Origin of the sequence: Serratia sp. CC22-02 (assembly GCF_900182895.1) — a bacterium.
GTDB lineage: Bacteria > Pseudomonadota > Gammaproteobacteria > Enterobacterales > Enterobacteriaceae > Serratia > Serratia nevei.
This window is the reverse complement of the sequence record NZ_FXUD01000001.1, coordinates 1,336,854-1,385,255: the sequence shown is the minus strand read 5'-3', so window position 1 is coordinate 1,385,255 and position 48,402 is coordinate 1,336,854. Positions and strand designations below refer to the sequence as shown.

At 57.3% G+C, this 48,402-nt stretch carries 43 protein-coding genes and 2 tRNA genes (1 of these 45 cut by a window edge); 24 read left to right on the top strand and 21 right to left on the bottom strand.

The genetic code is table 11. The features are described from left to right. The first annotated feature begins 362 nt into the window (after nucleotides 1-362). Nucleotides 363-1,778, top strand: a complete 1,416-nt coding sequence (gene gltX / locus QOL81_RS06600) for a glutamate--tRNA ligase (RefSeq protein WP_063988913.1) — start codon at nucleotides 363-365, stop codon at nucleotides 1,776-1,778. A 66-nt stretch (nucleotides 1,779-1,844) separates the two neighbouring features. On the opposite strand, the gene QOL81_RS06595 is transcribed toward gltX, so the two are convergent. Beyond that, complete coding sequence (locus tag QOL81_RS06595) at nucleotides 1,845-2,630, bottom strand: formate/nitrite transporter family protein (protein ID WP_283439732.1); 786 nt, start codon at nucleotides 2,628-2,630, stop codon at nucleotides 1,845-1,847. A gap of 308 nt (nucleotides 2,631-2,938) precedes the next feature. Here QOL81_RS06595 and QOL81_RS06590 point away from each other — a divergent pair. After that, nucleotides 2,939-3,014, top strand: a tRNA-Ala gene (locus QOL81_RS06590). A 60-nt stretch (nucleotides 3,015-3,074) separates the two neighbouring features. Beyond that, nucleotides 3,075-3,150: transfer RNA gene (locus QOL81_RS06585), tRNA-Ala, on the top strand. A gap of 125 nt (nucleotides 3,151-3,275) precedes the next feature. On the opposite strand, the gene QOL81_RS06580 is transcribed toward QOL81_RS06585, so the two are convergent. The 4 genes from QOL81_RS06580 to QOL81_RS06565 form a co-directional block, all read right to left on the bottom strand. Beyond that, on the bottom strand, nucleotides 3,276-4,250 hold the full coding sequence (locus QOL81_RS06580; protein WP_283439731.1) for a fimbrial protein: 975 nt from the start codon (nucleotides 4,248-4,250) through the stop codon (nucleotides 3,276-3,278). A 135-nt stretch (nucleotides 4,251-4,385) separates the two neighbouring features. After that, a complete protein-coding gene (locus QOL81_RS06575; RefSeq protein WP_283439730.1) occupies nucleotides 4,386-6,857 on the bottom strand; it encodes a fimbria/pilus outer membrane usher protein in 2,472 nt (823 codons plus the stop codon). Between the two features lie 22 nt (nucleotides 6,858-6,879). Further along, nucleotides 6,880-7,557, bottom strand: a complete 678-nt coding sequence (locus tag QOL81_RS06570; RefSeq protein WP_060419886.1) for a fimbrial biogenesis chaperone — start codon at nucleotides 7,555-7,557, stop codon at nucleotides 6,880-6,882. 65 nt (nucleotides 7,558-7,622) lie between these two features. Further along, a complete protein-coding gene (locus QOL81_RS06565; RefSeq protein ID WP_060419889.1) occupies nucleotides 7,623-8,153 on the bottom strand; it encodes a fimbrial protein in 531 nt (176 codons plus the stop codon). Nucleotides 8,154-8,623: 470 nt separating this feature from the next. Here QOL81_RS06565 and QOL81_RS06560 point away from each other — a divergent pair, with 470 nt between their 5' ends. Then, nucleotides 8,624-9,688 carry an FAD-dependent oxidoreductase gene (locus tag QOL81_RS06560; RefSeq protein WP_100396455.1) on the top strand — a complete coding sequence of 355 codons (1,065 nt, stop codon included), beginning with the start codon at nucleotides 8,624-8,626 and terminating at the stop codon, nucleotides 9,686-9,688. Nucleotides 9,689-9,955: 267 nt separating this feature from the next. Here QOL81_RS06560 and QOL81_RS06555 read toward each other — a convergent pair whose 3' ends face one another. After that, nucleotides 9,956-11,143 carry a NupC/NupG family nucleoside CNT transporter gene (locus QOL81_RS06555; protein WP_004936373.1) on the bottom strand — a complete coding sequence of 396 codons (1,188 nt, stop codon included), beginning with the start codon at nucleotides 11,141-11,143 and terminating at the stop codon, nucleotides 9,956-9,958. A 377-nt stretch (nucleotides 11,144-11,520) separates the two neighbouring features. Here QOL81_RS06555 and QOL81_RS06550 point away from each other — a divergent pair, with 377 nt between their 5' ends. Next, nucleotides 11,521-12,756 carry an Nramp family divalent metal transporter gene (locus QOL81_RS06550; RefSeq protein ID WP_197827387.1) on the top strand — a complete coding sequence of 412 codons (1,236 nt, stop codon included), beginning with the start codon at nucleotides 11,521-11,523 and terminating at the stop codon, nucleotides 12,754-12,756. A gap of 41 nt (nucleotides 12,757-12,797) precedes the next feature. On the opposite strand, the gene QOL81_RS06545 is transcribed toward QOL81_RS06550, so the two are convergent. Beyond that, nucleotides 12,798-13,208 carry a DUF2502 domain-containing protein gene (locus QOL81_RS06545; RefSeq protein ID WP_197827386.1) on the bottom strand — a complete coding sequence of 137 codons (411 nt, stop codon included), beginning with the start codon at nucleotides 13,206-13,208 and terminating at the stop codon, nucleotides 12,798-12,800. A gap of 223 nt (nucleotides 13,209-13,431) precedes the next feature. After that, the gene (gene mgrA / locus QOL81_RS06540) at nucleotides 13,432-14,421 is read right to left on the bottom strand and encodes an L-glyceraldehyde 3-phosphate reductase (protein ID WP_060419898.1); all 990 of its coding nucleotides are present in this window, start codon (nucleotides 14,419-14,421) and stop codon (nucleotides 13,432-13,434) included. Between the two features lie 188 nt (nucleotides 14,422-14,609). Here mgrA and QOL81_RS06535 point away from each other — a divergent pair, with 188 nt between their 5' ends. Then, the gene (locus QOL81_RS06535; RefSeq protein ID WP_060420836.1) at nucleotides 14,610-16,271 is read left to right on the top strand and encodes an alpha-keto acid decarboxylase family protein; all 1,662 of its coding nucleotides are present in this window, start codon (nucleotides 14,610-14,612) and stop codon (nucleotides 16,269-16,271) included. On the opposite strand, the gene QOL81_RS06530 is transcribed toward QOL81_RS06535, so the two are convergent. Beyond that, nucleotides 16,268-17,137: a LysR family transcriptional regulator gene (locus QOL81_RS06530; protein WP_060419900.1), complete on the bottom strand. Its 870-nt coding sequence runs from the start codon at nucleotides 17,135-17,137 to the stop codon at nucleotides 16,268-16,270. The genes QOL81_RS06535 and QOL81_RS06530 overlap by 4 nt on opposite strands. 98 nt (nucleotides 17,138-17,235) lie before the next feature. Here QOL81_RS06530 and QOL81_RS06525 point away from each other — a divergent pair, with 98 nt between their 5' ends. Next, nucleotides 17,236-17,688 (top strand): multidrug/biocide efflux PACE transporter, encoded by a 453-nt coding sequence (locus tag QOL81_RS06525; protein WP_016926809.1) that lies wholly within the window; start codon nucleotides 17,236-17,238, stop codon nucleotides 17,686-17,688. Between the two features lie 66 nt (nucleotides 17,689-17,754). Further along, on the top strand, nucleotides 17,755-18,447 hold the full coding sequence (locus tag QOL81_RS06520) for an aspartate/glutamate racemase family protein (protein WP_019453821.1): 693 nt from the start codon (nucleotides 17,755-17,757) through the stop codon (nucleotides 18,445-18,447). Here QOL81_RS06520 and QOL81_RS06515 read toward each other — a convergent pair. Then, nucleotides 18,444-19,691, bottom strand: a complete 1,248-nt coding sequence (locus tag QOL81_RS06515) for an ion channel protein (protein WP_060419906.1) — start codon at nucleotides 19,689-19,691, stop codon at nucleotides 18,444-18,446. The genes QOL81_RS06520 and QOL81_RS06515 overlap by 4 nt on opposite strands. A 310-nt stretch (nucleotides 19,692-20,001) precedes the next feature. On the opposite strand from QOL81_RS06515, the gene glk reads away from it, so the two are divergent. Continuing rightward, nucleotides 20,002-20,964 (top strand): glucokinase, encoded by a 963-nt coding sequence (gene glk / locus QOL81_RS06510; RefSeq protein ID WP_060419908.1) that lies wholly within the window; start codon nucleotides 20,002-20,004, stop codon nucleotides 20,962-20,964. Nucleotides 20,965-21,033: 69 nt separating this feature from the next. Here glk and QOL81_RS06505 read toward each other — a convergent pair whose 3' ends face one another. Then, nucleotides 21,034-22,263: an L-lactate MFS transporter gene (locus tag QOL81_RS06505; protein ID WP_142110311.1), complete on the bottom strand. Its 1,230-nt coding sequence runs from the start codon at nucleotides 22,261-22,263 to the stop codon at nucleotides 21,034-21,036. A gap of 397 nt (nucleotides 22,264-22,660) precedes the next feature. On the opposite strand from QOL81_RS06505, the gene QOL81_RS06500 reads away from it, so the two are divergent. Then, entirely contained in the window at nucleotides 22,661-22,993 is a 333-nt protein-coding gene (locus QOL81_RS06500; protein ID WP_019453817.1) for a DUF2502 domain-containing protein, read from the top strand. A gap of 4 nt (nucleotides 22,994-22,997) precedes the next feature. Here the strand turns inward: QOL81_RS06500 and QOL81_RS06495 are convergent, their stop codons facing one another. The 3 genes from QOL81_RS06495 to QOL81_RS06485 all read right to left on the bottom strand — a co-directional run bounded on the left by QOL81_RS06495 (nucleotide 22,998) and on the right by QOL81_RS06485 (nucleotide 26,765). Continuing rightward, nucleotides 22,998-23,732 carry a LytR/AlgR family response regulator transcription factor gene (locus tag QOL81_RS06495; RefSeq protein ID WP_060419911.1) on the bottom strand — a complete coding sequence of 245 codons (735 nt, stop codon included), beginning with the start codon at nucleotides 23,730-23,732 and terminating at the stop codon, nucleotides 22,998-23,000. After that, a complete protein-coding gene (locus QOL81_RS06490; protein WP_060419914.1) occupies nucleotides 23,729-25,420 on the bottom strand; it encodes a sensor histidine kinase in 1,692 nt (563 codons plus the stop codon). The genes QOL81_RS06495 and QOL81_RS06490 overlap by 4 nt, the downstream gene beginning before the upstream one ends. A 100-nt stretch (nucleotides 25,421-25,520) precedes the next feature. After that, nucleotides 25,521-26,765 (bottom strand): DUF1479 domain-containing protein, encoded by a 1,245-nt coding sequence (locus tag QOL81_RS06485; protein WP_060439296.1) that lies wholly within the window; start codon nucleotides 26,763-26,765, stop codon nucleotides 25,521-25,523. Nucleotides 26,766-26,933: 168 nt separating this feature from the next. Here QOL81_RS06485 and QOL81_RS06480 point away from each other — a divergent pair, with 168 nt between their 5' ends. The 3 genes from QOL81_RS06480 to QOL81_RS06470 all read left to right on the top strand — a co-directional run bounded on the left by QOL81_RS06480 (nucleotide 26,934) and on the right by QOL81_RS06470 (nucleotide 29,457). Beyond that, the gene (locus tag QOL81_RS06480; protein ID WP_060419919.1) at nucleotides 26,934-27,473 is read left to right on the top strand and encodes a GNAT family N-acetyltransferase; all 540 of its coding nucleotides are present in this window, start codon (nucleotides 26,934-26,936) and stop codon (nucleotides 27,471-27,473) included. 119 nt (nucleotides 27,474-27,592) lie between these two features. Beyond that, nucleotides 27,593-28,822 carry an alanine transaminase gene (gene alaC, locus QOL81_RS06475; protein WP_016926818.1) on the top strand — a complete coding sequence of 410 codons (1,230 nt, stop codon included), beginning with the start codon at nucleotides 27,593-27,595 and terminating at the stop codon, nucleotides 28,820-28,822. A gap of 110 nt (nucleotides 28,823-28,932) precedes the next feature. Next, the gene (locus QOL81_RS06470; RefSeq protein WP_060419922.1) at nucleotides 28,933-29,457 is read left to right on the top strand and encodes a cytochrome b; all 525 of its coding nucleotides are present in this window, start codon (nucleotides 28,933-28,935) and stop codon (nucleotides 29,455-29,457) included. Nucleotides 29,458-29,523: 66 nt separating this feature from the next. Here QOL81_RS06470 and ypdK read toward each other — a convergent pair whose 3' ends face one another. Continuing rightward, on the bottom strand, nucleotides 29,524-29,598 hold the full coding sequence (gene ypdK / locus QOL81_RS06465; protein ID WP_099782600.1) for a membrane protein YpdK: 75 nt from the start codon (nucleotides 29,596-29,598) through the stop codon (nucleotides 29,524-29,526). A 557-nt stretch (nucleotides 29,599-30,155) separates the two neighbouring features. Continuing rightward, nucleotides 30,156-30,593 (bottom strand): type II toxin-antitoxin system HicB family antitoxin, encoded by a 438-nt coding sequence (locus tag QOL81_RS06460; protein WP_060419926.1) that lies wholly within the window; start codon nucleotides 30,591-30,593, stop codon nucleotides 30,156-30,158. A gap of 581 nt (nucleotides 30,594-31,174) precedes the next feature. Between QOL81_RS06460 and pgaA the strand changes: the two genes are divergently transcribed. The 4 genes from pgaA to pgaD are packed head-to-tail and all read left to right on the top strand — an operon-like array spanning nucleotide 31,175 to nucleotide 37,416. After that, the gene (gene pgaA / locus QOL81_RS06455; RefSeq protein WP_283439729.1) at nucleotides 31,175-33,631 is read left to right on the top strand and encodes a poly-beta-1,6 N-acetyl-D-glucosamine export porin PgaA; all 2,457 of its coding nucleotides are present in this window, start codon (nucleotides 31,175-31,177) and stop codon (nucleotides 33,629-33,631) included. 10 nt (nucleotides 33,632-33,641) lie between these two features. Continuing rightward, entirely contained in the window at nucleotides 33,642-35,648 is a 2,007-nt protein-coding gene (pgaB, locus tag QOL81_RS06450; protein WP_283439728.1) for a poly-beta-1,6-N-acetyl-D-glucosamine N-deacetylase PgaB, read from the top strand. Continuing rightward, on the top strand, nucleotides 35,645-36,979 hold the full coding sequence (pgaC, locus tag QOL81_RS06445) for a poly-beta-1,6-N-acetyl-D-glucosamine synthase (RefSeq protein ID WP_087763436.1): 1,335 nt from the start codon (nucleotides 35,645-35,647) through the stop codon (nucleotides 36,977-36,979). The genes pgaB and pgaC overlap by 4 nt, the downstream gene beginning before the upstream one ends. After that, nucleotides 36,976-37,416 (top strand): poly-beta-1,6-N-acetyl-D-glucosamine biosynthesis protein PgaD, encoded by a 441-nt coding sequence (pgaD, locus tag QOL81_RS06440; RefSeq protein WP_060419934.1) that lies wholly within the window; start codon nucleotides 36,976-36,978, stop codon nucleotides 37,414-37,416. The genes pgaC and pgaD overlap by 4 nt, the downstream gene beginning before the upstream one ends. Here the strand turns inward: pgaD and QOL81_RS06435 are convergent. Further along, entirely contained in the window at nucleotides 37,413-37,868 is a 456-nt protein-coding gene (locus QOL81_RS06435) for a DUF805 domain-containing protein (protein ID WP_038876550.1), read from the bottom strand. The two genes, pgaD and QOL81_RS06435, sit on opposite strands and share 4 nt — an antisense overlap. Before the next feature lie 279 nt (nucleotides 37,869-38,147). Here QOL81_RS06435 and mltB point away from each other — a divergent pair, with 279 nt between their 5' ends. Next, complete coding sequence (gene mltB / locus QOL81_RS06430; RefSeq protein WP_038876549.1) at nucleotides 38,148-39,236, top strand: lytic murein transglycosylase B; 1,089 nt, start codon at nucleotides 38,148-38,150, stop codon at nucleotides 39,234-39,236. Nucleotides 39,237-39,293: 57 nt separating this feature from the next. Here mltB and QOL81_RS06425 read toward each other — a convergent pair whose 3' ends face one another. Beyond that, nucleotides 39,294-40,445: a porin gene (locus QOL81_RS06425; protein ID WP_038876548.1), complete on the bottom strand. Its 1,152-nt coding sequence runs from the start codon at nucleotides 40,443-40,445 to the stop codon at nucleotides 39,294-39,296. Between the two features lie 398 nt (nucleotides 40,446-40,843). Between QOL81_RS06425 and QOL81_RS06420 the strand changes: the two genes are divergently transcribed. From QOL81_RS06420 to QOL81_RS06410, 3 genes are read left to right on the top strand one after another with little or no spacing between them, the layout of a single operon-like run. Then, entirely contained in the window at nucleotides 40,844-41,134 is a 291-nt protein-coding gene (locus QOL81_RS06420; RefSeq protein ID WP_169318652.1) for a hypothetical protein, read from the top strand. Between the two features lie 46 nt (nucleotides 41,135-41,180). Beyond that, entirely contained in the window at nucleotides 41,181-42,104 is a 924-nt protein-coding gene (locus QOL81_RS06415) for a DMT family transporter (RefSeq protein WP_070915258.1), read from the top strand. 3 nt (nucleotides 42,105-42,107) lie between these two features. Further along, the gene (locus QOL81_RS06410; protein WP_084827321.1) at nucleotides 42,108-42,410 is read left to right on the top strand and encodes a hypothetical protein; all 303 of its coding nucleotides are present in this window, start codon (nucleotides 42,108-42,110) and stop codon (nucleotides 42,408-42,410) included. An 11-nt stretch (nucleotides 42,411-42,421) separates the two neighbouring features. Here QOL81_RS06410 and dsdC read toward each other — a convergent pair whose 3' ends face one another. Beyond that, complete coding sequence (gene dsdC / locus QOL81_RS06405) at nucleotides 42,422-43,351, bottom strand: DNA-binding transcriptional regulator DsdC (RefSeq protein ID WP_033648097.1); 930 nt, start codon at nucleotides 43,349-43,351, stop codon at nucleotides 42,422-42,424. Between the two features lie 384 nt (nucleotides 43,352-43,735). Between dsdC and QOL81_RS06400 the strand changes: the two genes are divergently transcribed. Continuing rightward, nucleotides 43,736-45,214 (top strand): DUF8093 domain-containing protein, encoded by a 1,479-nt coding sequence (locus QOL81_RS06400; protein ID WP_283439727.1) that lies wholly within the window; start codon nucleotides 43,736-43,738, stop codon nucleotides 45,212-45,214. A gap of 7 nt (nucleotides 45,215-45,221) precedes the next feature. Next, nucleotides 45,222-45,965: an ankyrin repeat domain-containing protein gene (locus tag QOL81_RS06395; RefSeq protein ID WP_060419947.1), complete on the top strand. Its 744-nt coding sequence runs from the start codon at nucleotides 45,222-45,224 to the stop codon at nucleotides 45,963-45,965. Between the two features lie 93 nt (nucleotides 45,966-46,058). On the opposite strand, the gene QOL81_RS06390 is transcribed toward QOL81_RS06395, so the two are convergent. After that, a complete protein-coding gene (locus QOL81_RS06390) occupies nucleotides 46,059-46,310 on the bottom strand; it encodes a CsbD family protein (RefSeq protein WP_047730161.1) in 252 nt (83 codons plus the stop codon). A gap of 134 nt (nucleotides 46,311-46,444) precedes the next feature. Next, entirely contained in the window at nucleotides 46,445-47,941 is a 1,497-nt protein-coding gene (locus tag QOL81_RS06385; protein WP_149571504.1) for a helix-turn-helix transcriptional regulator, read from the bottom strand. Nucleotides 47,942-48,170: 229 nt separating this feature from the next. Between QOL81_RS06385 and QOL81_RS06380 the strand changes: the two genes are divergently transcribed. Continuing rightward, nucleotides 48,171-48,402, top strand: partial view of a hypothetical protein gene (locus QOL81_RS06380; RefSeq protein ID WP_169318651.1) — the 5' portion only. It continues 740 nt past the right edge of the window; the window shows 232 of its 972 coding nt (coding positions 1-232); the start codon lies at nucleotides 48,171-48,173; its stop codon lies beyond the right edge, outside the window.

Sequence of the window (48,402 nt, the reverse complement as noted above, 5' to 3'; positions counted from 1 at the left end):
GATGACGGGCTCGAACCGCCGACCCCCTCCGTGTAAAGGAGATGCTCTACCAACTGAGCTAATCGCCCCGTCTTGTTGGAGTCGCATTATAGGGATAGTTCAAAGTGAGTCAACGGTTTTTAAAATGATTTCAATCGTTCGCCGCAAATTTAGGCAGGGCGCGATAATTATCGCCAACGGCGCCGATTCTTTGCGCAACGCTATGCGAAACTCGCCGCAAAACGCGCGAAATCGACCGGTGCAATATCGTGTCGGCGTTGAGGAATTAGCGCGTGGTGATACAATGTCGTCCACTCTTTTTTCAATTCCGAGCAATCGTCGGCAACCGCCGACACGCGTTGCGTAATAAGGCAGTGAACCCAATGAAAATCAAAACCCGTTTTGCACCAAGCCCGACCGGCTATCTTCACGTCGGCGGCGCGCGTACCGCACTTTACTCCTGGTTGTTCAGCCGCCATGCGGGCGGTGAGTTCGTTCTGCGTATCGAAGATACCGATCTGGAACGCTCCACCCAGGACGCGATCGACGCAATTATGGATGGCATGAACTGGTTGAACCTGGATTGGGATGAAGGCCCGTATTTCCAGACCAAGCGTTTCGATCGTTACAACGCGGTCATCGACGAGATGCTGGAGCAGGGCACGGCCTATAAATGCTATTGCTCCAAGGAACGTCTGGAAGCGCTGCGCGAGAAGCAGATGGAAAACGGCGAGAAGCCGCGTTACGACGGCCACTGCCGCGACAGCCAGTGCAGCCACACCGACGACGAGCCGCACGTGGTGCGCTTCCGCAACCCGCAGGAAGGCTCGGTGATCTTCGACGACAAAATTCGCGGCCCGATCGAATTCAGCAACCAGGAGCTGGACGATCTGATCATCCGCCGCACCGACGGTTCGCCAACCTATAACTTCTGCGTCGTCGTCGATGACTGGGACATGGAAATCACCCATGTGATCCGCGGCGAAGACCACATCAACAACACCCCGCGCCAGATCAACATTCTCAAAGCGCTGGGCGCGCCGGTGCCGGAATACGCGCACGTGTCGATGATCCTCGGCGACGACGGTAAAAAACTGTCCAAGCGTCACGGCGCCGTGGGCGTCATGCAGTACCGCGACGACGGCTATCTGCCGCAGGCGCTGTTGAACTACCTGGTGCGCCTGGGCTGGTCCCACGGCGATCAGGAGATCTTCTCCATCGATGAGATGAAAGAGTTCTTCACGCTGGAAGCGATCAACAAATCCGCCAGCGCGTTCAACACCGAGAAGCTGCAGTGGCTGAACCACCACTACATCAACCATATGCCGGCGGAAGAAGTGGCGGTGCATCTGGCATGGCACGTTGAGCAACTGGGCCTTGAAACCCGCAATGGCCCGGAACTGAAAGACCTCGTCAAGCTGCTGGGCGAGCGTTGCAAGACGCTGAAAGAGATGGCGGAGTCTTGCCGTTACTTCTACGAAGACTTCAGCGAGTTCGACGCAGACGCTGCCAAGAAGCACCTGCGCCCGGTGGCGCGTCAGCCGTTGGAAACAGTGCGCGCCAAGCTGGCCGCCATCACCGTCTGGACGCCGGAAAATGTGCACGACGCCATTCAGGGCACGGCGGATGAGCTGGGTGTTGGCATGGGTAAAGTCGGCATGCCGCTGCGCGTTGCGGTGACCGGCGCCGGCCAGTCGCCGGGCATGGACGTGACCGTGCATGCGATCGGCCAGAAGCGTTCGCTGCAGCGCATCGACATGGCGCTGGCTTACATCGCAGAGCGCGAAGCGCAAGCCTGATTCGCTTATACGCCATAAAGAAAAAGCCCCGTGGAGCGATCCCGGGGCTTTTTTCATGGCGGTACGTCAGGCTTGCTCGCTAGCCGGCAGCCCCGGGCGGTAGGCGAGGAAATACATCAGCCCGACAAAGCCGGCGCCCCCCAGCGCGTTGCCGAGAAATACCGCGATGAAATTGGGCAGATACTGCTCCCAGCCCATGCCGCCGGCAAAGATGGCCGCCGGGATGATGAACATATTCGCCACCACGTGCTGGAAGCCGATGGCGACAAAAGCCATGACCGGGAACCACATGCCGATCACTTTGCCCGGCACATCCTTGCTGGCGAAGGCTAACCATACCGCCAGGCACACCAGCCAGTTGCAGCCGACGCCGGAAATAAAGGCGTGCAGGAAGTCCGCATCCACTTTGGCCTGTGCGATCGCCAGCGTCTTATGCAAGAACGCGCCTTCGGTCAGGCCCAGCAAATGGCCGAAGAAGTAGGCGACGGCTACGCTGCCGGCGAGGTTGGCCAGAGTGATCCAAAACCAGTTACGCAGCACGGCGATGGCGGGGATTTCGCGGGCAAACCAGGCCATCGGCAAGGTCATCATGTTGCCGGTCAGCAGTTCGCCGCCGGCCAGAATGGTCAGGATCAAACCGATAGGAAAGACCGCGGCACCCAACAGGGCGCCGAAAGAGCCCCATTCGGCCGGCAGGGTGCCGATGACGTGAATATCCAGCAGAAAGCCGGTGGCGATAAAGGCGCCGGCGAGAAAGCCCAGAATCAACAGATTAGCGAGAGGGGCGCGGCTTTTGTTTACCCCGGCCTGAACGGCGAGGGCGGCGATTTCTTTTGGTGAATGCAAAGACATGACGGACTCGGTTTATAGTAATGAAGTTTATGGCGCGGGCAGTCTATGCCGCTCGGGAGTCCGACTCAAGCGCATTTCGCTAACATTCCGTTAATTAAAAATCAACGTGATATGCAGGGTTTTTTGCCATTTTGAGATGTAGCGCGCAAAATGGATGAACTCTGCGCAAAGTGATGATTTTTTGGTGCCAAACATGCTGATTTGGCGGCTTTTTCAACGCTTGATTCAGGAATTCAATTTAGCCGTTGACAGCTTTGAGTGGGTTTCATATTATGCGCCCCGTTCACAGCACAAAGTGATTGTGGAACGGGGCTATAGCTCAGCTGGGAGAGCGCTTGCATGGCATGCAAGAGGTCGACGGTTCGATCCCGTCTAGCTCCACCAACCTTATTCTCAGAGAGGTTGGGGAATACCGTAACGCCGGTCAAAGCGTACCACTTTTGTGGGGCTATAGCTCAGCTGGGAGAGCGCTTGCATGGCATGCAAGAGGTCGACGGTTCGATCCCGTCTAGCTCCACCACCATTTAAAAAGCCGACCTTAGGGTCGGCTTTTTGCTTTATGCGTGCGTCTAATGCTTGCCTGACGCTTGGAAAAATGACTCTGGCTTTTCGATAGCTCGGAGTTATGCCGCCAGCTCACCAAAACTAGCGATAGGATACGGTGAACTGCGCCACGGCATTGACTTCTCCCGGCGTAACTTTTTCTTCCGTTTGATAATATTGCACGCTGAGCGGGATTTCGTTTATACCTATCAACGTCTGGTTTAGCATGCCGGTTTTCGTCCCCAACTCAAAGGGAATGCCGTTACGCAGTATCTGCAGACCAACGCCGGTGGCCGCCTCTTTTGATGGGATAACGGCCAATACCTGACGATTGCCATTAACCATGTCACCGCGTATCTCCAGATCGACTTTAGTGTTGACATTGCACTCCATCGCGATGTTAAAAGGGGTATTTCCCGCCGTGGCCCCTATACCAGAGAGCGTCCGCCGGTTGATTTTTCCCAGAAAAACCTGTTTCGACGGCGTGCTGAGGCGGCAACCTTCCACTGCGATATTGACGGCAGGAAAATAGGTCTCACCCAGCCGTCTGGCGTTGGTTGCTCTCAAGCAGGTATAGTTAAAGGAGAAAGGGGAAAATGCAGACATGGCACCAGATTGTATGTCGCCGGTCTTGACCAGATAATATTTGAAGTTTCCGCCAAGAACATAGTTCACGGGTGTATTACGCGGCGCATAAATATCCCAAAGCCCCGGTTGGTCATTGAGCGACATGGCAATGCCGACCCCCTGCCAACCAGTCTGATAGACGGGAATACCGTGGTATTGTAATGCTGTCGCACTCAAGTGGGTATAGGCTTGCAACACCAGATCGCCGGGTTCGCCAAAGGAGAACTGTATGGCATTAGCCAACAGCCTGACGGAAAAGTAAGATTCCCCACGACCGATAAGATCGCCGACTTTAGCGTCTGCCGGGACGGTAATGCCGGATTGCTCGATTTTTAGCGGATGATGCCATATCGCATAGCAATCGCCTTCACTTTGGGCTGAAAAGGAAAATAATAAGGCCAGGATGCCAGCGATCCTGGCTATAGCTGTTGTTTTAAATAGCGTTGGCATATTCACTTTTCCTATTAGATATTGCTCGTACTGTGCATAGCGTTATTTTTACCATGTTATATGGCGGTATTGGCCGGAAAACTCTGCGATTTTATCCTGCATGTAACGCAATGTGCTTTTATCGATAATTCAATGCTATTTACATATCATATTGAGCATTTTTATTTTTGATTCAGACTCTTTAGCTGTAATAGCATAACTGCCTTGGCAGCGTTGCTTCCCCTCCCAATGAACCAACACCGTTCCTGAGTCAGGCATGCCGCTCATATAAACGCTATTATCATTTCCTACGATCCCCGTCGTTTCGTTTTCTCCCTGCAGCGTAGCGACGGCGCCGAATGGGATTGCGTCGGTATTGTGTTGCAGCTTTAAGATGATTCTATTGCCGATGTTAGATTTAAAGTGGGCAGCTACAACAGCGCCTTTGGTCGGGATGACAATCTTGCTGTTCTTTGCTATTTCAACGTCATCGCCAAAGCTTTGCGGATTTAAGGCAATCCGATTCTTATGATAACTGCTGATGTAAGGTACTACCGCATAGCCACGAGAGTCAGTTTTGACGCCGACACTGTTAATCACTTCAATATTATGGGCATTGGGTACTTTAACTAAAGCAACGGTATCACCCAGCGATTGCGATAATGTAATGCCGTTGCCATGGACGATGGCGCCGCCGCGTAGGCTGTAATTAACCCGCTGAATATTTTGATCAAAGCTGTATCCGGCCCCGACTTCACCATACCCGCCGCGATAGTAAGCGGAGCCGTTGCCGGAGGGGCCGGATCTGGTGCTGCTTTGTGAGGCCGAGACGTTATAACTGAGCTGATTATTTTCAAGAGCCGTTCCGCTTAGACCCAATTGCTGATTGAACTTGCCCTTGCTGTTCTTGCTGGCGGTATAGTTAGCCCAGCTGTTCGATTGCCATTTGTTCAGCGGGATCTGAACGTTAAGTGTGGCAATTTTGTCGGGTTTATCCGTATAAGGGCCGCTATTGTAACTCAAAGCAAGATTGTAGCTAATGCCACGCTGACTGCTTGAAAACCCAAGCAGAAAATTCTTCTCAACGCTGCTGTTATGCCAGTAGTTCTGTTGATAACCGTTGAGGTAGAAACTACCGAAATCGCGAATGGGTTGGTTAATATTGAGTACCAGCTTGCTTCTTTTTATGTCACGCGCAAGCCACTTTTTCTCAAGGTTGGTATTCATCTCGCTAAATTCAGAAAAGTTTAAATAACCCGATGTCGAGTATCGATATCCTGCAAGCGTGAAGTTCGTGCCCGTGGTTTCAAGGTTTTTTGCGTACTGGAGCCGATATTGTTGCCCCGAACGGGCAGTGCCCGTAATGAGCCGGCTTTTAGTATGGGTGACATCGGCTGAAAATGATCCGAGCTTTTTCAAGCTGCTGCCGATGCCGGAAGAGATTCCCTGGTGTTTTTCTGAGATGATTGCGCCCCCATAGAGCGTTTTATCGTCTCTAAGACCATAAATTAATGACTGCTGAAGAAATTTATATTTAGATTTATCGTGTTGCGCAGTGCGGTACTCGCCTAGCGTTAATTCATTTTTTTTCATGCCTTCTCGCAGCATGATGGGCACTGCGGAAAAGGGTTGAAAGAAACTGCGTTCTGAACCATCTGCCTCCTTGATGATTACTTGCAGCCCACCGCTGGAAGTGGTGGGGTAAATATCTGTTATTTCAAAACTTCCTGCGGGAACATGAGTTTGATAAATGATGTAGCCATTTTGCTTCACAATGACTTCGGCATTGCTTTGCGCGACGCCTCGCACCGTGGGGGCGAAGCCCCGTTGGCTGTCAGGGATCATTGAGGGGTCGCTCGCGAGTTTCAGGCCGCGAAATTGAAAGCTGTCAAAGACGTCGCCAGAGGTTGAACTATCACCCACGGTCAAAGTGCTTTTGCTGTCTCTAAACCCTCGCTCAGCATAGGAATTGATGCTTTTCCATTTGGTGCTGTTTTGGCTTGAGTAGGTGGAGTAGTTTCTCAATCGCCAGGCACCGAAGTTTGCACCGCTGCGCAGGTTCAAATATTGATTGTCACCCGTTTTCGCATTCCCATGTTGCCAAGACTCGGTGCCGCTGAAGCTGTAATCCATCAGGAAGGCGTTTATGCCATCATCCCAAAGCGTCGGGTTTAGCCAATCCCGCGGCTGGTTTTTAAGATAAGCCTGAGGAATGTTTAAGTCTAATCTTTGGCGATTGAAGTCAAACTTTGCGTAGCTACCCGGAATCATCTCATTGATAGGGTGAGCGGCTATGCTGTTTTCGCTCGTCGTTACTTTCAATGTGTCAAGTTGGATGCCGAAATTTTCAAGATCGTTTCGATGGATGCGAGGTTGCAAAGCACCGGCAACGCGGAAAAACTCCACTTTTTGATTAACAAAAAAAGCGTTGTTCAAATAGATATCCACCCAATACTCACCAGGCAATTGATCGCTCGGATTGTTGAAATGGGATAAGTCAGCAACTTTCTGATAATTTCTGTTTAATGCAGAAGGCTCAAAGTAGTCCTCTGCCAGTGCAACCGGTGAGGATAAAAAACAGAAAAATAGCACCGACTTTTTGTTGTTGGCGATACTTGGCATAATCATCTTTGCATCCCTTTACATGTTGTTATAACGATGCTTTTATTTCCTGGGTTACGCCTCCATAGTCGTTAATGGCTTGCCATTTTATTTCAGAGCTGCGTATTCCGTTTGGTATGGCCCATTGTTTTTTACTTTTTGGTGCGACCATGTCGGCTTCCTTAAGCTCTTTTCCGCCAACAACGAGAGAATAAAATGAGACATAAAACGGCGTTGGATTACTCACAGTCAACATGTTTTTTTCTCGTGAGAATTTGATTTTTTTGTATGCGTCACTTGCCTCTTTTTTTGACAGGGCGCTGGGCCGGTAGATTATTTTTATTCTGTTTTGTACGGTGATGAGTAGTTTATTTTCCTTGTTTCTTTTCGTTGATGGTATCGATCTTACGCTAAGCCAATATACAGTTTCTTCATGCTGTGGCAAAAGCTTGCCGGCATGGATGATTCTAATAATATTATCCTGTTCCGGTTCCAACCTGAACAATGGCGGGGTAACAATGAATGGGACTTCACTGCTATCCTCGGGACGGAAATTTTCTGCCCAGGTTTGGATGAGTACCGGTGAGCTGCTGTCTTGATTGCTTACTGAAATATTCGATTCTTTCTTATTTTCCTCATAAATAACTCGCGTTCCTCCCAAGGTTACGCTGGCGACAGTATTAAAAGAAAATAATAGCAGAAAGTAAAAGATTCTTTTTTTAATCATCGTTATTCCCGTGGGTGTTTTAATTATCTGGCCGGCGTTGTTACCGGCCAGATAAGAGGGCTTTATTAATTATATGAGATGCTGAATTGTGTCGTGGCATTTGCCGGGCCGACGGTAACCGTGCCGGATGTAGACATATATTTTGCGACATAAGTAAAGACGTTCCTGATGTCTTTTTGCACGCTTTGCGCATTAGAGAATGACGCCACTGGTATTTGCGTTGTGCCATCGGCCTCATAGAGCGCAACGCCGATGCCTGTAGCGGCGTTAGTTTCTTTATTGAGCGACAGCAGAGTTGTGTTGCCATCTGCGTAAATACCATCGAACTTGATAGACGCTTTTTTGACCGTGTCCGGACAACTGACTAAGGCGATATTGAATTTTGTCGGTAGCGCTGTATCGCCAATGCTTCTAAACGCTTTGGCGCTGACATTGCCCATTGGGATTGTCTGGTTGGCACTGCCCGCCTCAACCGTGCAGGTTTGGTCGGTCACCGTGCCGGTAAAGTTTATAGTACCGTCTGCGGCGTATGATGCAGATGATATGACTAGAGAGGCTCCTGCTAACAGCATGGTTATCTGGGTGCGTAATTTCATATTCTCTATCCTTTTATAACTGTATGTAAATCATAGTTTTTTAAATCAATCCCTATGCTTCTTGAATACGCGATAAAACTCCCTTTTTCAGGTGATTGATGCTTGAAAATGTGTGTTAGTTTGAATTTGAAATCTGCAATTATCACTTTTACTGGTTTTTAATGCTGTCAGATGATTTTTCTCCGGCCGCTATTTGTTAACGAAATTTAGTCTATATGAAAAAAATTTATTCAGTGGTAAAGATCATAAAAAGCGCTATTTTCAGAGTTAAATTCTATATTTATAGTTTTTTATGCTATTGGTTTGAGTGTGTATCCTGAATTTAAGCAATCCTAATAGTTTGATCCTCTGATTAATCTTGTGATTGTTAATGTGCTAATTAATGTTGGTGATGGGTATGTGTTGACATTGATATTGTTTTCTTGATGAAACTATTGTCATTGTTTCACCATCGTTGGATGAGGTTATCCATGAAAAAAAATAAAAATATCGCAATTGTTGGTGGTGGCGGGGTAACGGCGGTGATGACGGCCTTAGCCTGTGCGAGGAAAGGGATCTCCGTTGATTTTTTTCTCGATGAGATGGATTACGATGAGTTCAAGACCTCTTTGGGTAGCCATTGTCTATGGCGAAGCGTTCATGAAGATAATCTGCGCCTGAGTCGATTTGCGGCCCAGTCTCAATGGATATGGGAAAAATTTATTCTGGCCTCTAGCGGTGAGTTTGGCCGAAAAGAAAGAATGGTACGCGTGGTTGAGCGTGCGGAACTCAACCAACTGATAAAATTGTATGAGCTGTATAATTTACCCTATGAAGTGAAAAACTGTGGTGATGATGAATCAATTGTATTGCCACCTTTCCTTGATTGTAAGAATAAATTTGTCTTCGTGAGTTATGATTCTATTTTACTTAACGTTGCTGAAATATTTTCATATTTTAGTGATGAATTGGCATTTTTCACGAGTGTGAATGTTTTCAGAAATAAAAATATTGGTGGATTAGGTAGCATTGAAGGCGGTGTGATTTTTGTTGACGAAAAGAAACATCTGTATGATATCGTGGTTAAGTTTACAAATGATTTTAAAATCAATGAGATGAATTCTTTCGAGACCGTAGATGTCGAGGCTAAAACGATTTTTAAAGACTTTTATCTGTCAGACACCATCGGTCATTTAACACAGCCCATATGGATTTCTGAAAATGAGTTTAATATATCGCTCGTACCCTCTGTCGATGGACGTGTTATCAGGGTTGGCATGGATGTTCACTTCCCCCAATCGGCAGAGGTATTGGTGCGGAATTTAAACATTGATGCTTATTTATCAAGAAGTAAAATTGACATAATGTCCAGTTCGATATTTTCAATTAGCTCATGTGGCGTCTCTTCTGAAGATGCCAGGTCAGTGATTCCATGCTGGACAGTCAGTGATGACAATAAAAAGATAGTCGTCGTTGAAAGTGTGGACTCCTACTACAATGCCTCACCTGCTGTTGCGGAGGAGATCACTACGCTATTAACGCTGATTATCAACTGATTGTTTGTTTTATGGCGTGCGCACAGCTAAATGCAACACCGTATGGCGTATCAAAAGCGTTCTGTTGTAAGGACAAAAATCGACCTGTTCTGACTACGCAGATTGTTGCCATAGCCATTCCATTTTATGCAGAAGCATTATTATTGGGGGAAGTTTAGCCGAGCGACGAATGCTTATTTTCTGTCAGCATGCGCCAGTGCAGACGGCCAGGATACAGGCATAGAAAAGGCGCCCGCAGGCGCCTTGTTATCGCAGTCGGTTCGAGGCTTAGCCCAGTACCAGACCCGCGATGGAAGCGGACAGGATGCTGACCAGCGTAGAGCCGTACACCAGCTTCAGGCCAAAGCGCGATACCACGTTGCCCTGGTGTTCGTTCAGGCCCTTGATCGCACCGGCCACGATGCCGATGGAGGAGAAGTTGGCGAAGGACACCAGGAACACCGACAGGATCCCCAGGCTGCGCGGCGACAGTTCGGCAGACACTTTCTGCAGCTCCATCATTGCCACGAACTCGTTGGAAACCAGCTTGGTGGCCATGATGCTGCCAACCTGCAGGGCTTCGTGTTTAGGAATCCCCATGATCCAGGCGAACGGGTAGAAGAAGTAGCCGAGGATTTCCTGGAAGCTCAGGCCGAAGATGGCGCTGAACACACCGTTGAGCGCGGCGATCAGGGCGATGAAGCCGATCAGCATCGCGGCAACGATAATCGCTACTTTGAAGCCGGCCAGGATATATTCACCCAGCATTTCGAAGAAGCTCTGGCCTTCGTGCAGGTTGCCGAGGTGCAGCTCTTCTTCTTTATTGGTGTCGTACGGGTTGACCAGCGACAGCACGATAAAGGTGCTGAACATGTTCAATACCAGCGCCGCCACCACGAACTTGGCGTCCAGCATGGTCATGTAGGCGCCGACGATGGACATGGACACCGTAGACATCGCGGTCGCCGCCATGGTGTACATGCGCTTTTCCGACATCTTGCCCAGGATATCCTTGTAGGCGATGAAGTTTTCGGATTGGCCCAGGATCAGCGAGCTGACGGCGTTGAACGACTCCAGCTTGCCCATGCCGTTCACTTTCGACAGCACGGTACCGATAATACGGATGATGAACGGCAGCACCTTGATGTACTGCAGAATACCGATCAGCGCCGAAATGAAGACGATCGGGCACAGCACCTTCAGGAAGAAGAACGCCAGGCCTTTGTCGCCCATGCCGCCGAATACGAAATCAGTCCCTTGTCCCGCAAATCCGAGCAGTTTGTCAAACAGCGCGGCAAATCCTTTTACGAAGCCCAAACCCGCTTCCGAATGCAGGAAAAAGTAGGCCAGCAGTACTTCGATAACCAGTAGTTGAATAACATAGCGAATGCGGATGCTTTTACGATCGCGGCACACCAACAGGGCCAGGATCGCCACCACCACTATCGCCAACGCAAAGTGCGCAATATGGGACATGTTTGCTCCAAATTTGAGGCAGGCTGAATTTCGGCTGTCATTTTATGTAACGCTACGTTTAAAAACGAGACTTCTATTGCAAATATGGAAAATCATAGTGGGAGTTCTCCTAAAGTGTTGCGCAAAAGCATAAAAAATCAAGATGTTAAAGCAGCAATAGGAAATTCGTATTCTTGTGCTAACCTGTCTTTCAGGGGTATTGCAGCCCAAATCCCATCAGAAAAGCACGGAAATCGGCAAGCTCCGCGCTGAACCCTTCGATAAAACCGTTAATGTTGGCTATTACAGAGATAAGTTTTACCGCTCTAAATGCGCTTGATAATTATTATCATTTATATAGAGTGGAGATAAACGTAATTTCAGTAAGGGTTCAACATATGCTGAACAGTCGCGTGGTTGAAACCACCTCCGGGCGCTCCGCCAGAAAAATCAAACTCTCGCTGATGGGGCCCGCCTTCATCGCCGCTATCGGTTATATCGATCCCGGTAACTTCGCCACCAACATCCAGGCCGGCGCCTCGTTCGGCTACAGCCTGCTGTGGGTGGTGGTTTGGGCCAACGTGATGGCGATGCTGATCCAGCTGTTGTCCGCCAAGCTGGGCATCGCCACCGGGAAAAACCTGGCCGAGCATATTCGCGATCGCTTTCCGCGGCCGGCGGTGTGGGCCTATTGGGTGCAGGCGGAGATCATCGCCATGGCGACCGATCTGGCCGAGTTTATCGGCGCGGCGATCGGCTTCAAGCTGCTGCTCGGCGTTTCCCTGTTGCAGGGCGCAGTGCTGACCGGCATCGCCACCTTTTTAATCTTGATGCTGCAAAAGCGCGGGCAAAAGCCGCTGGAGCTGGTGATTGGCGGCCTGCTGCTGTTCGTCGCCGCCGCTTATATCGTCGAGCTGGCGTTCTCCCAGCCGCAGCTCACGCCGCTGCTGAAGGGCATGGCGCTGCCCGATCTGCCTAACGGCGATGCGGTATTTCTGGCCGCCGGGGTATTGGGCGCCACCATCATGCCGCATGTGATCTACCTGCATTCGTCGCTCACCCAAATCGGCGGCGAGCACGACAAGGCGGAGCGCTATGCCGCCACCAAAGTCGATGTCGCCGTGGCCATGACCATTGCCGGTTTCGTTAACCTGGCGATGATGGCCACCGCCGCCGCCGCGTTTCATTTCAGCGGCCACAGCGGCATCGCCGATCTCGATGTGGCTTACCTGACGCTGCAACCGCTGCTCGGGCAAGCCGCTGCTACCGTGTTCGGCCTGAGTCTGGTGGCCGCCGGCCTCTCCTCTACCGTGGTGGGCACGCTGGCGGGGCAGGTGGTGATGCAAGGGTTCGTGCATTTCCATATCCCGCTGTGGCTGCGGCGCGCGGTGACCATGCTGCCGTCGTTTATCGTCATCATGCTGGGGATGGACGCGACGCGCATTCTGGTGCTGAGCCAGGTGCTGCTCAGCTTCGGCATTGCGCTGGCGCTGGTGCCGCTGCTGGCTTTCACCGGCAATCGGGCGCTGATGGGGGAGATGGTCAACGGCCCAGTGGTGCAAAACCTGGGTAAGCTGATCGTGCTGGTGGTGGTGGGATTGAACGGCTATCTGCTGATCGGCAGCGTGCTGTAGGCAAAAAAAGCGCGGGCCGGCATGGTGCCGGCCCGTCGTCGTTAATCGCGGTCGTCATCGCCGTGGCGGCGCCAGCGATCGCGATCGTGATCGTGGTGGTGCTTTTTCTCTTTCTTCCAGTAATGCTTGTCGCAACGGCGGTCGCATTTGTAATAACGGCCATCGCGAGAGTAGTAGTATTTGCGCCAATAGTCGCGATCGCGCCAGCGATAGCCGTCCCAGTAATAGCCACGCGGGCTGCGGTCGCCGAGATAGCGGCCCTGATGGCCTTGCCACCAGTCACGATCGCGCCAGTCGTAACCGTCCCAGTAACGGCCGCGATTGTCCTGATCGCCGATGCGCAATGAAACGCCCGGCATCAGATCGATGCTGAGCCCTTCGGCGTGAGCCTGCTGTATGGCGGGCAACACCGTCGCCGCCAAGATGGCAGCCAAGAGCAGAGGTTTAAACATGACTTCTCCTTTCCGCTTGCGCGGCCTGGCCGTTAATCACTTTATGAAGCGCGTTCATCAGTTTAAAAAGCGGCCTTATCGTTATTTTTGCTGCAATATCGGCATCATAGCGCCGGCGCATAGGGTTGAATCTGAGAGCCACTCTGAAAACGGCGCCGCAGGCCGAGATTTGAGATTTTTCTGGGGGATCGCCGCTCGGTGGAGCGGCGGTATTTGTAAGCGATTACAGTAGGATTTGTTCGATCTGCACGAGCTCTTCTTCACTGAAATGACGATTGGCCAGCATGCCTACCGCGTCTTCTATCTGCGCATTCTTGCTGGCGCCGATCAGCACCGAGGTGACGCGATCGCCGCGCAGCACCCAGGCCAGCGCCATTTGCGACAGCTTTTGCCCGCGTTGCCGCGCCAGCGCATCGAGGCGGCGCACTTTGTCCAGCCGTTCGGCGGTCAGTTGCTCCGGCTGCAGGAAGCGGCTGCCGCTGGCGGCGCGGGAATCTTGCGGGATGCCGTGCAGGTAGCGGTCGGTCAGCAGGCCGCCCGCCAGCGGCGAGAAGGCGATCGACCCGACGCCATGCTCTGCCAATGTATCCAGCAATCCCGCTTCCGGCGTGCGTTCCAACATCGAATACTTCGGCTGGTGGATCACGCACGGCGTGCCGAGCCGCTGCAGAATGTCGAACGCCTGCCGCGCGCGTTCGGCCGGGTAGTTAGACAGGCCGACATACAGCGCTTTGCCCTGGCGCACCAGCAGATCCAGCGCCGCCATGGTTTCTTCCAGCGGCGTGTCCGGATCCGGCCGGTGGTGATAAAAGATATCCACATACTCCAGCCCCATGCGCTTCAGGCTCTGATCGAGGCTGGCGACCAGGTACTTTTTCGAGCCCCAATCGCCGTAGGGGCCGGGCCACATGGTGTAACCGGCTTTGGACGAGACGATCAGCTCGTCGCGCCAGGCCCGCAGATCGGCGTTGAGTATGCGGCCAAAGTTCTCCTCGGCGGCGCCGGGCGGCGGGCCGTAGTTGTTGGCCAAATCGAAATGGGTAATGCCGCGATCGAAGGCGCAGCGGATCAGGCCGCGGGCGTTGTCATACAGCGTGGCGTCGCCGAAGTTGTGCCACAGCCCGAGCGAGACGGCGGGCAGCTTCAGCCCGCTGCGGCCGCAGCGCCGGTATTCCATATCTTGATAACGCGTAGGGGAGGCTTGGTAGGACATAGTTATCCTTGTCGGCGGGAGGTGAAGTGCTTTGAGTGTATACGCTTTCACACCGCGCTGCCGGGGGAGCGATCACAGCGCCGGCATGTAACGCCAGGTTGCCGATCGAGGCAGGCGCGTTTGTTCGAAATTTGAACGGCATCTTCGATACTTAAGATAATCGCTCCAGCTGCAGACAGGTGATGATCATGACTCAGACCTATACGGTGGCCGATTATCTGCTCGATCGTCTGGCCCAAATCGGCATCCGTCATTTCTTCGGCGTGCCGGGGGATTACAACCTGCAATTCCTCGATCACGTTCTCGCTCATCCGCAAATCACCTGGGTAGGCTGCGCCAACGAGCTGAACGCCGCCTATGCCGCCGACGGCTACGCTCGCTGCAAACCGGCGGCGGCGCTGCTCACCACCTTTGGCGTGGGGGAGCTGAGCGCGTTGAATGGGGTGGCCGGCAGCTACGCCGAATACCTGCCGGTGATCCACGTGGTCGGCACGCCGGCGCAGCGCGCCCAGCGCGCCGGTGATTTGCTGCACCATTCGCTGGGGGATGGCGACTTTACCCACTTCGCGCGGATAGCCAAAGAGGTGACCGTCGCGCAGGCCGACCTGACCGCCGACAACGCCGCCGTGGAGATAGACCGCCTGATCGGCGTCGCCTTGCTGGAACATCGCCCAGTTTACCTGATGTTGCCCAGCGACGTCGCACAAGCGCCGCTGTCGGCCAAACCGGCGCCGCTGATGCTGCGTCAGGCCAAACTGTCGCGCAGCGCATTGCAGGCATTTATCGCCGCAGCGCGCGAAAAGCTGCTGCCGGCGCGGCGGGTATCGCTGCTGGCGGACTTCCTGGCCGATCGCTTCGGCGCCGAAGCGGCGCTGGACGAGTGGCTGCAGGCGGTCGACATTCCGCACGCTACGCTGCTGCTCGGCAAAGGCGTGCTGGATGAGAACCGAGCCGGGTTTGTCGGGACCTACTGCGGCGGCGCCAGCGATCCGGCGGTGAAACAGCTTATCGAAAACGCCGATGTGGTGATCAACGTCGGCGTGCGTTTGACCGACACCATTACCGCCGGTTTCACGCATCATTTGCCGGTGGAAAAATGCATCGACATTCAACCGTTCGAAGCCTGGGTCGGGCGGCAGCGCTTTAGCCGCATTCCGATGCGCGAGGCGGTGCAGGCGCTGCACCGCCTGAGCCTGTCGCTGGCGTCACGCTGGCCGTTGCCGCCGATCGTCCGCCCGACGCTGCCGGAAACCGATGGGGAAGGGCTGGATCAGCACGCCTTCTGGCGGCAGATACAGGATTTCCTGCGGCCCGGGGATATCGTGCTGGCCGATCAGGGCACTGCCTGTTTCGGCGCGGCGGCGTTGACGTTGCCGCGTGGCTGCCGCCTGATCGTGCAGGCGCTCTGGGGATCGATCGGCTATACCCTGCCGGCGACGTTCGGCGTACAGACCGCTGAACCGCAGCGGCGGGCAATATTGCTGATCGGCGACGGCGCTGCGCAGCTGACCGTACAGGAACTGGGATCGATGCTGCGCGACGGGCTTAAGCCGGTGATCTTCGTGCTGAATAATCAGGGTTACACGATCGAGCGTGCGATCCACGGGCCGGAGCAACGTTACAACGACATCGCGCGCTGGAACTGGACGCAGTTGCCGCCGGCGCTGGCCGGCGAGCGGCCGGTGAAGGCGTTGCGGGTCAGCGATCCGGACGGATTGCGCCAGGCGCTGCGCGAGGTAGCGGACGACGATCGGCTGGCCTTCATCGAAGTGATGCTGCCGAAGATGGACATGCCGGAACTGCTCGATACCGTCTCACGCGCCATTCAGGCACGCAACGCCGCCGCTTAAGGCAGGGTATCGCCCAGCAGGCGATCCAGCATCCAGAACCCCGCCGGGCCCGGCGGGGTCAGTTTGGACCAGACCGCATCCACCGAAATCAGTTTTGGCCAGCCGCGCGGCCGCAGCTGGGTGAGTTTGCCGTGGCCGTATTGTTGCACCAGCCAGTGTGGCAGTACCGCCCAACCGAACCCCTGTTCCGCCATCTCCAGCAACAGCAGATAGCTGGGCGCCGACCAGACCAGGCCACCCTGTCTGGCCGCTTCGGCGCCGGTGTAGGTATTCAGGATCAGCTGGCGGATGCTGGACAGCTGCTCCGGCGTTGGCGCGGCGACCTGGGCCAGCGGGTGCTGATGGGCGACGAACAGCCCCATTTCGGTCTGTTCAGGCAGCCGGGAGAAGGCGATATCCGGCGGATAACTTTTTTGCACTTCCACCATGCCCAAGTGCGCGCGGCCGCTTTGCAGCAGATCGATAACGTCGCCTTCTTCGGCGATCATCCATTCCAGCTCAATCTCCGGGTAGCGCTGTTCGAACAGCTGCATCAACCGATCGTGATGCTTGGGCTGGTAGGTATCGGAAAACACCATGCTCAGGCGCGGTTCAACCTCGCCCGCCAGCTGAATGCTCAGGGCGTCGAGCCGTTCGCTGGCCGCGAGGATCGCCTGCACATGCCCCAGTACCTTGCGGCCGGCGGCGGTGAGCACCGGCTGGCGCGCGCTGCGATCGAACAGCGTCAGCGCCAGATCGGCCTCCAGATTGGCGATGGCAGTGCTGACGGTGGATTGGCTTTTGCGCAGCTTGCGCGCGGCGGCGGAAAACGAGCCGAGGGCGGCGGCTTCGACAAACGCATGCAGCGCTTCCGGAGAATAGTGCATAACCTATCTGCTTTATCGATGGAATCTATTTTTAACCTACCCGAAAAAGCGATGATAATCACCTGGCTTTCGCAACAACTGTTGAAAAAAGGTGATGTATGCAACTGCAAAACAAGTCTCTCATTGAACGTATCGTCCACGCCGTCGGTTTCGAGGCCATCGCCGTGATGGTTTGCGCCCCGCTGGGCGCGTGGCTGCTGAACCGCTCAATGGTGCAGGTCGGTGCGTTGGCGGTGATGCTCTCCACCGTCGCGATGCTGTGGAACATGGTTTACAACACGGTGTTCGACCGCCTGTGGCCGGTCAGCCGGGTGGTGCGTAACCTGAAAGTGCGTGCGCTGCACGCCGTCGGCTTTGAAGCCGGTTTTATCCTGATCGGCGTGCCGATCGCCGCCTGGATGCTGAGCATCTCCTGGGCGCAGGCGTTTATGCTGGAAATCGGTTTCTTCCTGTTCTTCCTGCCGTACACCATGGCCTATAACTGGCTGTACGACACGCTGCGCCAGCGCTGGTTCGAAGCGCGCCAGCCGATCAATTCCGGCGCCAAATAAGGCGTCGTCAGCCCGGCGATTCTCAGGTAAGGTCAGAGGATCGTCGGAAATGCTGAGGAACGAATGATGAAAGTGTTGGGCTTGCTGGGTGGCATGAGCTGGGAATCCACCATTCCTTATTACCGCACTATTAACGAGCAGGTAAAGGCACGCCTCGGCGGGCTGCATTCGGCCAAAATCGTGCTCTACAGCGTCGATTTTCAGGAGGTTGAACGCTTGCAGCACCAGGGCGATTGGGACGGTGCCGGCCGGCTGCTGGCCGCCGCCGCAGTGGCTTTGCGCGCCGCCGGCGCCGAAGCTATCGTGATCTGCACCAACACCATGCACAAGGTGGCGGAGGCGGTCGAGCAGGCCAGCGGCCTGCCGCTGATTCACATCGCCGATGCCACGGCGCTGCAGGTGCGGGAAAAAAACATTCGCCGCGTCGGGCTGCTGGGCACGCGCTTTACCATGGAGCAGACCTTCTATCGCGGCCGCCTGCAGGAATTGCACGGCATCGACGTGGTGACGCCGGTCAGCGCCGATCGCGACATCGTACACCGAATCATCTATGACGAACTGTGCCTGGGTAAAATTCGCGACGCCTCGCGCGACGAGTATCGCCGGATCATCAGCGATCTGGAGCAGCAGGGCGCGCAGGGGATTATTTTCGGCTGCACCGAAATAGGTTTGCTGGTGAGCGAGCGTGATGCGTCGGTGCCGGTGTTCGACACCACCGCGATCCACGCCCGCGCCGCCGCGGCGTTCGCGTTGGCCTAATCGTCGTGCGGCGGCTGCCGGCGATTCACCAGCATCAGCGGTTTGCCCGCCAGCGCCAGCCAGGCGGGCAGCATCACGATGCACAGCACCGGCAGCAGGTGCAGATCCGGCACCACCGCCACCGCCATGAACAGGCTGAGCCAGCCGTCGCGCGTGACCACCAGCACCAGCCCCATGATGGCGCAGGAGACGGTGATCGCCGCCGGCACTGCGGGAACGTGCTGATGCAGCATCAGCCCCAGCGCCACGCCGACGAACACCGCCGGGAAGATACGCCCACCGCGAAAGCCGCTGGCGGCGGCGATCACCAGCGCCGCCAGCTTGGTCAGGGTAATGGTCAACAGCGCCGGCACCGAATAGCCGTCGTCTTGCGCGAGGCGCTTCATTTCATCCAGCCCTTTGAACAGGGTAATCTCTCCGCCCACCAGCGCCAGCAGGCCCAGCACAAAGCCCCCCAGCCCTAACATCAACACCGGATTTTTCATCGAATGGAACAGGCGGTGAACGTGCGGGAAGCACCACAGCGCCACCATGCCGAGCGCGATGGCGATCAGCGCCACGATGGCGCCGCTGAAGATGTCCGGCAGCCGAGTTACATCGTAGGCGTCGAGCTGCAGGGCGAAATTGGGCACGAAGAACATCTGGGTGGTGACCGCGCCGGCGGCGGCGGCAACCAGCGGGGCGAACAGCCGATCCCACAGCGGCGTTTCGTTATTGCCCGCCAGGGTTTGCGAGAAGATCAGCGCGGCGGCGACCGGCGTGCCGAACATCGCGCCGATGGTGCCCGCAGCCGCCAGGATGATCCAGTCCATGCGCGGCACCTTCGGCAGCAGGCGCGCTCCGGCGGCCGCTACCAGCGCGATATTGATGGCGGTGATCGGGTTCTCCGGCCCCAGGCTGACGCCGCCGGCCAGGCCGACGATCAGCGCTAACCCCAGTCCCGGCAGGGCGGAGAGCGGTAGGGGCATGCCGATCAACGATTCCGTCGCCGGGTCCGGCCCGGCGTGGCCCGGCATATAGCGCACGATAAGGCCGACCGCCACGCCGGTCAGCGTCAGCATCGCGACCGGCCACCAGGGCGACTGGGCGTCCAGGCTCAGCGCACCGGGCAGCGTCACCCACAGTAATTGCTGCAGTGCGGCGGCAATGTTCATCACCAACAGCAGCACCAGACTGGAAGCGGAACCGATAATCAGCGCAGGCAAAGCAAAGGCCAACATGGCATTGGCGCGCGGATGCAGCATGGATAATCCCTTGTCGATGCCTCCCGGCAGGGCAGGGAGAGCGGGTGGTTGAGCAGTGGCCACAGCTTGCCAGACTATCGGCGCGCAGGCACGCATTGATATTGCCCGGCGTCGATGACGGTTAACAGTCGCCGGGGGGCGTTTTTTGCCGCAATTTGTTTCAAAACGCGGCGCTGCAGGCCAGCTGAAACGTTTTTTGTGATCCGGATCGCTATTGGGGTGCAGATCCGAGGCGGGTGATTGTTGTTTTTGCAGCAGGATTTTACAGTGTGGGCAGCTTTTTATTTTTCATTTTGCGGAGACGAAATCAATGACCTATGCCCTCGTAGGTGATGTTGGCGGCACCAATGCCCGCCTGGCGTTGTGCACTGTTGCGACGGGTGAGATTACCCAGGCGAAAACCTATTCCGGCCTGGAGTTCGACAGCCTGGAGGCGGTGATCCGCCAATACCTGAAAGCGTGCGATATCGAGGTGCAGGACGCCTGTATCGCGATCGCCTGCCCGGTGACCGAAGACTGGGTGGCGATGACCAACCACAGCTGGGCGTTCTCGATCAAAGAAATGAAGGCCAGCCTGGGGCTGAGCCATCTGGAAGTGATCAACGATTTCACTGCCGTCTCGATGGCGATCCCGATGCTCTCGCCGGACGACGTGCTGCAGTTTGGCGGCGGCGATGCGCAGCCGGGCAAACCGATCGCGGTGTATGGCGCCGGCACCGGGCTGGGCGTTGCCCACCTGGTGCACGTCGATCGCCGTTGGGTCAGCCTGCCGGGCGAGGGCGGCCATGTCGATTTCGCGCCGAACAGCGAAGAAGAGGACATCATTCTGGAGGTGCTGCGCGCGGAAGTGGGGCATGTTTCCGCCGAGCGCGTGCTGTCCGGGCCGGGCCTGGTCAATCTGTATCGCGCCATCGTCAAGGCGGACAACCGCCTGCCGGAGAAATGGGAACCGAAGGACATCACCGAGCGGGCGCTGGCAGACAGCTGCATCGACTGCCGCCGCGCGCTGTCGCTGTTTTGCGTGATCATGGGGCGCTTCGGTGGCAATTTGGCGCTGAATCTGGGCACCTTCGGCGGCGTGTACATCGCCGGCGGCATCGTGCCGCGCTTTATGGAATTCTTCAAGGCCTCTGGCTTCCGCGCCGCCTTTGAAGACAAGGGGCGCTTCCGCGACTATGTGCGCGAAATCCCGGTGTTCATGATAACGCACGGCCAGCCGGGCCTGCTGGGTGCCGGCGCGCATCTGCGCCAGACGCTGGGCATGCACCTGTAAGCTCAGGGGCGGGGCAATAAAAAAGGGGCGCAACCCACAGGTTGCGCCCCTTGTCGTTTTCACGGGGTATCAGGCTTTGGCCAGCTCCGCCGTTTGGGTGGTTTCTGCCGTTTCCGCTTCCACCGCCTTCGGCGCTTTGATGAACAGCGTAATCAGCAGAGAGGCGGCGGACAGAACGCCAATCACCATGAAGGTGGCGTGGAAGCCGCCGAAGTATTTGGCGACGAACGAACCGGCCAGCGCGCCCAGGCCGAAGCCCTGGTAGATGATGCCGTAGTTTTTGCTGTGGTTCTTCAGGCCGAAGAAGTCGCCGACAATCGCCGGGAACACGGTGATGTTGCCGCCGAAGCAGAAGGCTACCGCGCCGACGCAGATAAAGAACAGCGTGTGGTTCAGGGTCATGAAGCTCAGCGCGACAATCGCCAGCACGGTAACCAGCATGGTGAAGCTGATGACGCGCATACGGCCAACTTTATCGGACAGCGTACCCAGGATGATGCGGCCGGCGGTGTTGAAGATGGCGACGGCGGACACGGTGTTGGCGGCGGTGGCCAAATCCATCCCGGCCAGTTGAACGCCCATGTCTTTCACGATGCCGATGAGGTACAGACCGCTCATGCAGGCAGCGAAGAAGATGGTGAACAGCAGGTAGGCTTCTTTGGTGGCCAGCATCTGACGCACGCTGTAGTCGTTGCCCAGACCGTTGGCGCCTTGCTGCGCGGCGTTAGTCGCCAGCACCGGCTCTTTCAGCAACAGGGAGCCGACGACGATCAGACCCATCACGATGGCGCCCCAGTAGAAGAAGGCGCCGGAAACGCCGACGTCGGCGATCAGGGCGGCGTTGACGTATTTGAACAGCAGGCTGCCGCTGCCGAAGGCGCCGACGGAGATGCCGGAAATCAGGCCTTTGTTGGCGGGGAACCACTTAATCAGGTTGGACAGGGTGGAGATGTAGGCGATACCGACCGCAAAGCCCACCACCACGCCGGCCAGCAGGTAGATCATGTCGAGCGAGCTGACGTGGGCGCTGGCGATAAGGCCCAGGCCGACCAGGATGCCGGAACACAGCGTCAGGTTGCGGATGCCGAAGCGTTCTTGCAGCTTGCCGGCGAACAGCGTGGCGAAGGCCAGGAAGAAGCTGGTGATGGAGAAGGTGGTGGCGACGTCCGCCAGTCCCCAATGGAACTTGTCGACCAGCGGCTGGTTGAACAGGCTCCAGGTGTAGATGGTGCCCAGGCCCATCTGACAGATGATGGTGCCGAGAACGATTAAGCTGCGATTTGCCGGTTTGGTGTTCATGGCCGGTCTCCTTCCTGTGTGTGCGTTGCCGGGCGTGAGCCGCTGGCTGAAATTTGCGGGGTGAAGCTGGGTTCCCGCGGTATGGGCTTATTATATGGCCGGCCCCCCCGGTGGGCGGCGGATCGGGAATGAGTTGCACGGCGGAAGGAATGAAATGCATGTTATGCGGCGTGAGTTGCCGTTTTTGCACCGAAAAGCGCGTGAAATGCCGTGGGTGGCACGTGATCTACATCAAAGATATCAACGATTTATTGTTAACTGCCGGTGAACGATTGTGGTGAAATTGTGAAGGATGCGTCTGAAAGGCGTAAATCGGCATTGCGCCTATAGAGCGGCGATGAGCGCGGGACTATGTTATCTGCGATCGGACGAGGTCCGCTCTGCAGGAGTCCATGAAATGAAAAAAACGCTGTTGTTACTGGCCGCGCTGCTGGCGCTGCCGCTGGCGAGCCAGGCCGACGTGTCCATCGGCGTGAACGTGCCGGGCCTGTCGTTGCATATCGGCGATCGCGATAATCGCGGCCACTACTGGGACGGCTATCGCTGGCGCGATCCGCGCTGGTGGGCCGATCACCACCGGTATGAACGCCCGCGCGGGTACTATTATGGCCCGCCGCCACGGGTGATTTACTACGGGCCGCCGCCGCGCGACTGGCGCGACCGGCCGCATTACCGCATGCCGCCACCGCCGCCGCCCGGCTATTACTACCGTCCGGGCCCGCGCTGGTAAGCGCTTACAGGCGCATCAGCTGGCGAAACTCTTTCACCTTGCTGCGGCTGACCGGCACTTCAAACTCAAGATCGCTCAGCCGCAGAATGTAGGTATTGTTGAACCAGGGCACGATCTCGCGGATCTTCGCCAGGTTAACGCAGTAAGAGCGGTGGCAGCGGAAGAAATGCGCTTCCGGCAGCCGGCCGTAAAACTCGGTGATGTTCATCGGCATCACGAACTCTTCCCGGCGGGTATAGACCCGCGTCACCTTTTCATCGGCGGCGGCGTAGTAGATGTCGTTGATGTCGGTAACGATGATCCGCTCGTCTTTGATCAGGTTGATGCTGTGGCTGCCGCGGCTCGGCGCGCTGGTCGGTTCCGCCCCACCGGCGGGGCGCTGATGCAGCGCCTCCAGTTTTTGCAGCATGGTGACGATGCGCGCCTCGTGATAGGGCTTGAGGATGTAGTCGAACGCCTCGATCTCGAACGCTTCCACCGCGTGCTCTTTATAGGCGGTGATGAACACGATCGATGGGCGATGCGCGAACTTGCTGATGTTTTGCGCCAGCAGCACGCCGTCCAGCGACGGGATGTTGATGTCGAGGAAAATGGCGTCGACCTGGTGGGTTTGCAGGTATTTCAGGACGTCGAGGCCGTCCTCGAAGCTGGCAACGATATCGATATTGCTGTGTTTCTTGATCAGGTAGCTGAGTTCTTCCTGCGCGAGGAATTCGTCTTCCACGATGATGGCTTTCATGAGGCCTCCCCGACCGGCGGCGCGCTCGCTTCCTGATGCAGCTTGCCGCCGTTTTTGCTGATGTAGAACGCGATTTCGGTGCCTGGCTCCAGGCGGCGAATATGCAGCCCTTCACCGTACAGCAGCGACACGCGGTGGTGCACGTTGAGCAGGCCAATATTGTGGCCCGGCATCTCGTTGCGCGCCACCCGATCGATGGTTTCCTGATTGATGCCGTGGCCGGTATCCTTCACCGAAATCTTCACCCGATCGCCCTGATCTTTCACCGCGATCACCACCACCCCTTTACCCTTGCAGGGCTGGATGCCGTGCACGATGGCGTTCTCCACCAGCGGCTGGATCAGCAGGCTCGGAATGCGCACCGAGACGTCGTCGTCGATGTCGTAAATCACCGTCAGCTTGGCGCCGAAGCGCGCCTGTTCGATGGCGATATAGTCCTGAATCTGATGCAGCTCCTTGCGGATATCGATCAGTTCGTCGTTCAGCTCCAGGTTGTAGCGCAGGTAGCGCGACAGGTTAATGATCAGTTGGCGCGCGGTGTCCGGATTCAGGCGGATAGAGGAAGAGATGGCGTTCAGCGCGTTGAACAGGAAGTGCGGGTTAATCTTGCTCTGCAGCGCACGCATTTCGGCCTTGTCCGCCATCTGGCGCAGGTGCTCGATGCGGGACACTTCCATCTGCGTGGAGATGATTTGCGACAGCCCGACCGCCATCACCTTCAGCGTGTTGGTGATCTGGTGAGCGTGGCAGTAGTAGATTTTCAACGCGCCGGTCACTTCGCCTTTTTCCCACAGCGGCACCACCAGCTGCGAATGGATCTGCGGCGCCGCCGGGTTTTCCAGGTTGTTCTTGATGATGATCTTGCCGTGGCGAATGCTTTCGCGGGTGACGCGGCTCAGCCCTTCGCGGCCGATCGGGTAGGCTTCGCGCCCTACGCCGACGTAGGCCAGCACCTGATGGGTATCGGTGATCGCTACCGCATCGGCGCGGATGTCCTGGCGGATGATATCGCAGATGGTGGCCAGCGATTCGCTGTTGATGTTGCGGAAATAGGGCAGCGTCTTGTGGGCGATATCCAGCGCCAGCTTGGCCTGGCGCGCGGCGATCACCTCTTTTTCATCCTCGACGCTCTGTACCAGCAGCACGATCAGGCCGATGCACACCGTGCCGAGGATCATCGGCAGGGCAATCTGCGACACGATGTCCAACCCAAGCTCGGTCGGCTTGGCCCACAGCACGATTAGCAGCATGGTGAGGGATTCGCACAGCATGCCGCCGACGATGCCGGCGCGCCAGCGCTGCTCTTTTTTCACCTTGAGGTTGATGTAGCCGGCGCTGATGCCGGCGATGATGCTGGTGATAAGACAAGGCACCGACGTGATGCCGCCGATATCGATCAGATAGCGGTGTACCCCGGCGACGATGCCGGTGACGATCCCCACCCAGGGGCCGAACAGGATGCCGCCGGCCATAATGGCGATGACGCGCACGTTGACCAGCGATCCTTCGACGTTGATGCCGGAGTAGGTGCTGAACAGCGCGAACAGCGAGAAGATCGCCGTGACGATGCCGAGCTCGAGCGGCGTATGGTCTTCTTTTTGCAGCAGTTGGCGGAACAGCCGGGTGCGGGTCAGGAAAAACAGACAGATCAACATCAGCGCGGCGCGATCAAACACCGCCAACAGCATTTCAAAAAAAGGGTGCACGACGGGTTCTCGCTGCGGCCTACGGATGGCGGCAGTATACCACAGCGAAAGGGGCCCGTGGCGCGCGCCACTGGCGGGGGGATCAGCCCATGCCGAGCTGCGTTTTGCCTAGCGGCGTCAGCAGGTCGGCGGTGGCGCGGCCGTCGAAATCCACCTCGAAATCGTCGGGGGCGAAGTCCGGCGGCGTTCTGCCGTCGATAAAGCTCGGCAGCTGGCGCTGCAGATAGGCGTCGTTTTTCTCGCAGCCCGGCGCGGCGGCGATGTACATCACGTTGCTGTCGAACTCGCCGTTATGCTCGTTCTCCACCGCGTGGATCACGTCGCAGTGCCAAAAGACCGTGTCGCCCGGCTCCAGATCGGGAATAGGGGAAATCCCACTTAATAAAAGGGGATGCCACTTTTCCGAGATCGACAGCGCGCGGCCCGGCGCCGCATCGCACAGATCGTCGTCGGCGACGTCGTCCTGCAGTGCGCGCAGCAGCACATAGGCCATGGCGTTGGCGATCGGCACCAGGTTCAGCGTGCCGGCGTTGGTGCGCTGCGGCGTCAGCGCCGTCCAGCCCTGGAAGGTACGGAACATCGAGCAGACCGCCGGGGAGGCTATCTCGCGCACCTCGGTGCGGCCGTCGGCGGCGAAGGGGTCGTACTGCTGCCAGTCGCCGGAGAAAACGTGGCGATACACATAGCGGAAGTTTTCGTCCAGCCAGCGCTCGATGGTGCCGCTGTCGACGTGCGGCGACAGGCCCAGCGACGAGGAGTTCGGCGGGCGGCGGCGGGTGCGATCGGCGTAAGTGGCGACGCGGGTCGGATCGAAATGCTGTTTGCCGTTGCTCTCGGTGGCCCACAGGCTGTTGAGGAACACCTGCACCGCATGCATACGCGCATCCTGCCGCGCCTCGACCTGCGGTTTCGACCAATAGATGCCGTAGATCTGCGGTTTGCTGGCGGCCAGCTTGCCGAAATAGTTGTCTTCGGCGGCGTTTTTCAACCGCTCGACGAAGTTGTTGCGCTCAAGGTAGTCGCCGATTTCCCGGTTCCAGCCCTCGGCCTTGGCGCGGGGAAACACGCCGCGAATGGCGCAGGCGCCGCGCTGTTTGATCAGCGCTATCTGCTGCTCGCTGACGCGCTGCTGCAGGATATCTTCCGCGTCGATCTGCGGCACCGGATTGTGGCCGGTGGCCAGCTCGCGGCGGATCTGTTCGACCTGGCCGCGGATGTTCTCTTCCAGCGCCAGAAACACGTCGCGGTAGTTCGGCAATGCCTGGCGCAGCTGGCGTTTGACGTTAACGATCGTTTGCGGAATATCGTCGATGACTAAAGAGGCCATGGTGTTCTCCTCGTGCCGCATGAGTGACTGCGGCGAGCGGTTGTAGGGAATCGGGCAAGACGTTATGGTTTTGTGGTTTTAACGTGAATGATTATCGGCAACCCATCGGGGAAAATAAAGAGATATCTTTCATTCGTAAGTTCCTCTTTTTCGTTTTTCGGAGATTTTATGAAGCTGGTCACTGAACGTCTGAGCTTGCAGTCGATAACCGCCGAGGATTGGCCGCTGTTTTTGCGCCTGTACCAAGATCCCGAGGTGATCCGTTACATCTCAGATCCGCGCAGCGAAGCGGAGATCCGCGCCCGGTTCGAGGAGCGGCTGCCGGCCTGGGACAAACACGGCGAGCAGTGGCTGTGCCTGGTGATGCGTGAGAAGCACAGCGCAGAGGCGGTGGGCATTACCGGTTTTCGCCCGCAGTGGGTGCCGTATCGGCAGGCGGAAGTGGGATACGGGAGTTTGCCTGCCGGGCAGGGCAAGGGCTATGGCAAGGAGTCGCTGCGGGCGGTGCTGGATTTTGCGGTGAACGCCTGCGGCTTTCACAAGCTGACCGCCACCGTGACCGCGGGCAACCTCGCTTCGCGCGGCCTGCTGGAATCGTGCGGCTTTCAGCTGGAAGGCACGCTGCGCGACAACTACCGTCTGGCGGGGCAGTGGTGCGACGACTGGCTGTTCGGGCTGCTGGCGGCGGAGTTTCAGGGCGGCAAATAAAAATATCGCGCCGGGTATCGACAAGCTCGTCGGCGCTGCGCTATGTTCGATATTCGGTCAGTTCGCTGGCCTGCGTCGCTCGGACGGTCCGGGCGCTAACGTCTATCGAGGAATCCCCTATGGCTGATAACAGTCCACAGCGCCGTTTCACGCGCATTGAACGCCTTCCCCCTTACGTATTCAACATCACCGCCGAACTGAAGATGGCCGCACGCCGTCGCGGCGAGGATATTATCGACTTCAGCATGGGTAACCCCGACGGCCCGACGCCGCCGCACATCGTGGAAAAACTGTGTGCCGTCGCCCAGCGCGACGACACCCACGGTTATTCCACCTCGCGCGGCATTCCGCGCCTGCGCCGCGCCATTTCGCGCTGGTATGCCGATCGTTATCAGGTGGATATCGATCCGGAAAGCGAAGCCATCGTCACCATCGGTTCGAAAGAGGGGCTGGCGCATCTGATGCTGGCGACCCTCGATCACGGCGATACCGTGCTGGTGCCGAACCCCAGCTACCCGATCCATATTTACGGCGCGGTGATCGCCGGCGCCCAGGTGCGTTCGGTGCCGCTGGTGGACGGCGTGGATTTCTTCGGTGAGCTGGAGCGCGCCATTCGGGAAACCATCCCGCGTCCGAAAATGATGATCCTCGGCTTCCCGTCCAACCCGACCGCACAGTGCGTGGAGCTGGATTTCTTCGAGCGAGTGGTGGCGCTGGCCAAGCAGTACAACGTGCTGGTGATCCACGATCTGGCCTATGCCGATATCGTCTATGACGGCTGGAAAGCGCCGTCGATCATGCAGGTGCCGGGGGCGAAAGACATTGCGGTGGAGTTCTTCACCCTGTCGAAAAGCTACAACATGGCCGGCTGGCGCATCGGTTTCATGGTCGGTAACCCTGAACTGGTCAGCGCGCTGGCGCGCATCAAGAGTTATCACGATTACGGCACCTTTACGCCGCTGCAGGTGGCGGCCATCGCCGCGCTGGAAGGCGATCAGCAGTGCGTGCGCGATATCGCCGAGCAGTATCGGCAGCGCCGCAACGTGTTGGTGAAGGGGCTGCACGAGGCCGGCTGGATGGTGGAAAATCCGAAGGCGTCGATGTACGTGTGGGCGAAAATTCCCGAGCCTTATGCCCACCTCGGTTCGCTGGAGTTCGCCAAACGCCTGCTGGCAGAGGCCAAGGTCTGCGTCTCGCCGGGCATCGGCTTCGGCGACTACGGCGATACCCACGTGCGCTTCGCGCTGATCGAGAATCAGGACCGTATCCGCCAGGCGGTGCGCGGTATCAAGGCGATGTTCCGCGCGGACGGGTTGCTGAAGCCGGGCAAGGCCGGCAGCGCCAAATAATGCTGTCAGGCCGGGCGTTCGCCCGGCCTTATTTTTTCCGTCCCAAGGTTTTCTTCATCATTTCCCCATTATGCTCATCTACGCTGAATTTTATTTTTTGGATAGAGTGTATGAGCAACCGCTACGCGCGATCGCAAATCGTTTTACATTGGCTGACGCTGCTGATGGTGATCCTCACCTATGCGGCGATGTTGCTGAAAGATTCAGTGCCGGAGGCGTGGGTGCCGATGGTCAAAAATCTGCACTTTAATTTTGGGGCTTCGGTCTTTGCCCTGATGCTGATTCGGTTGGCGGTGCGTTCTTTCCACACGCCGCCGCCGACCACGCCACCGCTGGAAGAATGGCAGGAGGTTGGTGCCAAGATCTTCCATTGGCTGCTGTACGTGGTTTTCCTGATGTTGCCGCTGCTGGGCATGTTAACCCTGGCCTACGGCGGGAAATCGTGGTCTTTGCTGGGCTGGCCGGTGCCGCAGTGGGTGATGCCGGATCCGGTGATGCGCAAGCTGGTCAAAACGGTTCATGAGACGCTGGCAAACATCGGCTACTTTATCATTGGCGCACATGCGCTGGCGGCGCTGTATCATCACTACCTGCGCAAAGACGACACCCTGCGCCGCATGATGCCGGGCAAATGATCGCAAGCCGAAACGACAAAGGGACGCTTGCGCGTCCCTTTGGCTGTGTTCCTGGTCTGGCTGCTGTCAGGCAACCATCAACATGAAGGTGCCAACCCAGGCAACCAGCATGAATGACACGCCCATCAAAAAATATTTCACTGAACAACTCCTGTCTGGAGTCCTCGCCAGCAATGATCCCGATTGTTGTGCTGAGTATTTTATGGGCAACCTGCCTGTCGGGTGGGTTCTTCCAAGCGAAAGAACAACGGCCCCACGTACGGGTTGTCCGGTTGTCGCGCCTCATGCTCCGTGAGGTAAAATCCGAACCGCGACAGGATCGGCGCTAATGTACTCTCAATACTGGTCTGATTTCAATACTGTGTTTTTGATCACAATTTTCGGCTGTTTTTTGCACAGCATGGACTGTTTTATAACGCTTTTTATGGGCAAGCGACAGGAAGTAGCCTGCCGCTGCGGGTTTTAAAATCGGGGTATTGCAATGCGGTGGCAGGCGTTCAAGCGACGGCGTTGATGCCGGTCACCAAAATGGCCCAAAAAACGAGACAAGACAGCAGAATAACGGCCCAAATATGACGGCGACTCCACTCCATTTTTAGCCTTCGTTGTTGCGACAAGTGATTAGGTAACGATCATATCGGCGCACAATGGGGAAAATTTAGCCCCATCGGATAATATTTCGCTTACCTGCCGCTAACTTATTGGCAAACTTCGCTTATTGTCACGCGCACTTCGTAGCCCAGCAGATACAGCGCCTGCTCCAACGCCTCAACCTTCGAGGCGTAGCCGAGATCCAGCAACCGCTCCATTTGCCCGCTGTTGAATCCCAGCTTGCGTGCCAGCTCCGCTTTGCCGGTGTTTTTGCGCAGCATGGCGTTGTGCAGTTCGATCTTCAGCGCCACCAGCACCGACAGGTGTACCCTCAAGTCATCGGTTTGCAGCGGGGAAGGAGCAGGCAGGGGCAGCCCTTCGTCCATCGCGGCGGCGATGGCGGCCAGCAGGCTTTCCTGCGCTTCCAGCTCGACGTCTTCGCGTTTATAGCAGGCCGATTGCCACTCGGGGAAGTCGTGGAAACCGATCTGCCAGGCGTCGCTGTCGCTATCGAAGGTGTAATGGGCGGGGTAGTGGCTGTACATGGCAATCCCTGATTGAAGCCTGAATGAGGCGCTATTGTGACGGCATGCCCGGGAGATAGCCAGCATGAACGTCGCCGTGGGGGAATTTAAATTGAAAGTAATAATTATTAGCAGGCAAATTTAATTTTCTTGTTAGCAATATTCTTATTATTTTTTACGGAAAGAAAGATTATTTAATTAGGTGCTTGGATTAACATCCCCATTAATGATTGATAATGAGAATTGAAATCAAATATCACGTCGGTTTTTATACAATTTCACACGAAGGGATGAAGATAAGAATATTGATCATGATAAAAATGTATATTTATGATTTTTATGGTTTTAATTTTTATTATTTCACTTTTTAACAATTGTGAAATTCCATTTTCATTCAGATATCACCTGGCTGCGGTATTCATCGGCAGATTTATAAAATACTCTTTTTAGGCAAAGGCGCATTCGATTCTATTTAAGCGTGCGCCAGACAGAAATATTCATTACTCCATGCTTATTACCCGACGGCCTTAGCCGATTTTTCGGGTGCCTGCTCGCATTTCCACTTTGCCAGGACAGCAGCTCACGGATTAAAGGAATACCTCGTGCCTAAAGTTAACTCGCGTTCGTTACGCTTTACCGAGCGCCACGCCACCAAATATGCGGCGTCATTGCTGTTTATCGGTTTATCCCTGCCGGCCGCCGCGCTGGCGGATGAACGCTATGACGCGCTGATCCGTCAGGCCAGGTCGGGTGATACCGCGCCGGTGCTGGCGTATTTATCGCAGCGGCGCGCTCAGGAGGGGTTGAGCCTGCAGCAGCGAGCCGATTATATCCAGGTGGCCGGCTGGGCCGGCCACGATGAAGAGGTGGTCGCGCTTTGGCGTGCCGACGGCGCTGCGCTGCAGCGGGATAGCGCCAGTTTGGCGACGGCGGCCCGCGCCTATCGCAACCTGAAGCAGTGGCAACCATCGCTGCGCCTTTGGCGTGCGGCGTTGCAGCTCGCTCCCGCCGACGGCGGTCTGCAGCGTGGCTATGTGATGACGCTGGCAGATGCCGGGCAGGATGTGCAGGCGCAAACGGAAGCGGCAAAAGCGGAGAAGCTGCTGGAGCCGGCGACGTGGTATCTGACGCGCGCCTATGTGGACCAGGCCGCCGGCCGCAGCTGGGCGGCGCTGGAAAACGCCACCCATGCTCGTGCGCTGGCGCCGTCCGACACCGGAATTCAGGCTTATTACGTGACGCTGCTGGCGGCGAATCGGGTCGCGGATCCGGCGCTGCGTGAAAGCCAGGGGCTGGCATTGCCGCCCGCGCAGCAGCGCCGCCTGCAGACGGATGAAGCCGCCGAACTGGTGCGGCTGTCGTTTATCGATGCTCGCGGCGAACAGGAACGTTTCGTCATCGCCGACCGCGCGCTGGCGCGCTATGACCAACTGCTGACGCAGTGGCGGCCGCTGCCGGAGGCACAGGACAGCTACCAACAGGCGCGTATCGATCGCCTGGGTGCGCTGCTGGCGCGTTATCGAATGGCCGACGTGGTGAGCGAGTATCAAACCCTGCAGGCGGAAGGGCGCACGGTGCCGGATTATGCCCAGCGCTGGGCGGCGTCCGCCTACCTCTATCTGCAGCAGCCGGACAAGGCGCAGGCCATTTTCGGCCGCCTGAACGCCGCCGCACCGCAGGCGGTGACCGCCGAAGACGAAACCGATCTGTTTTACGCGCAGGCGGAGAACGAACGCATCGATCAGGCGGCGTTGCTGGCGCAGCGCGTCAGCCAGCGCTATCCCTACGCGACCCGCCTGTACCAGCTGCCGACGCTGGCCTACAACGATGACTGGCTGGTCGGCCAATCGCTGCTGGCGCAGTCGCGGGTTTATCAACGCGATCTGGCCGAGGCCGAACGGCAGCTGACCCATCTGGCGCGCACGGCGCCGGGCAATCAGGGTCTGCGCATCTCCTTGGCCAGCGTTTATTTGGCGCGCGGCTGGCCGCGTCGCGCCGAGGATGAGCTGAAGCAGGTGGAAGGGCTGGAGCCGCGCAGCCTGCCGTTGGAGATCCAGCAGGGCTATGTCGCGCAGGCGTTGCAGGAGTGGCGCCAGCTGGATTTGCTGGCCGACGATGTCATCCAGCGCGCGCCGGAAAGCGTCGCCGCTCAGCAGCTTGAACGTTCGCGACGCATTCACCACATGTCTGAACTGCGCATCAGCGGCAATCAGGGCATCGATTCCGACGGGCCGGTCAGCGGCAGCCACGATTTTGGCATTCACGCCGCGCTCTATTCACCGCCGATCGACGACAACTGGCGGCTGTTCACCGGCTGGGGATTCAACACCGGCCAGTTTGACGAGGGCAAGGGCATCAACCGCGATCTCAGCGCCGGCGCCGAGTGGCGCTCGCGCGATCTGTGGCTGGAGGCCGAGGTGGCCAACCGCAACTACGGCCACGGCAATGAGCTCGGCCTGCGCCTCTCATCCTGGTATGACCTGAATGATCAATGGCGCCTCGGCGGTTCGGTGGCGCGCCTGTCGGCCGAGACGCCGCTGCGTGCGTTGACCAACGGCATCAGCGCCAACGGCGGCAACCTGTGGCTGCGTTGGCAGCAGAACGAAAGCCGCGAGCTGCGCGCCAGCGTGGCGCCTTCGCACTTCTCGGACGGCAACAACCGGCTGGAATACGGCCTGGAAGGGCGGCAACGGCTGCTCGCCGGCGCCCGCTATCGGCTGGACATGAACCTGACGCTGTCCGGCAGCCGCAACAGCCAGGAGAACGTGCCGTATTACAACCCGAAGCGCGACTTCACGCTGCTGCCGTCGTTAACGCTCGATCACACCCTGTATCGCCATTATCAGACCGAGTGGAGCCAGCAGTTCCAGGCCGGTGCCGGCAGCTATTGGCAGCGGGACTATGCGCGCAAGCCGATCACCCAGCTGGGTTACGGCCAGCGCATCAGCTGGAACGGGGTGTTGGACGCCGGCGCGATGCTGCAGTTTGAGAAGCATCCGTACGACGGCAAACGCGAGCGGAACATCGGCGTGACGTTTGATCTGAATTATCGTTTTTAAAGGAATAATCATGCTTATTCGATCCTCGCTTTTTGTGTTGGCCGCGTTGCTGACCACCGCCTGCAGCCAGGCGGACGTGCCGCGCTTCACGCCGCCGGCGGAGCGCCCCGTGGGGCCGATGGAACGCCCTTGGCCGGCCAACCGTTACGCGGTGCTGGCGTATCACGACGTGGAAGACGGCGCGGCGGACCAGCGCTACATGTCGGTGCGCACCAGCGCGCTCAACGAACAGTTCGCCTGGCTGAAGCAAAACGGCTACCAACCGGTGTCGGTCGAGCAGATCCTGCAGGCGCAAAACGGCGGCCCGGCGTTGCCGAACAAGGCGGTGCTGCTGACCTTCGACGACGGCTACCGCAGCTTCTACAGCCGGGTCTTCCCGCTGCTGAAGGCCTACAACTGGCCGGCGGTGCTGGCGCCGGTCGGCGTCTGGCTGGATGCGCCGGCCGGCAAGCCGGTCGATTTCGGCGGCCTGATGACGCCGCGCGATCGCTTCCTCACCTGGCAGCAGGTGCGGGAGGTGTCGGACTCCGGGCTGGTGGAGATCGGCGCGCACACCTACGCGTCGCATTACGGCGGCATCGCCAACCCGCAGGGCAATACCGAACCGGCGGTCGCCAATCGGCTGTACGACGCCAAACAGGGCCGCTACGAAAGCGAGGCGGAATATCGCCAACGCATCGAGAAGGACGTGGCGTTGATCACCCAGCGCATCACCGCCGCCACCGGTAAGGCGCCGCGCGTGTGGGTCTGGCCGTACGGCGCGGCCGGCGGCGTGGCGCTGGACATCGCGCGCAAGCACGGTTACCGCATGGCGCTGACGCTGGAGAACGGGCTGGGAGACGTCAACGCGCCTGAAAACGTGCCGCGCATGCTGGTGGCCGGTAACCCGTCGCTGACGAGCTTCGCCCAGCAGCTGACGCAGATACAGAACCGGCAGCTCATGCGGGTGGCGCACGTCGATCTCGACTACCTCTACGATCCCGATCCGCAGCAGCAGGCCAAAAACCTCGACAAGCTGATCCAGCGCATCTACGACCTGCGCATCAATACCGTTTTCCTGCAGGCGTTCGCCGATCCAAAAGGCGACGGCAACGTGCGCGAGCTCTATTTCCCCAACCGCTGGCTGCCGATGAAGGCCGACCTGTTCAACCGGGTCTCCTGGCAGCTCTCTTCGCGCACCGGCGTGGCCGTGTATGCCTGGATGCCGGTGCTGGCGTTCGAACTGGGCTCTGACGTGCCGCGCGTACAGCGCCTCGATCCGCAAAGCGGGCAGCTGTCGGTAGACGACAAGCAGTACCGCCGCCTGTCGCCGTTCAGCCCGGTGGCGCGCCAGCGCATCGGTGAGATCTACGAGGATCTGGCGGCCCACGCCACCTTCAAAGGGATCCTGTTCCACGACGATGCCCTGCTGTCGGACTTCGAGGACGCCGGCCCCGACGCCGTTGCGGCCTACCGCCAGGCCGGCTTCGCCGATTCGGTGGCGGCGATACGCCAGGATCCGCAGCAGATGGTGCGCTGGACGCGCTTCAAGAGCCGGGCGCTGATCGCGTTTACCCAGTCGCTGACCGAGCGGGTGCGGGCGATCCGCGGCCCGCAGGTGCAAACCGCGCGCAACATCTATGCGATGCCGGTGCTCGATCCCGCCAGCGAAGCCTGGTTCGGCCAGAATCTGGCGGATTTCCTGCAGGCCTACGACTGGGTGGCGCCGATGGCGATGCCGCTGATGGAAAACGTGTCGCGCGCCGACAGCGGCCGCTGGCTGGATCAACTGGTGGGCAAAGTGGCCGCTTACCCCGGCGCGCTCGATAAAACGGTGTTTGAGTTGCAGGCCGTCGACTGGCGCAAGGAGCGCCGGATCAGCCTGGATGACGGTCAACTGCTGGCCGAATGGATGCGTCGCCTGCAGCGCAATGGCGCTCAGAGCTTTGGTTATTACCCCGACAACTTCCTCGACGATCGGCCTAAGCTGGATGCCGTTCGCCCGGTGTTGTCCTCAGCCTGGTTCCCACTGCCATGACCGATCGTTTAATTGCCTTATTTATCCTGTGTCTGGTGTTGAGCGTGCCTTTCGGCATCGTCCTGCTGTTTACCGGCGAAGTGCTGCTCAACTTCGTGTTTTTCTGGCCGCTGTTCATGTCCGGTATCTGGATCGCCGGCGGCATCTATTTCTGGCTGCACCGCGAGCGCCACTGGCGCTGGAGCCCGGACATGCCCGCGCCGGTGCTGCCGGGCAACCCGTTGATCAGCGTGCTGATCCCCTGTTTCAACGAAGGGTTGAACGCGCGTGAAACCATTTCGGCGGCGATGGCGCAGCGCTATGAAAATATCGAAGTGATCGCCATCAACGACGGTTCCAGCGATGACACCGCCGAGGTGCTGGATCAGTTGACGCTGGAGTTCCCCCGCCTGCGGGTGATCCATCTGGCGCAAAATCAGGGCAAAGCGATCGCGCTGCAGGCGGGCGCGGCGGCGGCGCGCAGCGAGTTTCTGGTGTGCATCGACGGCGATGCGCTGCTGGATCGCGATGCGGCGGCCTATTTGGTGGCGCCGCTGTTGGCCAATCCGCACGTCGGCGCCGTGACCGGCAACCCGCGCATCCGCACGCGCTCCACGCTGATCGGCCGCATCCAGGTCGGTGAGTTTTCGTCGATCATCGGCCTTATCAAGCGCACGCAGCGCGTCTATGGCCGCCTGTTCACCATCTCCGGCGTGGTGGCCGCGTTTCGTAAGCAAGCGCTTACCGATGTCGGCTACTGGAGCCAGGACATGATCACCGAAGACATCGACATCAGCTGGAAGCTGCAGCTCAAGCACTGGGCTATCTTCTTCGAACCGCGGGCGCTGTGCTGGATCCTGATGCCGGAGACCCTGCGCGGGCTGTGGAAGCAGCGCCTGCGCTGGGCGCAGGGCGGCGCCGAGGTGTTTTTAAAGAATCTGCGCAACCTGTGGGCCTGGGAGCACCGGCATATGTGGCTGCTGTTCGCCGAGTATTGCCTCTCTACGTTGTGGGCGTTCACTTACCTGGTCAGCGTGCTGATTTTCCTGGTCGGGCTGGCGGTGCCGCTGCCGGAGGGCATTCGCATTCACTCGTTGCTGACGCCGGCGTTTACCGGCCTGGTGCTGGGCGTGGTGTGCCTGCTGCAGTTCACCGTCAGCCTGCTGCTGGAGAAGCGCTATGAGAAGGGCTTCGGCCGCTCGCTGTTCTGGATCATCTGGTATCCGCTGGTGTATTGGCTGCTCAGCCTGCTGACCACGCTGGTGGCGTTTTCCAAAGTGATGTTGAAAGCTCGGCGCGGGCGTGCGCGCTGGATCAGCCCCGATCGGGGCATTGGGAGGATCAAAGAATGACGGACGTCCTGATTTATTCCGAACGCGGCCTGCTGCCGCGCGTGGTAGACAGCCTGTTGACGCTTTTTGCCTGGTGCGGCTTCCTTTATCTGTTCAGCCGAGGCCTGATGTCGGTGATGGATCAGCACGGGGTGGGGTCCGCCCTGTCGCTGCTGGAGGTGATCTCGCTGTATATCATTGTGGCGTTGTTCAATGCCGTCACGTTGATCGCCTGGGCCAAATACAACCAGTATTTCTCCCGCCGCAGGGCGGCCGGCCGCTGGCGGAAACAGCAACCGAACACCCACATCGGCTATATCACGCCGGAGTTAACCCGGCAGCTGCGGCATTTGCCGATCGCCGTGGTGTCCCATAACAGCGGCGGCGGCATCAGCCAGGTCAGCGGCAGGCTGACGGCGGCCGAACCGGCAGCGAACAAGGTGGTGCAGCTGCGTTAGTCGTCAGCGTTGCCGTCCGGCTTGCGGCGCAGCCCGCCCGGCGGCAACAGCAGGGCGCAGATCATGACGGCCAGGCTGAACAGCGGCAGCCAGCGCGCCACCGGGCCGGGGGAGTAGTTGTTGAGCACCGAGCAAACATAGCACGCCACGGCCAGCGCCCAACCCGGCAGGCCGATATCGTTGAGCCGAAACGCGGTTTTGGCCATAAACCACGTCACCAGGCCGAAACAGAACAGCGCCCAGACCATAATGCACAGCAGGTACAGCAATACCGAGACGAATTCCTCGGTATCGCCGTGCGCATGGGCGCGAAAATGGTTTTTATCCAGGTAGGTCGACAGAAACGACAGCAACACGATGCCAACGGCGAAGATCGCCAGCGAGAAAACAAAGGGTTTGCGCGAGATGCGCCCACGGTAAAGATCTTTGGCGAGTTGTCCGAGAGATTCCATTACAGTCCATTGTTGTGATCATTGCGGCGATAGCCGGATGGCAAGCAGCCGGGCATTTTATCGGGGTAAAAGGGGGCGTCAAGGTGATAATTTTTCTCATTTAGTCGCGGTTGAGATTCCGCGCGGCCGCACCGGGCGTCCTTTCACCGTGCAAAACGTCACAATTTGGCACGTTTGGCTACCTGACGCGGTAATTGGCGACATAATCCAGTTTGTTCGCGCCGAACAATGCATTAACATAACTCCCACTTATCTCTTGCATGGTTATATGGATATCCGATGCGTCACCTGGTTGCGCTTTTACCGCTGATTACCTTGCTTGCTGCCTGTAGCAGCACGCCGAAACCCAGTCCCACCGCTACGCCGCAAGGCACCCCGGTAAAGGGCGGCTTTTTGCTGAGCCCGGCGCACAGCGGCGCGCCGCTGGGGGGTGATTTCGCCAATAACCCGAATACCGCGCGCTTTATCGATAAGATGGTGCAGGAACACGGCTTTGATCGGCAGCAGCTGCACGACGTGCTGGCGCAGGCACGGCGCTTGGATTCGGTACTGCGGCTGATGGACAGGCAGGCGCCGACGCCGTCGACCCAGGGGCCAACCGGGCCGAATGGCTCCTGGCTGCGCTACCGCAACAAGTTCATCACGCCGGATAACGTGCAAAACGGCGTGGTGTTCTGGAATCAATATCAGGATGCGCTGCAGCGTGCCTGGCAGGTGTACGGCGTGCCGCCGGAGATCATCGTGGGGATTATCGGCGTGGAGACCCGCTGGGGCCGCGTAATGGGTAAAACCCGCATTATCGATGCGCTGGCGACGCTGGCCTTCGACTACCCGCGCCGCGCCGATTACTTTGCCGGTGAGCTGGAAACCTTCCTGCTGATGTCGCGCACCGAAGGCGACGATCCGCTCGAACTGCGCGGCTCCTTCGCCGGCGCGATGGGCTATGGGCAGTTCATGCCTTCTTCCTTCAAGAGCTATGCGGTCGACTTCAACGGCGATGGCCATATCAACCTGTGGGATCCGGTCGATGCCATTGGCAGCGTGGCCAATTACTTCAAGGCGCACGGTTGGTCCAAAGGCGAGCCGGTCGCGATTCAGGCCAACGGCCAGGCGCCGGGGTTGGAAAACGGCTTCAAGACCCGCTACTCGGTCACCGCGCTGGCGGAAGCCGGCCTGAGCCCGCAGGGATCGCTCGGGGATAACCAGGAAGCCAGCCTGCTGCGGCTGGACGTCGGCACCGGCTACCAGTATTGGTACGGCCTGCCGAACTTCTACACCATCACCCGTTATAACCACAGCACCCATTACGCCATGGCGGTATGGCAGCTGGGCGAAGCGGTAGGGCGCTCGGCGCGCGGCGGTTTCTGACGCTGCGCCCATAAACGAAAAAGGCCGCTAGCGCGGCCTTTTTTACGTTCTGAGCAATCAGAAATCGTAGCGCAGACGCACCACGGTCATATCGCCGAGGTTGTCGGTGCTCGATGTCAGCACGTGCTCTACGTCAACGCGGAAGCCGTAGTCAAACTGCACGGTAACCCCGAGGCCGTTGTCGATGCGCTGGTAGTTGCGCCCGGTGACGTATTCCAGGCGATCGCCCATAAAGTACGGCATCACCGATTTCACCGCGTACTGGCCAACCGGCACGGTATAACCGGCCAGGTATTCGATACCCCACGCATCGCCGGCGAAGTAATTGTTGACGTCGGCTTTCTTGGTGGTCAGGAAGTCGTGGTAGTAACCGCCGCCGAAGGTGAGGGTCCAGTTGTCCGGTTTCCAGCTGAGGGCGGTGCCGACGATGTTCTGATCGTAGCTCTTGCTGCCGCTGGTGGACGGGTTGCGCATTTCGGCGCGGGTGTAGTTCCAGGCGGTGCCCCAGGTCAGATCCTGCGTGATGTGGTAATCCACGCCCAGTGAGCCGCCGCCTTTGCGCTTATAGCGCAGGCCGTTGCCCGGCAGGTAGTCGCTGTCGCTGAACAGGTACGACGCATAAACGTCCGCATCGCCGAAGCGGTTCTTGTACTTCAGCATCTTGCGTGAACGGTAAGAGCCGTCGTAGTCGCCGTTGATGCCGTTGCCCGGCGCCTGGGCCAACATGTCGTAGTCCCAGATATCGGTCTTGGCGCCAACCACATCATAGTAAACGCTGTTCTGCTGGCCGAAGGTCATCTGGCCCCAGGTGTTGCTTTTCAGGCCGGTGTACAGCATGCGGCGGCTGGTGTTTCTCGCGCCGTCGGCATAGTGATGATCCCAGTCGAACAGCGCCGGAATGTTTACGCCCAGCTCGTAGTAGCTGATCCAGCTGATATCGTCGAACAGGTAGTAGTCCGCCGCGAAACGGAAGCGGGTGCCGCCGTCAAAGCCGTTACGCTTGTAGGAACCTTTGTCGCCGTCGCCCGTCATGTTGTTGAACTGCGGACGGATGCTGCCGCCAACGGTGAAGTTCAGGCGGCTGAGCGGATCACCGGCCTGTGGATCCTGCTTCAGCAGGGTGATTTCCGCCTGAGCGGCGAACGACGCGCTGCCGATCGCCAGACCCAGCGCCACCGCTTGAGTCAATACGCGCAATTTCATTGCCATGTGTTATCCCTGTTTTATGTATGACCGCCCCCATCAGCGCCGCCATGCCGATGTTTTGCGCAGAACGCTGCGTTTTTGCGCATTTTGACGGTTTTTTTTGGTGTTTTAGCGGCGGGCGGCATTTGTAACATAAACAGGGACATAAATAATTACTTTTCTTGCTAATTATTGGCCGGTTTTTGACCATTCCGTGCGGTGCAAAGGGCCGCTGTTCATGTTTCTCGATTCGGATGAATTCATTTAACGCCAAGGTTTATATTTTTCATTTGTCAGTCACCGGCGCCAGCCTGTAATTTCATCCGTGCAAGAGGTAATTAATTTGAGCCTTTTACCGGTGTATTAACGTCAGCCTTTGTCTGCGTAATCGGCCGGCATGAATAAGCGATTGGGAGGTCGCCATGAGAAACCTGTTAATGTTGTTAGTGGGGCTGTTTTCACTGCCTGCGATGGCGGCGGAGTCGCACGTTTGTCATTCTCAAGCGTATGATTATGCAGAGGTTAGTAAGCTTAGGCTGTCGGATGACACCCTGTTCACCTGCCGCGGCGTGGGGCGCCTGACGATCCCTGAATTAGCGCGTAAAGGATGGAGGGTGATTCATCTGGCGCAGCAAACGGAATATACCGACTCTGCCGATAGCGATGGTGAGGTTATTAAGCTTTATCAGGAAATCGTGGTTTATAAAGAATAACGCGACGGTTGCCCGTTATTATTCTCACGGTGGCGAGAACCCTATTATGAATGCGAGAATCGGAATCGACGGCAGGGCTGCCGCCGCGATGGTGATGCTATGCGCCATCTGGGGAATGCAACAGGTGGCAATCAAGGCCGCCGAGCCGGATGTGTCGGCGGTGCTGCAAATCGCCATTCGCTCGGGTCTCGCCGCGTTGGCGGTTTACCTGCTGGCGCGCGGCCGCGGCGAGCGCTTCACCTGGGATCGCGCCACGCTGTGCGCCGGTTTGAGCGTGGGGGCATTGTTCGCGCTGGAGTTCTTTTTTGTCTCCGCAGGGCTGCGTTACACCAGCGCCTCGCATATGGCGGTGTTTTTGTACACCGCGCCGCTGTTTTCCGCCCTTGGCCTGCATTTTCTCCTTCCTCAGGAGCGCCTGTCGCCGGTGCAGTGGCTGGGCATGCTCATCGCCTTTGGCGGCGTGGTGCTGGCCATATCGGGCATGGCTGAGGGAAGCGGCGGAGCCGAACGGCTGAAAGGCGATCTCTACGGCCTGCTGGCGGGGATCGCCTGGGGAGCCTCTACCCTGGTGATCCGCACCACGCGCCTGGCGGAGTGCCCGGCCAAACAGACGCTGCTGTGCCAGCTGACGGGCGCCTGTGTGCTGTTGTCGTTGCCGGCGCTGGCGACGGGAAACCTGCATTTCACCCTGAGCCCGGTGGCCTGGTACAGCCTGCTGTTCCAGACCGTGGTGGTGTCGTTTTTCAGCTACCTGATCTGGTTTTCGCTGCTGCGTCGCTATCAGGCCTCCTCACTGGGCATTCTCACCTTTATGACGCCGGTATTCGGTATCCTGGCGGGGGGCGTTATTCTCGGCGAGCCGTTGCAAATTGAGTTTGTATTGGGGGCCGTGCTGATCGTGCTGGGATTAATCGTGGTGAGTTGTTCTTATCTTATTTATTTTGACCGAAGGGTGGCACCCAAAATATAAATTATGGATGTTGATGTACAGAACTACCAAATAAGCTGCGAAAGCCAATTCATTATCCAGCTGCAAATATCCCGCTATGCCTGGGGCGTGCCGCTGATCACGCTCAGCGATAACGGTGATTTTACCGTGATAAGAAGCCGAGGCTGGTCGAGGTTAGCTAATGGGATGCAATTGGAGGTTTATTATTTCGCCAATAATTCCCTGCTTACCTGGGATAAAAACCGCAAATATATCTCTTATTCAAAGGCCGGCCGGCTCTACGCCTGCGCGCTGCATTTTTCTTATTCCCCCAAAATAGAGCGCTAACCCTCTGGCCATCAGACCAGAGGGGCGATTTTCATGATCCACTGCTTAAACGCGAGGATTTTCGGCCACTGCCGCTCGGAGATGGTCGAGGTGAAATAGCAGTGCTCGCAGGGCACGGTCATGTCGGTGAACGGAATGATCAGCTCGCCGCTTTTGATCCAATCCTGCACCAGATTGAGCCGCCCCATGGCGACGCCAAGGTGCCGCGTGGCGGCCAGCACCGCGAGATCGGAGCGGTCGAACTCCATGCTCTTGCTGTCGGTATCCAGCCCCAGCGCAAAGTGTTGCGACCAGGTTTGCCACTCGTCTTCGCCGGAGTTGTAGCGATCGTGCAGCAGCGTGCAGTGGGCCAGGTTTTCCGGCGCATCGTACAGACTATGTGCGGCGGCATACTGCGGCGTGCAGATCGGCACCATCGATTCCTGCATAAAAGCCTCGTCCAGATGCCGCCCCGAGGGCAGTTTGCCGAAGTACATCGCCAAGTCCACGCCGCGGTTGGCCAGGTTGATGATCTCCTGCCCGGTCAGAATGTTGAGGTGAATGGTGGGGTGCTGGGCGATAAAGTCGCCGATGCGCGGCAGCAACAGGCATTGCACCAGAGAGGGGTGCGAATAGAGGGTCAACGTCCCCGTCAGCTCGCGATTTTTGATGTCCAGAATTTCCTGATTCAGCGTGTTGAAGGAGCTGTCCAGCGCCCATTGCATGCGCTCGCCCTCCGGGGTCAGGGTAATTCTGCGATGAAAGCGCTGGAATAGCAGGAAGCCCAACTCCTTTTCGAGCAGATTAATGCGGTGGCTTACGGCGCTGGGGGTGATCGACAATTCTTGCGCCGCCAGCGCAAAAGATAAATGACGGGCGACGCATTCGAAAGTATGCAGCCGGGAAAATTGATAGCTGGTCAGCGGGGTGGCCCGCTGTGAATGTTTTTTACTGGGGAACATGCTATTTCTCCGTGCACGTAATGCGCTAATATTAACACTTAATGGCATGAGTGATAAACCCAAGTTGATTAATATGTTCAGTTTATATATCAGGACCCTGTTTACTGATTACCGTCATAGATTTTAAGGATTAAGATGATGAGATAACATGAACCGGTAAATGACTTGTCTGCTGGCAGACTGAAATTAGAAATTGACGAGGTCTGACATAAACCTGTTAAAGATAAATGTGACGTAGAAGGAGAAACGGTGAAAAATAAGGCCGTTATTTCTTACGCACGTATCGGTCAAGTAGAGCTGTAGGTATGATGAAAAACTGGCTCGTCCAGTGACGTTCACTGACAGACGAAGGGAAAGCCAGTAGCAAGCCGAAGGGAGGCCATTGTGCAGTTGATTTATTTTATGTCGGAATCGTTGGCGCCGGAGAAATTCGCCCGCATCCTTAATCCCGCCGATGCGCGTTATGAGCTGGAGCGGCATTACCTGTTCGGCGGTTCGTCCATGTCGTCGATATCGAGCAGGCACACTATCACGCGCAATACGCAGTCCGGTATTGGCGTATCGAGTTACCGGGAAGATAGCGGCATGAAGCGCGGCGTGTTTGACGAACTAAAACGCGGCAGTTTGCTTGCCGTCGATGCAAGTATCGGTGCCTGGAGCCCCGTCAAATATCCGTTTTTCATCAATGCGCAAGGGCGCCTGCAGCGTTATCCCGGGACTGTATTACCGCCGCAGTACCCAGTCGAACGTATAATTCAACGTTATGAAGAGATGATCAGCCGATACGCCGCCAGGCCTAAACCAACGTCCTTACCCCCGAGACAAAACACCGCTAAAAATCCCCCGCTGATGCAGGCGGTGGTCGCCGCCGTTGGCTCAAGCCTTACCGTCATCAAAGAGGTCGTTCGCCCAATGAGCAAACAGGAGCGTTGGCAGGCGAGAAAATATCTGATTGGTCGGGGGGAGCGAAGTATCTATCCGGATGCGCGGATTGCGGCGCAACGCCTGGCGCAAAATAACGTCGCGGTGGAAAAGGCCAAGCTGGCGCAGAATGTCTATAACACGACCAATCCGTTGGCGGCTACGCCAGGCGTGCCGGAAGGATGGCGGGATGTGAGTAATGACGGCGGTTTTTTGGATGGTTTAGGGGTTCGCCGGGAAATGCTTTATGACAATGAGATATCACCGGGTTTTTTGGCAAGGGTTTATGCTCCGGATAAAGCCGTGTTTGGCGATGATATGAATCCGACAGTTGTTTTTCGCGGGTCAAGGATGCCTGAACTTCCTAATGGTAAACTGAATGCGGCGAAGAAGATATTTATCGATCGTGAACTGCCAGAGATAAAGAACCTGGAAGACTGGACGAATAACTTCAACCAAGGCAGAGGTGCTGAATCTGCATACTATCAAAGAGCTGTAGATATTGGCTCTTTATTAAAGGGCCGGGTAGATATCTCCGGGCATTCGCTAGGCGGTGGGCTGGCATCGGCGGCATCAATGACCAGCGGTAAATCTGGGTGGACATTTAATGCCGCGGGATTGAATTCGGGTACCGTGGAAAAGTATGGGGGTTCCTTGGTGGGCAGTGAGGATATTATCAACGCCTACCGGGTGAAGGGCGAAATTTTGACGAGGTTGCAGGAAGTCGATCTCAGGCAAGACTTTATCGACGTTAATGGCAACCTTGCATTATTGGCCGCGAAGGAAAAAATATCGTCACATTTGCCGGATGCTGTTGGTGTTAAACACACGCTTGATGGCGGTGTGGGAAATATGGGGGACCGACATGGCATCCAACAAGTGATAGACTGCATCGAACAGGAAAAAGACGATGATATCGCCACAATCGGTCACAGGATATAGAAGCTCGATGAGACAAGTTTTTAACGTGTTCGCAGCGCTGTTCATCGCGATTGGATTGGTGTTTACAACCGGATGTAAGGAGAAAGGAATGGACTTGCCGCCAGAAGGTTACTTTACAGGTCAACAGCTTGTGTTGGCTAAGGCTATCCGCGATGGGAATATCGGCAACATCAAACGGCTGGCGAAAGAGACGGATCTGAACAGCCCCGGTGAACACGATATGACATTATTGTTTTATGCCCTGGCGACGTCGACTCATGACAATGCCACGCCGGAACGGCTGCAGATTGCGACCGAGTTGGTAAAGGCCGGAGCCGATCCACTGCAACCTCGCCCCAATGGCGGTGCCAGTCCTGCTGAATGGATGGCAAAATTAGACAACGGTATTTGGTTAAAGGCATTGCTTGATGGGGGATTGTCTCCTAATGCAAGAGGCAAACTTGATGATCTACCAATAATATTTCAGACAATTAAATCCAGTAATACAGAGACAATGGCGACACTGATAAAATATGGTGCGGACATTAACATTCAGGATAGGTTAAAGAGAACACCATTAGTGGAGTGTGCTTATTTGGGGCGAATTGACCATATGAATCTTCTGCTTAAACATGGTGCAAATCCGTTTATTGAAGATAGATTTGGTGAAAACTTTGTTGATTTACTCGATGATAAAATCAAGAAAACGGAGGGTAATGATTCATTGCATACTCGATACCTTGAATTAAAGAAACTGCTGAGAGTTCAATAACAAATCGGGCCTGCATCGCCGAAAAGAACCGCGCCCGGTGGTGACCCTCCGGGCGCGGCATTCAGGGAAAAACGGTATGCTTGTCGGCGCGCATCAACGGCGGCGCAGCAGCAGGCCGGCCAACAGGCCAGCGCCGGCAATGAGGGCTAATGCAGCGAGGGGGTTTTTCTTCATCATGCTGCCGGCGCAGCTCAGGGCGTCGCCGTATTTTTCTTGCAGCGCGCCCGCTGCATAGCGCGTGGCGCCTTCGGCCTGCAAACGTTCGTTTCCGGTGACGTCGCCCGCCATTTCCTGCGCTTTGCCCGCCACTTTTTCCATCATGCCATTGGCCTTTTCGCTGTTCATTATGATGCGCTCCTAATGTTCGATCCGTTTGGCTTCCGCACAGGGCGAAAGCCTGCATTTGCACCTCCATGTTATGCACTTCACGTTGTGCCTATAAGGGGCGTTTGCATCGGTACGGATAGTGCATTTGCAGGCTACTTGCCGTTCCTGGTGGCCGGCCCGCCGGTAAAAAGACCGCGCTCCCTGGCCCAGACGATGGCTTCGCTGCGGCTATGCACGCCCAGTTTGGAATAGACCGTCGCGACATGATTGCGAATGGTGTTGAGCGCCAGATTGAGGCGCGCTGCGATTTTCTTGTCCGGCAGCCCCTCGCAAATCAATTCCAGCACATCGCGCTCGCGCGGCGTGAGATCGCTGGCGTTAAATCCGGTCTGATCGGGCCGGTTGATGCTTTTCACGTTGGCCAGTTTTTCAATCAAGGTTTGGCTGAACCAGGAAGCGTCCTGCATCACTTCCTCGATGGCGCTCACCAGCTCCAGCTCCGAGCGTTTGCGTTCGGTAATGTCCATGAGCACCAGCAGGTAGCAGGGCGCATTGTGAATGCTGACGGCATCCGCCGAGGCCACGCAGTCGATCGGCTCGCTCCCTTTCTTGCGTACCCGGATGTCCAGTCCTTCGACGTTACCGCTTTTTTCCAGCGCGGCAAACAAACGGCGGTTCGCCTCGGGATCGTCAATAAATTGGATCTCATCGACCGTTTTGCCGATCAAGGCTTCGGCGTCGTACTCGGTGGTGCGGGTGAAGGCTTCGTTGACGTCCAGCACGCGCCGCTCGTGCGCCGTACACAACAACGTCGGCACCGGGCTCAGGCGAAATGCCTTGGCGAACCGCTCTTCACTTTCCCGCAGCGCCGATTCCGCCTGACGCCGGGGTTCGAGATCGGTAAAAGTGAACAGCATGCAGTCGTCTTCATTGATGTCCAGCGGTTGGCCGGCAACCACCACCAGCTTGCTTCCGCCACCGGGCAGTTTCAGCTCGGCCTCCATTTGTGGAATGGTTGCGCCTTCCCCCAGGCGCTGAATCGCCAGCTCTTTGTGCTCAGCCTGTTCCAACACGTCGAGTTCATAGACCGAACGCCCCATGACCTGTTCACGCTGGTAACCGGTCATATCGAGGAACCCCTGATTGACCTTGACGTAACGCAGGTCGCTTAGCCGACAAATGACCGCCGGCGCTGGATTGGCGTTGAAGGTTTTTTCAAAGCGCTGTTCGGCGCTGGCCCACTCCGTCGCGTCGCTCAGGATCAGCGCCAGCAGCTCCGGCTGCCCCTGCGCATCGGTGATAATCAGGCTCCGCAGGCGGTGCACCCAGAAGCTGTCCGGATCGTCGACCTGCCGAACTTCCACTACCACATCGGTGAAGGTCTCGCCATCGGCAACCCGGTTTAGCGGGTACTGTTCCAGCGCCAGCGGGTGGTTGTTGCGATAACGCAGGGCAAACCGCGCCGCGTACTCGTCGGCATTGGCCCCCAGGGCTTTCTGGTGGCTCACGCCATGCATGGCCAACGCGGCTTCGTTGGCCCAAAGCAGCGTTTGATCGGTATCCGTCAGGATCACGCCGTCGGACAAGCCGGAGATGATTTGCTGCAGGTGGCCGCGGTGGGTTTCGCTGGCCAGGACGGATGGGTTCATGTGCTCTCCGCTAGACAGAAGGGGGAGCGGCCTCTGACGGGGGCCGCGGGTTACGCTACTCGCTGAGCAGCTTAGTGCATAACGTGCGTATTCGCAGGGTGTGAATGCACTAGTCATTCTGGCGCAAATGAACCGGGACGGCCGACGGCGCCGCGCGGCAGACTGGATTTGTCTGCGCGGTTATCCGCCGTGCGTGCAATCACTTGTCCAGAAAATATAAGGAACAACGATGACCACTGTCTATGAATCAAATCGCTTTGCGTTTCAGGTGTCATGGGGCTCGATATTGGCCGGGAGTGCCGTGGCGCTGGTGACTTATCTGATCTTCAGCGTGCTGGGTACGGCTGTCGGTGCCCAGGCCGTGGATATGATGCAAAAGGGCAACCCGCTGAGCGGCTTTGGCACCGGCACCGGGATCTGGCTGCTGGTTTCAACGCTGGCCTCGCTGGCCGCAGGCGCGT

Bases quoted from the DNA above. Each gene is read 5' to 3' on its own strand.
- gltX (WP_063988913.1), top strand. From the start codon at position 363: ATGAAAATCAAAACCCGTTTTGCACCAAGCCCGACCGGCTATCTTCAC.
- QOL81_RS06595 (WP_283439732.1), bottom strand. From the start codon at position 2,630: ATGTCTTTGCATTCACCAAAAGAAATCGCCGCCCTCGCCGTTCAGGCC.
- QOL81_RS06580 (WP_283439731.1), bottom strand. From the start codon at position 4,250: ATGCCAACGCTATTTAAAACAACAGCTATAGCCAGGATCGCTGGCATC.
- QOL81_RS06575 (WP_283439730.1), bottom strand. From the start codon at position 6,857: ATGATTATGCCAAGTATCGCCAACAACAAAAAGTCGGTGCTATTTTTC.
- QOL81_RS06570 (WP_060419886.1), bottom strand. From the start codon at position 7,557: ATGATTAAAAAAAGAATCTTTTACTTTCTGCTATTATTTTCTTTTAAT.
- QOL81_RS06565 (WP_060419889.1), bottom strand. From the start codon at position 8,153: ATGAAATTACGCACCCAGATAACCATGCTGTTAGCAGGAGCCTCTCTA.
- QOL81_RS06560 (WP_100396455.1), top strand. From the start codon at position 8,624: ATGAAAAAAAATAAAAATATCGCAATTGTTGGTGGTGGCGGGGTAACG.
- QOL81_RS06555 (WP_004936373.1), bottom strand. From the start codon at position 11,143: ATGTCCCATATTGCGCACTTTGCGTTGGCGATAGTGGTGGTGGCGATC.
- QOL81_RS06550 (WP_197827387.1), top strand. From the start codon at position 11,521: ATGCTGAACAGTCGCGTGGTTGAAACCACCTCCGGGCGCTCCGCCAGA.
- QOL81_RS06545 (WP_197827386.1), bottom strand. From the start codon at position 13,208: ATGTTTAAACCTCTGCTCTTGGCTGCCATCTTGGCGGCGACGGTGTTG.
- mgrA (WP_060419898.1), bottom strand. From the start codon at position 14,421: ATGTCCTACCAAGCCTCCCCTACGCGTTATCAAGATATGGAATACCGG.
- QOL81_RS06535 (WP_060420836.1), top strand. From the start codon at position 14,610: ATGACTCAGACCTATACGGTGGCCGATTATCTGCTCGATCGTCTGGCC.
- QOL81_RS06530 (WP_060419900.1), bottom strand. From the start codon at position 17,137: ATGCACTATTCTCCGGAAGCGCTGCATGCGTTTGTCGAAGCCGCCGCC.
- QOL81_RS06525 (WP_016926809.1), top strand. From the start codon at position 17,236: ATGCAACTGCAAAACAAGTCTCTCATTGAACGTATCGTCCACGCCGTC.
- QOL81_RS06520 (WP_019453821.1), top strand. From the start codon at position 17,755: ATGAAAGTGTTGGGCTTGCTGGGTGGCATGAGCTGGGAATCCACCATT.
- QOL81_RS06515 (WP_060419906.1), bottom strand. From the start codon at position 19,691: ATGCTGCATCCGCGCGCCAATGCCATGTTGGCCTTTGCTTTGCCTGCG.
- glk (WP_060419908.1), top strand. From the start codon at position 20,002: ATGACCTATGCCCTCGTAGGTGATGTTGGCGGCACCAATGCCCGCCTG.
- QOL81_RS06505 (WP_142110311.1), bottom strand. From the start codon at position 22,263: ATGAACACCAAACCGGCAAATCGCAGCTTAATCGTTCTCGGCACCATC.
- QOL81_RS06500 (WP_019453817.1), top strand. From the start codon at position 22,661: ATGAAAAAAACGCTGTTGTTACTGGCCGCGCTGCTGGCGCTGCCGCTG.
- QOL81_RS06495 (WP_060419911.1), bottom strand. From the start codon at position 23,732: ATGAAAGCCATCATCGTGGAAGACGAATTCCTCGCGCAGGAAGAACTC.
- QOL81_RS06490 (WP_060419914.1), bottom strand. From the start codon at position 25,420: ATGCTGTTGGCGGTGTTTGATCGCGCCGCGCTGATGTTGATCTGTCTG.
- QOL81_RS06485 (WP_060439296.1), bottom strand. From the start codon at position 26,765: ATGGCCTCTTTAGTCATCGACGATATTCCGCAAACGATCGTTAACGTC.
- QOL81_RS06480 (WP_060419919.1), top strand. From the start codon at position 26,934: ATGAAGCTGGTCACTGAACGTCTGAGCTTGCAGTCGATAACCGCCGAG.
- alaC (WP_016926818.1), top strand. From the start codon at position 27,593: ATGGCTGATAACAGTCCACAGCGCCGTTTCACGCGCATTGAACGCCTT.
- QOL81_RS06470 (WP_060419922.1), top strand. From the start codon at position 28,933: ATGAGCAACCGCTACGCGCGATCGCAAATCGTTTTACATTGGCTGACG.
- QOL81_RS06460 (WP_060419926.1), bottom strand. From the start codon at position 30,593: ATGTACAGCCACTACCCCGCCCATTACACCTTCGATAGCGACAGCGAC.
- pgaB (WP_283439728.1), top strand. From the start codon at position 33,642: ATGCTTATTCGATCCTCGCTTTTTGTGTTGGCCGCGTTGCTGACCACC.
- pgaC (WP_087763436.1), top strand. From the start codon at position 35,645: ATGACCGATCGTTTAATTGCCTTATTTATCCTGTGTCTGGTGTTGAGC.
- pgaD (WP_060419934.1), top strand. From the start codon at position 36,976: ATGACGGACGTCCTGATTTATTCCGAACGCGGCCTGCTGCCGCGCGTG.
- QOL81_RS06435 (WP_038876550.1), bottom strand. From the start codon at position 37,868: ATGGAATCTCTCGGACAACTCGCCAAAGATCTTTACCGTGGGCGCATC.
- mltB (WP_038876549.1), top strand. From the start codon at position 38,148: ATGCGTCACCTGGTTGCGCTTTTACCGCTGATTACCTTGCTTGCTGCC.
- QOL81_RS06425 (WP_038876548.1), bottom strand. From the start codon at position 40,445: ATGGCAATGAAATTGCGCGTATTGACTCAAGCGGTGGCGCTGGGTCTG.
- QOL81_RS06420 (WP_169318652.1), top strand. From the start codon at position 40,844: ATGAGAAACCTGTTAATGTTGTTAGTGGGGCTGTTTTCACTGCCTGCG.
- QOL81_RS06415 (WP_070915258.1), top strand. From the start codon at position 41,181: ATGAATGCGAGAATCGGAATCGACGGCAGGGCTGCCGCCGCGATGGTG.
- QOL81_RS06410 (WP_084827321.1), top strand. From the start codon at position 42,108: ATGGATGTTGATGTACAGAACTACCAAATAAGCTGCGAAAGCCAATTC.
- dsdC (WP_033648097.1), bottom strand. From the start codon at position 43,351: ATGTTCCCCAGTAAAAAACATTCACAGCGGGCCACCCCGCTGACCAGC.
- QOL81_RS06395 (WP_060419947.1), top strand. From the start codon at position 45,222: ATGAGACAAGTTTTTAACGTGTTCGCAGCGCTGTTCATCGCGATTGGA.
- QOL81_RS06390 (WP_047730161.1), bottom strand. From the start codon at position 46,310: ATGAACAGCGAAAAGGCCAATGGCATGATGGAAAAAGTGGCGGGCAAA.
- QOL81_RS06385 (WP_149571504.1), bottom strand. From the start codon at position 47,941: ATGAACCCATCCGTCCTGGCCAGCGAAACCCACCGCGGCCACCTGCAG.